At 40.4% G+C, this 51,012-nt stretch carries 46 protein-coding genes, 5 tRNA genes, 1 pseudogene and 1 riboswitch; of the genes and pseudogenes, 40 read left to right on the forward strand and 12 right to left on the reverse strand.

Going from position 1 to position 51,012, the window contains the following annotated elements:
• Positions 1-229 precede the first annotated feature (229 nt).
• Both ACSC97_RS06920 and ACSC97_RS06925 read left to right on the forward strand, forming a co-directional pair.
• The gene (locus tag ACSC97_RS06920) at positions 230-844 is read left to right on the forward strand and encodes a DUF6915 family protein (protein ID WP_004957343.1); all 615 of its coding nucleotides are present in this window, start codon (positions 230-232) and stop codon (positions 842-844) included.
• Positions 845-867: 23 nt separating this feature from the next.
• On the forward strand, positions 868-1,647 hold the full coding sequence (locus tag ACSC97_RS06925) for a hypothetical protein (protein ID WP_436660072.1): 780 nt from the start codon (positions 868-870) through the stop codon (positions 1,645-1,647).
• A 66-nt stretch (positions 1,648-1,713) separates the two neighbouring features.
• Here the strand turns inward: ACSC97_RS06925 and thrC are convergent, their stop codons facing one another.
• The 4 genes from thrC to xerD all read right to left on the reverse strand — a co-directional run bounded on the left by thrC (position 1,714) and on the right by xerD (position 6,212).
• Positions 1,714-2,853 carry a threonine synthase gene (gene thrC, locus ACSC97_RS06930; protein WP_002048893.1) on the reverse strand — a complete coding sequence of 380 codons (1,140 nt, stop codon included), beginning with the start codon at positions 2,851-2,853 and terminating at the stop codon, positions 1,714-1,716.
• 58 nt (positions 2,854-2,911) lie between these two features.
• On the reverse strand, positions 2,912-4,213 hold the full coding sequence (locus ACSC97_RS06935) for a homoserine dehydrogenase (protein ID WP_004917010.1): 1,302 nt from the start codon (positions 4,211-4,213) through the stop codon (positions 2,912-2,914).
• A gap of 126 nt (positions 4,214-4,339) precedes the next feature.
• Positions 4,340-5,155: a DsbC family protein gene (locus tag ACSC97_RS06940; protein WP_130576399.1), complete on the reverse strand. Its 816-nt coding sequence runs from the start codon at positions 5,153-5,155 to the stop codon at positions 4,340-4,342.
• Positions 5,156-5,291: 136 nt separating this feature from the next.
• The gene (gene xerD / locus ACSC97_RS06945) at positions 5,292-6,212 is read right to left on the reverse strand and encodes a site-specific tyrosine recombinase XerD (RefSeq protein WP_004957351.1); all 921 of its coding nucleotides are present in this window, start codon (positions 6,210-6,212) and stop codon (positions 5,292-5,294) included.
• A gap of 149 nt (positions 6,213-6,361) precedes the next feature.
• On the opposite strand from xerD, the gene ACSC97_RS06950 reads away from it, so the two are divergent.
• The 5 genes from ACSC97_RS06950 to ftsW all read left to right on the forward strand — a co-directional run bounded on the left by ACSC97_RS06950 (position 6,362) and on the right by ftsW (position 11,448).
• The gene (locus tag ACSC97_RS06950) at positions 6,362-6,622 is read left to right on the forward strand and encodes a FeoA family protein (protein ID WP_020899909.1); all 261 of its coding nucleotides are present in this window, start codon (positions 6,362-6,364) and stop codon (positions 6,620-6,622) included.
• Positions 6,619-8,472: a ferrous iron transporter B gene (gene feoB, locus ACSC97_RS06955; protein WP_436660076.1), complete on the forward strand. Its 1,854-nt coding sequence runs from the start codon at positions 6,619-6,621 to the stop codon at positions 8,470-8,472. Before ACSC97_RS06950 ends, feoB begins: the two co-directional genes overlap by 4 nt.
• A 13-nt stretch (positions 8,473-8,485) precedes the next feature.
• On the forward strand, positions 8,486-8,737 hold the full coding sequence (locus tag ACSC97_RS06960) for a DUF6587 family protein (protein WP_129260988.1): 252 nt from the start codon (positions 8,486-8,488) through the stop codon (positions 8,735-8,737).
• Positions 8,738-8,885: 148 nt separating this feature from the next.
• On the forward strand, positions 8,886-10,244 hold the full coding sequence (gene murD / locus ACSC97_RS06965; protein ID WP_129260986.1) for a UDP-N-acetylmuramoyl-L-alanine--D-glutamate ligase: 1,359 nt from the start codon (positions 8,886-8,888) through the stop codon (positions 10,242-10,244).
• A gap of 10 nt (positions 10,245-10,254) precedes the next feature.
• Positions 10,255-11,448: a putative lipid II flippase FtsW gene (ftsW, locus tag ACSC97_RS06970; protein WP_004916997.1), complete on the forward strand. Its 1,194-nt coding sequence runs from the start codon at positions 10,255-10,257 to the stop codon at positions 11,446-11,448.
• A 52-nt stretch (positions 11,449-11,500) separates the two neighbouring features.
• Here ftsW and gluQRS read toward each other — a convergent pair whose 3' ends face one another.
• From gluQRS to thiC, 5 genes are all read right to left on the reverse strand, one after another.
• Positions 11,501-12,364: a tRNA glutamyl-Q(34) synthetase GluQRS gene (gene gluQRS / locus ACSC97_RS06975; RefSeq protein WP_436660079.1), complete on the reverse strand. Its 864-nt coding sequence runs from the start codon at positions 12,362-12,364 to the stop codon at positions 11,501-11,503.
• A gap of 133 nt (positions 12,365-12,497) precedes the next feature.
• A complete protein-coding gene (gene dksA / locus ACSC97_RS06980; protein ID WP_004916993.1) occupies positions 12,498-13,031 on the reverse strand; it encodes an RNA polymerase-binding protein DksA in 534 nt (177 codons plus the stop codon).
• Between the two features lie 189 nt (positions 13,032-13,220).
• On the reverse strand, positions 13,221-14,036 hold the full coding sequence (cpdA, locus tag ACSC97_RS06985) for a 3',5'-cyclic-AMP phosphodiesterase (RefSeq protein ID WP_099949320.1): 816 nt from the start codon (positions 14,034-14,036) through the stop codon (positions 13,221-13,223).
• 21 nt (positions 14,037-14,057) lie between these two features.
• The gene (locus ACSC97_RS06990; protein ID WP_005403538.1) at positions 14,058-14,669 is read right to left on the reverse strand and encodes an NUDIX domain-containing protein; all 612 of its coding nucleotides are present in this window, start codon (positions 14,667-14,669) and stop codon (positions 14,058-14,060) included.
• Between the two features lie 75 nt (positions 14,670-14,744).
• Positions 14,745-16,640, reverse strand: a complete 1,896-nt coding sequence (gene thiC / locus ACSC97_RS06995; protein WP_004916989.1) for a phosphomethylpyrimidine synthase ThiC — start codon at positions 16,638-16,640, stop codon at positions 14,745-14,747.
• Positions 16,641-16,724: 84 nt separating this feature from the next.
• Positions 16,725-16,844, reverse strand: a riboswitch (TPP riboswitch).
• A gap of 147 nt (positions 16,845-16,991) precedes the next feature.
• On the opposite strand from thiC, the gene phoU reads away from it, so the two are divergent.
• Positions 16,992-17,714: a phosphate signaling complex protein PhoU gene (gene phoU / locus ACSC97_RS07000; RefSeq protein ID WP_004916988.1), complete on the forward strand. Its 723-nt coding sequence runs from the start codon at positions 16,992-16,994 to the stop codon at positions 17,712-17,714.
• A 223-nt stretch (positions 17,715-17,937) separates the two neighbouring features.
• Positions 17,938-18,057 carry a hypothetical protein gene (locus ACSC97_RS07005; protein ID WP_004916987.1) on the forward strand — a complete coding sequence of 40 codons (120 nt, stop codon included), beginning with the start codon at positions 17,938-17,940 and terminating at the stop codon, positions 18,055-18,057.
• 437 nt (positions 18,058-18,494) lie between these two features.
• Here ACSC97_RS07005 and ACSC97_RS07010 read toward each other — a convergent pair whose 3' ends face one another.
• Together ACSC97_RS07010 and argH are read right to left on the reverse strand one after the other, a co-directional pair.
• Positions 18,495-18,770: an oxidative damage protection protein gene (locus ACSC97_RS07010; protein ID WP_004916986.1), complete on the reverse strand. Its 276-nt coding sequence runs from the start codon at positions 18,768-18,770 to the stop codon at positions 18,495-18,497.
• A gap of 9 nt (positions 18,771-18,779) precedes the next feature.
• A complete protein-coding gene (argH, locus tag ACSC97_RS07015) occupies positions 18,780-20,213 on the reverse strand; it encodes an argininosuccinate lyase (protein ID WP_004957372.1) in 1,434 nt (477 codons plus the stop codon).
• Between argH and ACSC97_RS07020 the strand changes: the two genes are divergently transcribed.
• The 29 genes from ACSC97_RS07020 to ACSC97_RS07160 all read left to right on the forward strand — a co-directional run bounded on the left by ACSC97_RS07020 (position 20,204) and on the right by ACSC97_RS07160 (position 48,925).
• Entirely contained in the window at positions 20,204-21,346 is a 1,143-nt protein-coding gene (locus ACSC97_RS07020; protein WP_005403540.1) for a sensor histidine kinase, read from the forward strand. The two genes, argH and ACSC97_RS07020, sit on opposite strands and share 10 nt — an antisense overlap.
• 57 nt (positions 21,347-21,403) lie before the next feature.
• Positions 21,404-22,144, forward strand: a complete 741-nt coding sequence (locus tag ACSC97_RS07025) for a LytR/AlgR family response regulator transcription factor (protein ID WP_004916982.1) — start codon at positions 21,404-21,406, stop codon at positions 22,142-22,144.
• Between the two features lie 110 nt (positions 22,145-22,254).
• Complete coding sequence (gene hemC, locus ACSC97_RS07030; protein ID WP_004957375.1) at positions 22,255-23,172, forward strand: hydroxymethylbilane synthase; 918 nt, start codon at positions 22,255-22,257, stop codon at positions 23,170-23,172.
• 1 nt (position 23,173) lies between these two features.
• Positions 23,174-23,950, forward strand: coding sequence for a uroporphyrinogen-III synthase (locus tag ACSC97_RS07035; RefSeq protein ID WP_436660085.1), 777 nt, complete (start codon positions 23,174-23,176; stop codon positions 23,948-23,950).
• Positions 23,947-24,777, forward strand: coding sequence for a hypothetical protein (locus ACSC97_RS07040; RefSeq protein ID WP_436660087.1), 831 nt, complete (start codon positions 23,947-23,949; stop codon positions 24,775-24,777). Before ACSC97_RS07035 ends, ACSC97_RS07040 begins: the two co-directional genes overlap by 4 nt.
• 6 nt (positions 24,778-24,783) lie before the next feature.
• On the forward strand, positions 24,784-25,977 hold the full coding sequence (locus ACSC97_RS07045; RefSeq protein ID WP_004916972.1) for a hypothetical protein: 1,194 nt from the start codon (positions 24,784-24,786) through the stop codon (positions 25,975-25,977).
• Between the two features lie 8 nt (positions 25,978-25,985).
• Complete coding sequence (locus ACSC97_RS07050) at positions 25,986-26,417, forward strand: acyl-CoA thioesterase (RefSeq protein WP_436660089.1); 432 nt, start codon at positions 25,986-25,988, stop codon at positions 26,415-26,417.
• Between the two features lie 382 nt (positions 26,418-26,799).
• Entirely contained in the window at positions 26,800-27,126 is a 327-nt protein-coding gene (locus ACSC97_RS07055) for an H-NS histone family protein (protein WP_436660091.1), read from the forward strand.
• A 180-nt stretch (positions 27,127-27,306) separates the two neighbouring features.
• Positions 27,307-28,050: a type II secretion system protein N gene (gene gspN / locus ACSC97_RS07060; protein ID WP_005403545.1), complete on the forward strand. Its 744-nt coding sequence runs from the start codon at positions 27,307-27,309 to the stop codon at positions 28,048-28,050.
• Positions 28,050-28,898, forward strand: a complete 849-nt coding sequence (locus ACSC97_RS07065) for a type II secretion system protein N (RefSeq protein WP_436660093.1) — start codon at positions 28,050-28,052, stop codon at positions 28,896-28,898. The genes gspN and ACSC97_RS07065 overlap by 1 nt, the downstream gene beginning before the upstream one ends.
• A 41-nt stretch (positions 28,899-28,939) precedes the next feature.
• Positions 28,940-31,195, forward strand: a complete 2,256-nt coding sequence (gene gspD / locus ACSC97_RS07070; protein WP_436660095.1) for a type II secretion system secretin GspD — start codon at positions 28,940-28,942, stop codon at positions 31,193-31,195.
• A 63-nt stretch (positions 31,196-31,258) separates the two neighbouring features.
• Positions 31,259-31,870 (forward strand): FHA domain-containing protein, encoded by a 612-nt coding sequence (locus ACSC97_RS07075; RefSeq protein WP_099949312.1) that lies wholly within the window; start codon positions 31,259-31,261, stop codon positions 31,868-31,870.
• Positions 31,871-31,935: 65 nt separating this feature from the next.
• The gene (locus ACSC97_RS07080) at positions 31,936-32,628 is read left to right on the forward strand and encodes a phosphoglycolate phosphatase (protein ID WP_419378615.1); all 693 of its coding nucleotides are present in this window, start codon (positions 31,936-31,938) and stop codon (positions 32,626-32,628) included.
• Positions 32,629-32,710: 82 nt separating this feature from the next.
• On the forward strand, positions 32,711-34,204 hold the full coding sequence (gene trpE, locus ACSC97_RS07085) for an anthranilate synthase component I (RefSeq protein ID WP_005403549.1): 1,494 nt from the start codon (positions 32,711-32,713) through the stop codon (positions 34,202-34,204).
• 98 nt (positions 34,205-34,302) lie between these two features.
• Positions 34,303-34,378: transfer RNA gene (locus tag ACSC97_RS07090), tRNA-Thr, on the forward strand.
• Between the two features lie 53 nt (positions 34,379-34,431).
• Positions 34,432-34,515: transfer RNA gene (locus tag ACSC97_RS07095), tRNA-Tyr, on the forward strand.
• Positions 34,516-34,549: 34 nt separating this feature from the next.
• Positions 34,550-34,625 (forward strand) — tRNA-Gly (locus tag ACSC97_RS07100).
• An 11-nt stretch (positions 34,626-34,636) separates the two neighbouring features.
• Positions 34,637-34,711: transfer RNA gene (locus ACSC97_RS07105), tRNA-Thr, on the forward strand.
• Positions 34,712-34,876: 165 nt separating this feature from the next.
• Positions 34,877-36,067 (forward strand): elongation factor Tu, encoded by a 1,191-nt coding sequence (gene tuf / locus ACSC97_RS07110; protein ID WP_004913952.1) that lies wholly within the window; start codon positions 34,877-34,879, stop codon positions 36,065-36,067.
• Between the two features lie 54 nt (positions 36,068-36,121).
• A tRNA-Trp gene (locus ACSC97_RS07115) sits at positions 36,122-36,197 on the forward strand.
• Between the two features lie 76 nt (positions 36,198-36,273).
• Positions 36,274-36,711 (forward strand): preprotein translocase subunit SecE, encoded by a 438-nt coding sequence (gene secE, locus ACSC97_RS07120; protein ID WP_004674339.1) that lies wholly within the window; start codon positions 36,274-36,276, stop codon positions 36,709-36,711.
• Positions 36,712-36,718: 7 nt separating this feature from the next.
• Positions 36,719-37,252, forward strand: a complete 534-nt coding sequence (nusG, locus tag ACSC97_RS07125) for a transcription termination/antitermination protein NusG (protein ID WP_004916944.1) — start codon at positions 36,719-36,721, stop codon at positions 37,250-37,252.
• A 111-nt stretch (positions 37,253-37,363) separates the two neighbouring features.
• Complete coding sequence (gene rplK, locus ACSC97_RS07130; protein WP_004637639.1) at positions 37,364-37,792, forward strand: 50S ribosomal protein L11; 429 nt, start codon at positions 37,364-37,366, stop codon at positions 37,790-37,792.
• Positions 37,793-37,795: 3 nt separating this feature from the next.
• Positions 37,796-38,491, forward strand: a complete 696-nt coding sequence (rplA, locus tag ACSC97_RS07135) for a 50S ribosomal protein L1 (protein ID WP_004916940.1) — start codon at positions 37,796-37,798, stop codon at positions 38,489-38,491.
• Between the two features lie 246 nt (positions 38,492-38,737).
• Positions 38,738-39,244 (forward strand): 50S ribosomal protein L10, encoded by a 507-nt coding sequence (gene rplJ / locus ACSC97_RS07140; protein ID WP_004957403.1) that lies wholly within the window; start codon positions 38,738-38,740, stop codon positions 39,242-39,244.
• 42 nt (positions 39,245-39,286) lie between these two features.
• A complete protein-coding gene (rplL, locus tag ACSC97_RS07145; protein WP_004916934.1) occupies positions 39,287-39,658 on the forward strand; it encodes a 50S ribosomal protein L7/L12 in 372 nt (123 codons plus the stop codon).
• A 308-nt stretch (positions 39,659-39,966) separates the two neighbouring features.
• Complete coding sequence (gene rpoB, locus ACSC97_RS07150; protein WP_125272769.1) at positions 39,967-44,055, forward strand: DNA-directed RNA polymerase subunit beta; 4,089 nt, start codon at positions 39,967-39,969, stop codon at positions 44,053-44,055.
• 149 nt (positions 44,056-44,204) lie between these two features.
• The gene (rpoC, locus tag ACSC97_RS07155; RefSeq protein WP_004916929.1) at positions 44,205-48,398 is read left to right on the forward strand and encodes a DNA-directed RNA polymerase subunit beta'; all 4,194 of its coding nucleotides are present in this window, start codon (positions 44,205-44,207) and stop codon (positions 48,396-48,398) included.
• Positions 48,399-48,568: 170 nt separating this feature from the next.
• Complete coding sequence (locus ACSC97_RS07160; RefSeq protein WP_243483478.1) at positions 48,569-48,925, forward strand: DNA transfer protein p32; 357 nt, start codon at positions 48,569-48,571, stop codon at positions 48,923-48,925.
• Positions 48,926-48,990: 65 nt separating this feature from the next.
• Here ACSC97_RS07160 and ACSC97_RS07165 read toward each other — a convergent pair whose 3' ends face one another.
• Positions 48,991-49,476 carry a DUF4442 domain-containing protein gene (locus ACSC97_RS07165; protein WP_436660103.1) on the reverse strand — a complete coding sequence of 162 codons (486 nt, stop codon included), beginning with the start codon at positions 49,474-49,476 and terminating at the stop codon, positions 48,991-48,993.
• Positions 49,477-49,590: 114 nt separating this feature from the next.
• Here ACSC97_RS07165 and ACSC97_RS07170 point away from each other — a divergent pair, with 114 nt between their 5' ends.
• Together ACSC97_RS07170 and ACSC97_RS07175 are read left to right on the forward strand one after the other, a co-directional pair.
• Complete coding sequence (locus ACSC97_RS07170; protein WP_436660105.1) at positions 49,591-50,466, forward strand: alpha/beta fold hydrolase; 876 nt, start codon at positions 49,591-49,593, stop codon at positions 50,464-50,466.
• A 122-nt stretch (positions 50,467-50,588) separates the two neighbouring features.
• Positions 50,589-50,900, forward strand: a pseudogene (locus ACSC97_RS07175) (sodium:proton antiporter); the annotation flags it as partial.
• Between the last annotated feature and the right edge of the window lie 112 nt (positions 50,901-51,012).

Below are 51,012 nucleotides of genomic sequence, written 5' to 3' on the forward strand. Positions count from 1 at the left end.
TTTCTTCATTGTGTGCTTTCCAATTGCGAGTTGAAAAAGTCTAATGATTCTATGAATACACCTAACTTTTTCAACTAACTACAAATGTGTTGCACTTGGGATTTGAATCTGCGTCTTTAAAAAATCAGAGAAAGACGACATAACTTGTCTTTTATCAAATAATTATATGTATTAATAAATCAAAAATAGAGTAATATTTGTTCACTACAATAAATGATGACATTCAATCATGAATGCGATGCAACATGCTCGGATTTCCGCAAAACGTTGGGGTGGGGAGCCTGAAGACTACTATGAAATTCATGCTTTTATAGATAGTACCAAAAGCTTATGCAGTGATGCACGACACCGAGTTTTGCATACTTTATGGGGAATAAACTCAGTTGTAGTGCCGATCTTTGGGCATAGTCTAGTGACGAGTACAGGCAAATCTGTTGATGTTAAAGATTTGTGTGAGCGTGATCATTTGTTAGTGGACTATCAACAGCGTTTTATTCCGACCTTACATGATTTTGTAAATGCGATAGATGTAAAACAATTACCCCAAAATTTTGAACAACATTTAGAACAATTACATCTTAACTATGTAAAGGATAAAACACTTTCGCAAATGATGTTATCGCCATTAGCACAGACGGGTAAATTACATTCTTTATTACTGACACATAATAGCTGGTTTATTTTTGATATCTTACCTCGATTGGGATCACTGCCTAGTTTGGGAAATATTCGTTATAGCCCTGCTGATTTTTTTAATGCGATGCATTTTGAATTGTGGATGGACAATGGGATGGCAATTCCTCTGAGTGCGCAAGCATTACATCAAATAAAACAAACGACTTAACGATATATTTTTAGGGGAATAAAATGAGCACATATGTGATTCGTGCCAAGTATTTTGGTTATAACGATGAAGTTTTCTACGTAGCTGGCAATCGTATTGCTAATGTTTTTGATAATAAGCAACAGGCTGAATTAGCTTATAAAAAACTTGAGATAGATGGAGCGCGTGATTTTGCATTATATGAAGTTGAATCTCTTTTTGATGCTGATGAAGCATTATTGCAGCAATTAGATGACTTCGTATATTCACGTTGTGGTGAACATATTTGCGAAGAAGGGGATATTTCTGACGATGTATTACCTGCAAGTTTAAGTGACGATGATACCTTTGAATTTATTCAGCTTGCTGGAATGCAAAAATTCCAATTGGTTGAATTCGAAAATGAAGTCAAGTTTTATGGTTTATGGTCTGTAAAAAAACAACAATGGGTGGAGGAACATGATGAATGCTTTGCAGGTCTAATATATTCAGAAAGTTTAGATGCTTTTAAATCTAAAGTTGAGCATATTTTTGCTGATTATGATTATTCAGCAATTGAAATAAAAGGCAGCTTGGATGAACTTTCAGCCCAACCGATTTTATTGCAAGCAATGATTAGTACACGATCTGGTTTAAGTTATGATGAAGCAAAACAAACCCTTGTCATTGATGCTTGGCAAGATGAAGCATTGTATGCTGTGAATTCGCTATTGAAGCAGCCTTTGTTTGAAATTAAAGGAATTAATCTAGAAGAAATTCAAAAAATTGAAAAAGACTTAGCGAAACAATACAGCTACGATGAAGATTATGAATATGAAGAATAAAATCATGTTCTAGTTAATAAAAAACCAGTTGCAAGCAACTGGTTTTTTATTACTAAAAATTTATTCTTACATATTTGAAAGAATAGAATCTTTAACTTGATCCATCGTTGCATCGATGGATAACATCACAGCATCCGCACATTGTTTGATTGCTGTATCTGGATCTTTCAAACCGTTACCTGTCACAGTACATACGATCACAGAACCTTCAGCAATTTTACCTGCTTTGATGTCACGAATAGCACCACCGATAGAAGCAGCAGAAGCTGGCTCTACGAAAACACCTTCATACATAGAAAGTAAGCGTTGAGCTTCAAGAATTTCGCTATCTTGAAGTTCATCGAACCAACCTTTCGAATCACGTACAACTGCTTTTGCATGATTCCAGCTTTGTGGATTACCAATACGAATAGCCGTTGCAACGGTTTCTGGACTTTCCACTGGAGCACCACGTAAGAATGGCGCTGCACCAGAAGCTTGATAACCAACCATCGTTGGTAAGCCTTCAGGTTTAGGACCAGTGAATTGATCTGTTGCTGCATCATAGATGACTTGTTCGAACTGATCAGCAGGTTGATTTGCTACTGCTTCTGTATAACCCATCCAGTGTGCAGTGATATTCCCTGCGTTACCTACTGGTAAACAGTGGTAGTCAGGTGCACGCCCTAGAGCTTCAACAATTTCGTACGCAATGGTTTTTTGACCTTGCAAACGGTAAGGATTGATTGAGTTTACGATAGTCACAGGCGCTTGATCTGCTACTTCTTTTACTAGACGCATACCGTCATCGAAGTTACCGCGGATTTGCATGGTGATTGCACCGTACATCATTGCTTGAGCCATTTTACCCATTGCAATTTTGCCTTCAGGAATCAAAACGAATGCTTTAATTCCTGCACGTGCTGCATATGCCGCTGCTGCAGCTGAAGTATTCCCTGTTGATGCACAGATAATTGCCTTCGAGCCTTCTTCAACTGCTTTGGTTACAGCCATCGTCATACCACGGTCTTTGAATGAACCTGTTGGGTTAAGACCTTCGTACTTCACATAGATTTCAACGTCTTTGCCAATAATACGTGGAATGTTCTCTAGTTTAATAAGAGGAGTATTTCCTTCGCCTAAAGAAATTGCACGTGTAGTTGCAGACACAGGTAAACGGTCACGATAACGATCTACAAGACCAGTATAACGATTGGCATTCGACATGATGGTGTTCCAATATGAGGTAGAGCGGGGTGAGGGAAGGCATTTTCCCTCAACCTGATTAACTATCGAGCGATTCTAAACGAATTCTTACGATTTCGCCACGAATAGCTGGTAATGCTTGAATTTGAGCAAGTGCTTCATCCATTTTTGATTCAACAATTGGATCAGTCAAAATCACGATTGGGATGAGGTCTTTAAGGCGAGATTGTTGCATGATCGCATCAATACTAATACCTGAACGGCTGAGAATGCTAGTGACATCAGCGAGCACACCAGTTTGGTCTTCTGCATTTAAACGAATGTAATATCCCGTTGTCATTTCTTCACGGCTTAGGATTGGTACATTTGTAAGCGCTTCGAATGCAAGTTGAGGGATTGTTCCAGCACCGTCTTCGGTGTATGAGATATCTCGAACAATATCAATCACATCTGCTACAACTGCTGAAGCTGTTGGTCCTGCACCTGCACCTGCACCGTAATACAGTGTCGGACCCACCGCATTTGCTTGAACAAGTACCGCATTTTTTACGCCATTCACGTTTGCGATCAATTCTTCAGCAGGAATCAAGGTTGGGTGTACGCGTAACTCAATACCTTTTTCAGCACGACGCGCAATACCTAAATGTTTGATACGGAAGCCAAGTTCTTCAGCATATTTCACATCTTGAGCTGTGATTTTACTAATGCCTTCGGTATAAACCTTATCGAATTGAAGTGGAATACCAAACGCACAAGATGCCAAAATCGTCAGTTTGTGTGCAGCATCAATCCCTTCAACATCAAATGTCGGATCTGCTTCAGCATAGCCAAGCTCTTGAGCTTCTTTGAGAACATCATCAAATGCACGACCTTTTTCACGCATTTCAGTCAGAATGAAGTTACCTGTACCGTTGATGATGCCTGCAAGCCATTCGATATGGTTAGCTGCTAAACCTTCACGGATGACTTTAATAATTGGGATACCACCAGCAACAGCCGCTTCATAAGCAATTTGCACGGCATTGTCTTCTGCTGCTTTGAATAGCTCATTACCATGTTCTGCGAGTAAAGCTTTGTTTGCGGTAACAACTTGCTTGCCATGCTTAATGGCTTCCATGATGACTTCATAAGCAGGATGAATGCCACCCATGACTTCAACGACTACATCAACATCAGGTTGACGCACGATCTCCATGAGATCTGAGCTTTGTTTAATGCCTTCGAGTTGTAGATCTGGACGTGGACGGCGGGTGCCTACGTGTGTAATTTGAATTTCTCGACCAGTACGGCGTTTAATTTCAGCAGCATTTTCTTGTAATAATTTAAGGGCTCCACCACCTACAGTACCAAGACCGAGTATCGCCAGACGAACTGGTTTCACGTCACACTCCATTTTATTCAATCATTTTAATGAAGCTTGATCATAGCTAAAAAAGTGCGCAGACACTAGGGCTAAGATCATCTTTAATCTGTCGCCCAAGTCGCTTTGTGGAGTTGCTGTGAGGATTTATTTTTCGAGTCGTTTAATGATTTCTTCTGGTGTCATATATCCACCAAGATATTCGCCGTCAACGTTATAAATTGCTGGTGTGCCATTAACGCCCATGTTTAAACCTAACTGATATTGATCACGTACAGGGTTTTTACATTCTGCTGCAGCAACAGGAAGACCTTGTGATGCTTGATCAAATGCAGCTTTGCGATCTTCACTACACCAAATTGCTTGCATCGTAGGCATAAACTGCTCACCACGTGGCCATGCGATATAACGAACTTCAATACCTTTGGTATTAATTTCAGGTAAATGTTCATGCAGCTTGTGACAGTACGGACAGCTTGAATCGGTAAAGACATAAATCACATGCTTAGCTTTACCGCCTTCGGCTGGATAAACAATTAAATCTTCAGTTTTGAGTGCTGCTAAATGCTTTTTATTTTCTGTAGCTTGAAGAGCTTCGCTAACATTCTGTAGCTGTTTGTCGCCTAAACGGATCACATCGCCTTGGATTATGTATTGACCATCACTAGTGGCATAAACAGAACCCATGCCTTCTAGACTCACCCAGAATAGATTAGGAACTTCTGTTTTTTTAACTGCAATAATTTTAGCGTTGATATTTGCAGTTTTAAGATGCTTTTCTAAGGTTGAGACTAAACGTTGTTGCGCGTTTCGCTCACTTAAGGTTGATGCTTCACCCGTAGCAGGCGCTGTTGCTGTAAGAGCATCTTGTTTTTGCGCTGAATTTTCTTTTGAGCAGGCACTAACTAATAAAGTTGATGCTAATGCACAAGCAAGTGCAAGCTTAGACCGAGTAAACACCATAAAGAACCTTTTTTCTACGTATTCATTTGTATTAAGGGTCTAAGCATAACAAAAAAAACATCTGACTTCGTTAAATCTTGCTTAAGCTTTGTGAACTCAATCAACTTGTTGAATGCGTCATAGATAAACGGTCGGTTTAGCCTCTTGGATGATGTTTGCTATGCAGCTCTTGCATTCGATGTTGAGCGACATGCGTATAAATTTGTGTGGTTGAAAGATCGCTATGACCGAGTAGCATTTGTACTACACGTAGATCAGCGCCGTGATTGAGTAAATGTGTGGCAAATGCATGTCTCAGAGTATGTGGTGATAATTCTGCGGATATATTGGCCTGTAAAGCATAGCGTTTGATCGCGTACCAAAAGTTTTGCCGACTCATGATTCCTCCATGTTGGGTAAGAAATAAATAATCGGTATTACTTTTATAAAGCTGTGGGCGGGATTCTGATAAGTATTTCTCGACCCATTCACATGCGTATTGACCTAGCGGGACAAGACGCTCTTTATTTCCTTTGCCTGTAATACGTAAGAAGCCTTGTTTTAAATTTATTAACTCTAAACGTAAATTCAGTAGTTCTGTAACACGTAGACCACAAGCATATAAAACTTCAAGCATGGCTCGATCACGTAAACCCAAAGCAGTACTGATATCGGGTGCATTTATCAGTGCTTCAACATCATGCTCTGATAAATCTTTGGGTAATGCTCGACCAATCTTTGGGGATTGATGTGTCGCAACAGGATTATCATCTCGAAGTTTTTGTTCTCTGAGAAATTTAAAAAATTGCCGTAAAGCTGATAAACACCGAGCAATGGAGCGTGGGCTTTTGCCATGTTTGGTCAGTGCGATCAGTACATCGGCAATATCATCACTTGACCACTCAGTAAGTACCACTGTGTCGTGCAAGTCACTACATTGAATTAAATCAGACAAATAGGCATTACGAGTATGCGGACTTACTGTTTGTGCAACTAAATAATCACGAAATCCATGTAAAAAACTTAAATGTTCAGGGATTTTTACAGCAGCAGGAATACGAGGTTTTTTATTTAACATAACAGCTTAAATCCTTTCATCTACTGCACTGTAAAAGAAAAAGTATTTGTTGTCGATCTGTGACAAGACTAAATGCCACTGAGATTGCTTTTGGTAATTATTCTCATTTGCTTGTATACTACGTGCAAAAGAGTTATGGGTTAGAAACGGTGCGATTGTCAGCATTAAAAGTCAAACAAACAGCGAAAATCACGCAAGTGAATCGTCTAGTGAATGATAATGATGAACCAGATCTGGTAGCGATACGTCTCGAGAGTTTGGGTTTTGTGCCTGGCGCACAGGTTCAAGTGATCACCAAAGGTGTGTTTGGTGGTGACCCGATTCTAATCCAAATAGGTTTTACCCGTTTTGCTCTACGCAAATCTGAAGCCGATAAAATTGAAATTCAGCTGGAAGGAGCACCTACATGAGTGATGCACTTCGTGTTGCCCTTGTGGGAAATCCAAACTGCGGTAAAACATCTTTATTCAATCATTTAACTGGTACCCGCCAGAAAGTAGCAAACTATGCGGGTGTGACGGTTGAACGTAAAGTCGGACATTTTCAGCTGCCATCAGGTAAAAATGTTCGTGTTCTAGATTTGCCAGGAACTTATAGTTTACAAGCAACTAGTCCCGATGAAGCAATTACCCGTGACGTCTGTCAAGGTAAAATAGCTGAGGAAGGTCAGCAAGATGCTTTCTTGTGTGTGGTAGATGCGACAAACTTAAAACTACATCTTGGTCTCGTATTAGAAATTATTGAGCTTGGTCGTCCGATCCTCGTGGTTTTGAATATGATGGATGAAGCACGTCGTCGTGGTATTCAAATCAATACACAAAAATTATCTCAACGTTTAGGTGTACCTGTTGTTGAGACGGTTGCTGTACGTAATTCAGGAACCGAAAATTTATTACATGCACTTGATCAAGGGAAATATACCGTTCCACAGACCGAGCTGAGTGGTTTGACTGGTGAGCATCATCAGAAAATTGAAACCATTTTCAAAGATGTCGTGAATTTCGTAGATCAGGAAGATAAGCGCACAGATTTCCTTGATAAAATCTTCTTGCATCCAGTGTTGGGTTTGCTCAGTCTAGCTGTGATGATGTTCATCGTTTTCCAAGCTGTATTCGCTTGGGCAGCACCATTTATGGATGGAATTGAAACCTTCTTCGGATGGCTTGGTGAAACATTAGGTGCTCATATCAGTCAGCCACTTTTACAAAGTTTAGTGGTTGATGGGATTATTGCAGGTGCAGGTGGAGTAGTGGTGTTTTTGCCACAAATTCTGATTTTGTTCTTCTTCATTTTAGTCTTAGAAGAATCTGGATATCTACCTCGTGCTGCGTTCTTGCTTGATAAATTGATGTTTAAAGCAGGCTTGAGTGGTCGTGCGTTTATTCCATTGCTTTCAAGTTTTGCTTGCGCTGTTCCGGGTATTATGGCTACTCGAAGTATTAGTGATCCCCGTGATCGTTTCACGACGATTATGGTCGCACCATTAATGACTTGTTCAGCTCGTCTACCTGTCTATGCTTTATTGATTGCAGCTTTTATTCCAGCTCAGACCGTTTGGGGAATCTTTAATCTTCAAGGTTTAGTGTTGTTTGGTCTATATATGGCGGGTATTGTTAGCGCATTATGTGTTTCATTTGTGATGAAATTTTTGCAAAAAGATAAATCACAACATGCGCTTTTATTGGAGTTGCCAAGCTATCGTATCCCCGATTTAAAAAGTGTCGGCATTGGTTTATTGGATCGTGGAAAAATCTTCTTAAAACGCGTGGGTGGAATTATCTTCGCGCTTTCGATTTTACTTTGGTTTTTATGTACTTTCCCACAAGCGCCTGAAGGTGCCACTCAACCTGCGATTGATTATAGTTTTGCTGGTATGTTGGGGCATTTAATGCAGCCTATTTTTGCCCCAGTGGGATTCAACTGGCAGATATGTATTGCACTTATTCCAGCGATGGCAGCACGTGAAGTAGTTGTTGCTGCACTGGGAACAGTATATGCCTTATCTGGAGCTGATGATGAAGCTGTTGCCCAAGGCTTGGCTCATTTAATTAGTGCAGATGGAACAGGTTGGTCTTTAGCTACAGGGCTGTCTTTGCTGGTGTGGTTTGTTTATGCGCCACATTGTTTAGCAACTTTGGCAACGGTGCGTAGAGAAACAGGTTCTTGGAAACATGTGGCTGTGATGACCGCATATTTATTTGGTTTGGCTTATTTGATGTCTTTCTTTACTTACCAAATCGCTTCGCGAATTTGGGGCTAGATAGGAGCTGCATATGTTTGAGTATCTGATTATTGCGGTTTTGGTCAGTTGGAGTGCCATAGTTGTCTTTAAAAAGGTATTTCCTCAAACCGCAAATGCTATGTTCATGTCTTTGTCGAATGTATGCCAGCGTTTTGGTTGGCAACACTTAGCACTACGATTGAAACCTAAAATGGTTGTTGGATGTGGTGGTGGATGTGGTTGTGCAAGCGATGAAAAAGACAATAAAAAAACTGAAGAGATTCAAGCCGTGAAATGGCGTTAAGATTTTTTGTTTATAAAGCCATCGAATGATGGCTTTTTTACGCACTGACACAAAAAAATGCGAATAAAGATAAAACTGAAAAAGCATTCAAAACAGCAAAGTGCTAACATTTTTGCCATTCTGTGATCTGCGATAAAATGGGGCAAAAATGTTAATACAACGTGGTGGATTAAAAGTTGTTGCTGGCTTGGGTATTTCTGGTGTGTCAGCAGTAAACTTTCTGCATGAACAAGGCTACCAAGTTGCAGTAACAGACTCTCGAGAAACTCCACCAGGTCATGACCAAATTCCTGCTGAGGTGAGAACGAGCTTTGGACGACTCGATACAGAGCTATTACTTCAGGCCGAAGAGATTATTTTAAGTCCTGGCTTAGCGCCACAATTACCTGAAATTCAACAAGCCATTGATAAAGGAATTCCAGTTGTAGGGGATATTCAGCTTTTACGCCGTGCAACTGATGCTCCCATTATTGCGATTACAGGGTCAAATGCTAAAAGTACAGTGACAACACTCGTGGGTTTGATGGCTCAGGATGCTGGAAAGAAAGTGGCTGTTGGTGGAAACTTAGGTCGACCAGCTTTAGATTTATTAAAAGACAAACCTGAACTCATCGTTTTGGAGTTATCGAGTTTCCAGTTGGAAACTACTTCGCATTTGAATGCTGAAGTTGCGGTTGTTCTCAATATGAGTGAAGACCACTTGGATCGTCACGGTGATATGTTGGGTTATCACAAAGCCAAACATCGTATTTTCCAAGGTGTTAAAAAAGTCGTTTATAACCGTGATGATAATTTAAGCCGTCCTTTAGTGCCTGATGCAACACCAATGCAAAGTTTCGGTTTGAATGCTCCTGATTTAAATCAATATGGTGTGTTGAGAGATGCAGATGGCACCATGTGGTTGGCACGTGGAAGAGAGCGTATCTTAAAAACCTCTGAGATGTATATTCAAGGAATGCACAATGTAGCAAATGCACTTGCTTGTTTAGCCATTGGTGAAGCGGTTGAATTCCCATTACAGAGTATGTTAGAGACATTGAAAACATTCAAAGGCTTGGAGCATCGTTGTGAATATGTGCAAACGATTGATGGTGTCCGTTATTACAATGATTCAAAAGGAACAAATGTCGGCGCAACTTTAGCGGCGATTGATGGGCTTGGTGCTGCTATTGAAGTCAATAAAGGCAAATTAGCACTTATTTTAGGCGGTCAAGGCAAAGGTCAGGATTTCCGTCCTTTACGTAATGCAATACAAAAATATGTGAAATCTGTCATTCTAATTGGCGAGGATGCGCCTGTAATTGAACAAGCGATACAAGGAACAACTGTTATTCAGCACGCGTCTAGCTTAAAAGCCGCGGTCGAGCTTGCTCAGCAAGTAACGCAAGCTGAAGATGTGGTTCTATTGTCGCCAGCATGTGCAAGTTTTGATATGTTTAAAAGTTATAATGATCGCGGGCATCAGTTCGTGGCATGTGTAAATGCCTTGAGTGAAAATAAAAACTAGGAACAGCGTTATGGCGGATTTGGCCCAAAATACAGTGCAGAAGATTTCTCAAATCTTAAATCGATTGCCGAAGCTTCCAGCAGAAATGACACCACGTAACATTCTGATTTTCTGTGTGGTGTCTTTACTCTGTTTGGGTTCGGTGATGGTGGCCTCTGCTTCCATGCCGTATGCAGAATATATCCATGAGAATCCATTTTATTTTTTGATTCGTCATGGTATTTCGATTGTTGTCGCCGCTGTGGTTGCATTTTTGACTTATCGTGTCTCTTTAAACTTATGGTTTAAAAATGCGTTTCCATTATGGCTGATTACGATCATATTGCTGCTCGCCGTTTTGGTGGTCGGGTCAGAAGTGAATGGCGCACATCGTTGGATTAAAGTTGGTGGTTTCACGATACAGCCAACGGAGATTGCTAAGATTGTGATGGCAATTTTTACGGCAGATTATGTGGTGCGCCGTGCGAAAGAGGTTCGAACGCACTGGAAAGGCTTGCTACGCTTAAGCGGAGTAATGGCACTTACAGTCGGTTTTATCGTTGCTGAGCCTGATCTTGGGGCAACAGCGGTGATAGTTTTAATGATGGTTGGTGTGTTCTTCTTAGCTGGTGCGCCTGCGACTCAGTTCTTGATCATGTTAGGGGCGATTCTTGCAGGAATTACCGCACTGATTTTATTTGAACCATTCCGCTTTCAACGACTTATTTCATTTACCAACCCTTGGGCTGATCCATTAGGTGTGGGTTATCAGTTGTCAAATGCTTTGATGGCATTTGGTCGGGGTGAATGGTTTGGAACAGGTTTGGGGCATAGTGTCCAGAAACTTTCCTATCTTCCTGAAGCACATACAGACTTTATGTTAGCAGTCTTGGGGGAGGAGTTTGGATTCTTCGGTGTAACCACAGTCATGATTCTCTCATTTACCATGCTGGCATGTTGTATTCGTATTGGGCATCGTGCATTGCAGCATAATTATCTGCGCGCAGGTTATTTAGCTTATGGTATCAGCATTATTTTCCTGTTACAGATTTTGGTAAATGCGGGCATGAATATGGGCTTGATGCCAACCAAAGGTTTGACACTGCCGTTTATTAGTTATGGTGGTACATCATTGATGATGTGTGCTGCGATGATTAGTCTGATTTTGAAAATTGACGCTTCAACCCAAGAGCTAAATCCTGTCAAAGAAGAATCGAATTTCTAAATGATTTAGTTTCTGATACAAAAGAGACCCTAATGTATTAGGGTCTCTTGTTTTATAAATAAGATCCTGTCAAATGAATGCCTTTAGGGATTAAATTTACATCCCATTGCTGTACAGCTTGTTGCAGCATTATTCTAGGTTGATTTAATTCAACATTTGGTTGCCCAAGTGCCAATATGGCTTGCTGTAATAATTCAGAAGCCTTTGATAGGTCTAATGCTTGTGCCAAATTTTGCTTAGATAATTTCTGACCTTGATCATTCATAGCTAGGGGTAAATGCATATAACTCAAACTTGGATAGTTCAATATAGAACCAAGCCAGATTTGTCGAGCGGTATTATCTAATAAATCTGCACCGCGAACGACATGGGTAATGCCTTGTAAATAATCATCTACCACAACTGCTAATTGATAACTAATGATGCCATCTCTTCGTTTTAGAACGAAGTCACCGAGATCATCTTTTAGGTTGGAACATTGCCGACCTTGTAATCTGTCTTCAAAACAAATCAGCAGATCATCGACTTTTAAACGAATGGCTTGCTCAGCAAAATCAAGATTTAAATCTCGGCATGTGCCAGCATAGATGTGATTAGAGCCGAGCATTTTGCGGGTGCATTGGCAGGCATATATGGCATGTTGCTGTTTGAGTTGATCGAGTACTTGCTCATAAATAGCTAAACGATCTTTTTGGAAAATAATCTCGGCATCAGGTTCAAATTCAAAGGCATCGATGCAAGATAAAATGTGAATTTCGCTATTTGGATAAATGCGAGGAATGTCGGTATCTTCTATTCGTACTAACCACTTACCATGATTGGCTTTGGCATCACAATAGCTTGCGACAGCAGTCAGTAAAGAACCAAAATGTAAAGGGCCAGTAGGAGAGGGTGCAAAACGTCCGATATAAGACATAAAGATTTATTGTTGTCTAAATAATTAAATCTACACCTAATCCCTCCAATACAAGGAGGGAGATATGCGAAAATAACGGGTTTTTAAAATTCGCAATATTCCTCCCTTTCTAAAGGGAGGTTAGGCGGGATGGTTATCCGTTGTTTTGCTTTTCTTTGATTTCAGCCAAAGTTTTGCAATCGATACATTGAGTAGCTGTTGGACGAGCTTCTAAACGGCGTAAGCCGATTTCGATACCGCAAGTTTCGCAGAAACCGTAATCACCACTTTGGATCGCTTCTAATGATTGCTCGATTTTACGAATCAGCTTACGCTCACGATCACGTGTACGTAATTCAATCGCAAACTCTTCTTCCTGAGTCGCTCTATCATTTACATCGGGTAAAGCTGTTGATTCATCTTGCATTGTGTTGAGCGTACGATCAACTTCTGACATTAACTCTGCTTTCCATGCATTTAAGATTTGGCGGAAATGCTCAAGTTGTCCATCAGACATGTATTCTTCATTTTTTTTCGGCTGATAAGGTTCAATCCCAAACAAGCTCGCAGTTGTACCGCCTTCAGAAGCTTTAGGTTTGGTTTTGCGTACACGTTTTACAGTCGATTTTTGTTCGTCGATCACTGCTGTGTGTTCGTCCAAGACTTGATTTTGGTTGTCATTCGCCATATAGGGCATTCCTCATCTTACACGTACTATCTATACGCAAAAAATATGGTGATATGCAAGTGTTTTTATAGAAACCTAAGATGGTTTTTTCCATCAAGGGTCGACATCATATAGACTTTTTCAGCAAGATGGTAGTCATTACTGTCTAGAATTAGTGATAAATCTAGGATGTGATTTGTAATCAAAAGTTTAGTCATAACCTAAGACTTCTGAGCTACTCAAGCGTTGAGAATTACTTAGACGATGTACTTGTGTTTCAATCTCGCCATTTGCTTTCAAACGGATATATCGGTAGCCAGGGTGTTCTTCATCAAGTGCAAATTTTTCACTTTTCGGTTTGAACTGAATACATGTAGAAGGGGTCGACAGAAATTCTACACCTTGCCATGATGTAATAGAGTCTTGATGCACGTGTCCACAAATAATTGCCTTAACATTGCTAAAGGGCTGAATGGTTTCAAGTAAATCAGAGGAATTTTTTAATTTATGCTGATCAATCCATGCAGATTGCATTGCAAAGGGATGGTGGTGACATGCAATTATGACATAACGATCATGTAGTTGAGTCAATAATTTTGGAAGTTGCTGCAATTGGGCATCTGCGATTTTGCCGTCAATACGATTCGGCTGAGCGCTATTTAATAAAATGACACACCAATTTCCAAGCTCAACAACTGTTGGAGCAGTCTTGTCTTGCTCATGGAATGGAAAATGATTGACATCATCGTGATTCCCAGGTGTTTGAAAAAAGGGAATGCTCAAGCTGTGCATATACTCGAGATAGCGATGATAGGTGAGTGGCGTCGGATTCTGAGCTAAATCACCTGTATGAACAATCAAGTCAATCTCAGGGTGTGTTTGACGCATCAAGTCGATTACTGCATGAAAACTTTGTTCGGGTTGCATTCCGACAAATTCTAAATGTGGATATTCAAGTAAATGAGTATCCGTAATCTGGATCATCACAAAATCTTTTTGTGATAATGTTGAGACTTGAAAAGTCACCGCTTTATCCCCTTCAGATTTTTATTGTTGTCGTAAATGCTGAGTAAGCCACTGCAATGCCATAATGACAGGTGCATTTCTCAACCGCCCATTTTTTAATAATAGAGGTGCATCAGAATAATCAAACAAATGAAGTTGAATGTCTTCCCCTTCGTCTGGCATTCCAAACACGCCACCTGATGTTGGTAATTCAACATTTGCAACATATAAGTGAAAAATTTCTGAACATGCCCCTGCCGAAGGATAGAAGGTAAATAAATGTTGTAAGTCATGAACTTCACAACCCGCTTCTTCTAAGCTTTCACGGCGAATACATGTTTCAGGTGTTTCATCCCCATCTAAAACACCAGCAATCACTTCTAATTGCCAAGGTGAAACGGTATCGTTTAATGCGCCAATTCGAAATTGTTCGATCAAAGCAAAACGTCTTTGCTGATTATCATATAATAAAACACCAGCCGCTTCGGGACGGTGAATTAATTCACGATGAATAGATGATGAATAATTAGATTTATTAAATAATCTATGTTTTATTGTGACTTTCTCTACCTGAATGAACCCTCGAAATAAGTTCTCTCGAGATTCTATCGAAACGTCGGATGCTGAAAAGCTGGCGTGCTCAAGAATATTCATCATAAATTAGGATGAGATTGTACATATCTCATCCTAACCGAGAATGGTTCGTTGGAAAATCATTTTTTAGTCGATTTACACTTTGTGGTACAGTTTTTGACCATGTTCCTGATAAGCGGTTTTCATGGCATTGAGACCTGCTTCAACTTCTGCATCTTCATCATTTGATTGATTGGCATTGTGTTGATTTTGCGCATAATCTCGCACATTCTGTGTGATTTTCATCGAACAGAATTTTGGTCCACACATCGAACAGAAATGAGCTGATTTATGAGCTTCTTTTGGAAGTGTTTCATCATGCATGCTACGTGCCGTATCAGGGTCTAAGCTCAGATTAAATTGATCGTCCCAACGGAACTCAAAACGTGCTTTAGAAAGTGCATTATCACGAACTTGCGCACCTGGATGACCTTTGGCTAAGTCTGCTGCATGCGCTGCAATTTTGTAGGTAATGATGCCATCTTTTACATCTTTCTTATTTGGTAAGCCTAGATGTTCTTTCGGTGTAACATAGCAAAGCATGGCTGTACCATACCAACCAATCATTGCAGCACCGATTGCTGAGGTAATGTGATCATATCCTGGTGCGATGTCAGTCGTGAGTGGTCCAAGAGTATAGAAAGGAGCTTCTTTACAGACTTCTAGCTGTAAATCCATATTCTCTTTAATCATATGCATAGGCACATGACCAGGACCCTCAATCATCACCTGAACGTCATGTTCCCAAGCGCGATGTGTCAATTCTCCCAGTGTTTTAAGTTCACTAAATTGCGCTTCGTCATTGGCATCTTGAACACATCCAGGTCGTAGTCCATCACCTAAGCTGAATGAGACATCATAAGCTTTCATGATTTCGCAAATTTCATCGAAATGCGTGTACAAGAAGTTTTCCTGATGATGTGCTAAACACCATTGCGCCATAATTGAACCCCCACGAGATACAATGCCTGTGAGGCGATTTGCAGTCATAGGAACGTAGCGAAGTAAGACACCAGCATGAATGGTGAAATAATCTACACCTTGTTCAGCTTGTTCAATCAAGGTGTCTTTAAAAATTTCCCAAGTGAGGTCTTCTGCAACACCATCCACTTTTTCTAAAGCTTGGTAAATTGGAACAGTCCCAATTGGAACAGGTGAGTTGCGAATGATCCATTCGCGTGTTTCATGGATATTTTTACCTGTCGATAAATCCATAATGGTGTCAGCACCCCAACGTGTTGCCCATGTCATTTTGGCAACTTCTTCATCAATAGATGAGCCAAGCGCTGAATTACCAATATTGGCATTAATCTTCACTAAGAAGTTACGACCAATAATCATCGGTTCACATTCAGGGTGATTAATATTTGCAGGGATAATCGCACGTCCTGCAGCAATTTCTTGACGTACAAATTCAGGGGTAATTTCTCTTAAATTTTGTGCACCAAAGTTTTGTCCTGCATGTTGGCGCATATCAACGTCATGACGTTGGCGTTGATTCTCACGAATTGCAATATATTCCATTTCTGGCGTGATAATACCTTGCTTCGCATAATGCATTTGCGTGACATTTTTGCCTGCTTTTGCGCGGCGAGGATTTTGGATATGCGCAAACCGAATATCTGCTGTACGAATGTCTTTTAAGCGTGCTTGTCCAAACTCAGAACTCAAGGTTTCTAAAACATCGGTATCATTGCGTTCTTCAATCCATGATTGGCGAACTAGAGGTAAACCTTTGTTCAAATCAATTTGGACATTTGGATCTGTATAGACTCCAGACGTATCGTAAACCATGATCGGTGGGTTATGTTCGCCACCTAAACCAGTAGGAGTATCTGTGAGACTAATTTCTCTGAACGGTACTTGGATGTCTGGGCGTGAACCTTCAACATAGACTTTTTTAGAGGCAGGTAAGATACGGGTTAAATCTTTAGCATCTTGCTCATGTTGAGCGGAAATATCAGCAGGGGAAAGATTCGTTAATTGGTTCATTGCATGATCCTTATGTTTGGCATTAACGAATCAAGCACGACCAAAAACGATGGCGGATTTATCTCTTTGATAAATAAAGGCGAAGTTTTTGCTGGGCTTGATTCCTACGCAGGTGTTAACCTGATCAGGTTCAACGGTACTTGTCTTTAAATTGAGAATTAAGACAATCTCAGCAGTTTGTTAACTGCGCTCCGTCAAGCTAGGCATTTAGACTAACAGATTTTTGCTTTATTGTTGTATCAATTAACACCATTCGTTAATTGCCAAATCCATGCTATTGTCATAAAAGTTTCATCATAGTTATGGTTTAATCACCAATCATTTTTTCCATGTGTCTAGTGGAGGCATCCTGTGTGTCCAAGTAATCCAGTGTTAAGTCACCATATTTCTTCACAATTTAATGAAGACCTACAAGATGTTCATACCAAATTTATGACAATGGGTGGATTAGTAGAGCAGCAAGTTGCTAACTCAATTCATGCTTTATTAGACACAGATGCCAATTTAGCGATTGACGTTCAGTTTAAAGACAACACGGTGAATCAATATGAGCGAGATATTGATGAAGGTTTGACTTTAATTTTGGCGCGCCGTCATCCTGCTGCGATCGATTTGCGTATGGTAATTGCAATGAGCAAAGCCAATACCGACCTTGAGCGAATTGGTGATGAAGCTGCAAAAATTGCACGTATTGCCCAAAATCTTTGTGAAGAGGGTGAGTCACCACGTGGTTACATGGAAACACGTCATATTGGTAATCAGGTTCGTGTCATGATCCATGATGCATTAGATGCATTTGCGCGTTTAGATGTGGATCAGGCTTTGAAAGTTGTTATGGCTGATGTCGATATTGATCGTGAATATCAATCAGCGACTCGTACACTTATGACATATATGATTGAAGATCCACGTCATATCGCACGTGTTATTAATGTGATGTGGGTGTTACGTTCTTTAGAGCGAATTGGTGATCATGCGCGTAATATTTCTGAGCAAGTGATCTATATGGCGAAAGGTATGGATGTTCGTCATACTAGCATTGAAGAAATTGAACAAAAAGTAAATCAAAAGTAATTTTGGCACAGCCCAAAAGATTTAACAGAAAGTGAATTTAATCAAAGTGAATCTGAAGCGGATTTTGATTAAATTTACTTTTTTGTTTTATGAGAAACGGTTTGTTTGGATCATTTTGGGCTGATTTAAATGATCTGTTATAGTTTTTTTTGAAGGCTTTGTGGCTATATTTAGAATCAGTATTTTTTCAAAATAGTATTTTCAACCTAAAGGCGAGAATGCTATGAGTTTCCTAAAAAAGAAAAATAATGCGAGCTTCGTTTTCTTTATTATCGTTCTATATGCATGTCTTGGATTTGGTTTAGGATTTGTGATTTGGGAGTATTTCCTGCTATCTCCATAAGATTGCAGAAACGAATATGTCACACAGATATTTAGATAGAGTAAATAAAAAAATCCCAGACTTCGGGGGAAAAGTCTGGGAGAGAAATATCATGCATTGTTGAGATATTGGGGGTATCTCTATCTTTCTATAAGTAACTTTAAATAGAATCGTTCAATCTGTCATGTAGACAACTGTGTATACTCTGTAACCCTTTATTACTAGTGTAAAGATCACGTAAATAAAAATGATAAATCATAAGTGTTTTTAGATCAAAATTTGAACCTATGGTAAAAATGGCCTGTAATTAAAAAAATCAAAGTCGTCTTGCCAATTTTTAAATAAAAAAAGCAATGATGGAATCATTGCTTTTGATACAAGAAATTTTAAAAATACTAAGCTCCCTTGCTTAACTTGGCAGAGCTTAGCTTTTCGATAAGGGTAGAGAGTTACTCAGCTTATCCTTGTTCAGGCTTCCAGCCTTCGGCTTTTTCTACGCTTTGGTCATTGTTGAAAAATTTCTCGCGTTGTTCCTCGAGGAATTTTTTTGCATCTGGTTCAAAGACATTTAAACGTTTTTCGTTAATCAATGTAGTTTGATGTTTTAACCATTCTTGCCAAGCTTGTTTAGATACAGTCTCAAAAAATTCTTGACCCTTTGCACCAGGGAATGGTGCAAAATCTAAACCTTCAAGTTCTTGTTGGTATTTACGGCAAAATACTTGTCTAGTCATGATCAGTCCTTAAGCGTATAGCTGTTCTAAGCGAGTGTGTGCACGAACAATTGCGGCTTCAACTTGTTTAGGTGAAGTTCCACCAATATGGTCACGTGCATTCACTGAAGCTTCTAGAGTCAAAGCTTTGTCAAATACATCTGCTTCAATCAGATCAGAGAATTGTTGTAGCTGTTCAAGAGAAAGCTCAGACAAATCTTTTTCTTCTGCTACGCCAAGAGCAACTGCTTTACCAACAATTTCATGCGCATCACGGAAAGCAACCCCTTTTTTAACAAGGTAATCTGCAAGGTCAGTTGCTGTAGAGAAGCCACGTAAAGCCGCTTCACGCATAACTTCAATATTTGGTACCAGTGCTGGAACCATGTCTGCAAAAGCCATAAGTGAGCCACGAACGGTATCAATTGCATCAAATAATGGTTCTTTGTCTTCTTGGTTATCTTTGTTGTATGCCAATGGTTGGCCTTTCATTAAGGTCAATAAGCTAATTAAGTCGCCAAAAACACGACCTGACTTGCCACGAACTAATTCAGGAACGTCTGGGTTTTTCTTCTGTGGCATGATTGAAGAACCGGTACAGAAGCGATCAGGAATATTCACAAACTTGAACTGAGCTGAAGTCCATAGAATTAGTTCTTCAGACATACGTGATAAGTGCATCATGATCAAAGATGCTGCGGCATTAAATTCAATCGCAAAATCACGATCTGAGACTGCATCGAGAGAATTTTCTGAAACTGCTTCAAAACCTAATAACTCAGCGGTATAGGCACGATCAATCGGGTAGGTTGTACCAGCTAAGGCTGCTGAGCCGAGTGGCATACGATTAACACGTTTACGGCAGTCTTGTAAACGTTCGGTGTCACGAACAAGCATTTCAAACCAAGCTAATAAGTGATGACCAAACGTCACAGGTTGAGCAGTTTGTAAATGAGTAAAGCCGGGCATGATAGTATGCGTATTTTGACTTGCTAAACTCAGTAAACCTTTTTGTAAGCGAAGTAATAAGCCTAAAATGTCATCAATTTCATCACGTAGATATAAACGAATATCTGTTGCTACTTGGTCATTACGACTGCGACCTGTATGAAGTTTTTTACCTGTGATGCCAATACGTTGAGTCAGACGAGACTCAATATTCATGTGGACATCTTCTAAATCAATACGCCATTCAAAATTTCCAGCTTCGATTTCTGCTTTAATCGTGCTTAAACCTTGAATAATGTCATCACGTTCAGCTTCAGTGAGTACACCAACTTTTGCTAACATGGTTGCATGAGCGATAGAGCCCGCAATATCTTGTTTATAAAAACGTTGGTCAAATTGCACAGATGCTGTAAATTCTGCAACAAATGCATCCGTTGCTTCTGAGAAGCGACCGCCCCACATACCAGAGGTTTGATTAGGGCTTGCTGAAGATGAGGATTGAGAAGATGTGGTCATGGCGGCTCAGTAAAATAAAAAAGAGTATAGCAAATCCAAACGCAGATGCCGAAACTCGACGCAAGAAGTTATCGCAATCTCGTCAGATGAATTCATCAGGCACGTATTTTTTTACGAAAATTGGTCAATGGCAACACTTATTAGAACTAATTGTTGCAAGTAATGTATTGGCAATGGTTTTAGCATTGGCGGAAGCTCGCTCTTGGCATGCTTTGGAAGGTATTCGCGTTTTACAATACACCTTTTTTATTAATTGGGTGATTTTATCTTTTTCCGCGTTTGTCGATTATTTTCAGGATTTCTTTACTAAGTTAAGTCAAAAGGTCGCTTTGACTTTGGGTTTTGTTGTCCTGCAAATCATTGTGCTGCTTACAACTTGCGCTGTGAATATCATTCAGTTTTGGGCAGCTCGATCTACTGGTTTTTCCGAAGATGTCTTATTTCATGGCGTAAGTTTGCATTTGGGGTATGGTATTTTATTGGGTGCTTTTTGCTTACGTTATTTATATATGCGTGAGCAATGGTTGCGTCAGCAGTACAGTGAGTTAAATGCGCGTATTCAAGCGATGCAGGCACGGATTCATCCACATTTTTTATTTAATAGTTTAAATAGTGTGGTGAGTTTGATTTCAATAGATCCAGATAAAGCTGAAAATATGTTGATCAGTCTTTCTCGATTGTTTCGGGCCAGTTTTCAGGAGTTGAAACTGGTAAGTTTGGAGGAAGAAATTGATCTGTGTAAGCAGTATCTCAGTATTGAGAAAATGCGTTTAGGTGATAGATTAACCGTAGAATGGAATATTCAAGCGACACCAATTGAGTTAAAACGAGCGACTATTCCATTATTAACGTTGCAACCTTTGTTAGAGAATAGTATTTTTCATGGGGTGGAAAAAGTTTTACAAGCTTCAACGATTAGCGTATTGGTTGAAATATTGCAAAATCAAGTCACTATAGTCATTACTAACCCCTATTCTCACGATAAAATAAAATCCAGAACAGGGAATGGTATTGCAATAGAAAATGTTGAACAGCGCTTGAAGGCTTATTATGGGCCAGCTGTGAAATTTCAAGTGTATGGGGGAGTGTCGTTATATACGACTGTGGTGAGTTACCACGATCGAGTAAAATAATAAGTCCAGTTAACCATAAAAAATATGGATGATGTTAACGGTGACAAGGAGGAGAGGATGAAAGTTCTGATTGCTGATGATGAACCTCTCGCAGTAGAGCGTTTATCACGTTTAGTGACCCAGATGGGGCATGAAGTGATTGCGACAGCACATCATGGGCAAGATGTGTTAGATCATATTGAAAATGATTCACCAGATGTTGTTTTATTAGATATTCAAATGCCAGGGATGAATGGATTAGAGTGCGCTGAGCAATTGAGTCACTTGAACCCACGTCCTGCTATTATTTTTTGTACGGCATACGATCAACATGCATTGGAAGCATTCAAATTTCAAGCCCAAGGATATTTACTCAAACCTGTAGCCCAACAAGATTTACAGCAGGTTTTTGATAATTTAACTCAACTTACCCAAGCTCAAATGACGGGTTTAAAACAACAAGATCATATGTACGATACTAAAACTCAACGTCACCAAATTGCTGCGAAAACTTATCGTGGGGTCGAACTTATCCCTGTAGAAAATATTTATTATTTTTTGGCGGATCAGAAGTATGTCACCGTGCGCCATAAAAATGGCAGTGTATTGATAGACGAAACATTAAAAGATTTAGAGCATGAGTTTGCTGACCGCTTTATTAGAATCCATCGTAATGCGCTTGTTTCACTAGATTATTTAGAAGGTTTAGAGCTGGTTGCTGCTGGACAATACCAAGTTCGATTACGTGAACTTGAGGAGCGCTTGTCGGTGAGTCGCCGTCATTTACCAAGTCTAAGAGAGTGTATGCATCAACTATAATTTGTTGAAGCTAAGCTTGTTATGATCACTTTTTGCTTTTTTTACTTGCATTTTTAAATGATCAAGTTAAGTTTGGAGCAATTGCTTTGATCAATACTTAACTTAGATTTATGAAAACTCTAAAAATTGCAACTCGACAAAGTCCTCTTGCACTTTGGCAAGCTGAGCATATTCGTGCTCGTTTAAATGAACTTTATCCTGATTTAACGGTTGAATTGGTTAAGTTTGTAACCCAAGGTGATAAAATTTTAGATACGCCTTTGGCAAAAATTGGTGGTAAAGGATTATTTGTAAAAGAGTTGGAAGCAGCACTATTGGATGGGCGTGCTGATTTAGCTGTACATTCAATGAAAGATGTGCCGATGCATTTACCTGCAGGCTTAACACTTGCAGTGATCTGTGAACGAGAAGATCCTTTAGATGCTTTTGTATCGAATCAATATGCTCATTTTGATGAGTTACCACATGGTGCGAAAGTAGGGACCTCAAGTCTACGCCGTAAATGTCAGATACTTCAGCAACGCCCTGATTTAGAAATTATTGATCTACGCGGTAATGTAGGAACACGGTTATCTAAACTCGATGATGGACTGTATGATGCGATCATTTTAGCGAGCGCAGGTTTAAAACGCTTAGGTTTGGCAGAGAGGATTCGCCATTGCCTCGCACCTACATTGAGTTTGCCTGCAGTAGGGCAAGGTGCTTTGGGTTTGGAATGTCGTGCAGATGATCAAGAATTATTGGAATTAATCTCTCCTCTTCAACATGAAGTAACTTCAATTTGTGTACGTGCAGAACGTGCATTTAATGCCTATCTTGAAGGTGGATGCCAAGTTCCGATCGCTGGTTATGCGATAATTACTCAAAATCAACTTCAAATCGAAGGTCGAGTCGGTAGTGTAGATGGAAAGACGCTATTAAAAGAACAATTGTCAGGAGCATTGGATGAGGGAGAGCGATTGGGTGTGGTTTTAGCCGAAAAACTATTGGCACAGGGTGCAGGCGAGCTACTGAAAGCTTTATATTAAAATGTTATTCATCAATACGCGCCCTGAAGATCGAGCACATTCATTAAATCAAGCTTTGATTCAAGAGGGGATACAGGTTGAATCCTTGCCCTTACTTGAGTTGGTTGCTGAGCCATTTACAGTAGATTTGATGCAGTTGTATGATCAACTTAAGGCTTCGCAAGTGATCGTTGTTGTCAGTCCAACTGCTGTTGAGATTGGCATGCTGCATCTCAAGAATAGTGGGATTGATTTAGATCAACTTAAACATATTCAATGGATCGCGGTTGGGCAAGCCACAGCAGCAGCGCTAAAAACCTTTGGGATTGATAGTCTTGTTCCTGATGTGGAAAGTTCAGAAGGGATGTTGCAGCTACCGATACTTAGAGAACGCGTTGACTTAAATACAGTCGCATTTTGGCGTGGGCATGGCGGACGTCAATTTATGATGCAACATTTGCAACAAACAGGCGTTAATATTCTCAACTTTATCCTTTATCGTCGCCAATGCCCTGAACTAAGTTTGACTAAATTTCCTAAACTCGTTTCTCAATTGGTAGCACAACAACCAGTTTTTGTGTTGATTAGTAGTGAAGCAAGTTGGAGAAACTGGCAAAAGCTCACCGCACAGATTAGCAAAGAGTTGGATTGTATTTATTTAGTACTTGGTGAGCGTTTAGCTCAGGTATTGTGTCAAACGCAAAATCAAGTAGATTCTATGTTGAAATATATTCAGTTAGAAACATTAGCACCATTAGAAATTATTCATTCTATTCAAGGCTGGCAAGGACAATCATGAGAAAAATTGCTTATTTCATATTGGTTCTGGGTTTGGTGTGGTTGGCGAAACTCAGTTATGATGTTGCGCAATATTCTCAAACAATTCCTCAGCTTCAACAGCAGTTGGTTCAATCACAGCAACAATACTCTTTGTTAAATGACCAATTAGTGGGTTTGCAACGACAACTGCAAGACAAAAACACCTCAAATAACAATAATAAACTTGTAACTACACCGATAACGATTGATGGTATTGCTCCCGCCGTTGTAATCAAGCAAAAACTACAATTAGTGCAGTTTGCTGTAGATCAGCAACAATTTATTTTTGCGCTAGAACAGTTGAATCAGTTGCAACAACAAATGGCTCAACATCAAGTTTCACCAGCATTGCAGCATGGTCTTATTAAAGCGATGGAACAAGATAAGCAAAACATTCAACAATATGTATTGCTGCAAACTCAGCAGCGTCAGCAGTTTGATACGTTGTTGCAGTATTTAGATCAGCAGCTTCAGCAAGAAATGCAGAAACCCGATATTCGACTGCAGAAAAACAGTGAACGTTCATGGTGGCAATGGTTCAAATTTGAAAAGGTGCAACGCACTCCACCAGACTTAATCCAACGAAGTATTTTACTAAAAGAGGCTCAATTAAGATTATTACTTGCTGAGCAAGCATTACATTTAAATCAAGCCACTGAATATCGTAAGTCAATGCAAGAAGTTATGCTACTTTTAGAGGATTTGCCAGATCGTAGTAGTCAGCAAATGAAACTACGTGTGGAGAAAATGCTTAATCTTCCCGTCGTTCCTGCTCCGAAACTAACGACTCTCGGTTTGCTAGGGTAGTCCGATATGAAGCATTTATTGAAGATATATTTCCTTGCAATCCTTAGCTTATTCGCTATTTTTTCAGTCTTTAGCTATGGTTACGGTAGTGGTTACGCTTATATCTATTGGCGGGACTGGCAGTTTCAAAGTAGCTTTTGGGGATTAGTAACCTGCTTTATTCTTGTGAGCTTCATCGCTCAGGCAGGATGGTTATTAGCAAAAAGATATCTCGCACAACAGCAAAGACAGAAAGATACAATTCTTCGATTTAAAGATTTACATCCTTATGAGCAGCTTGGCATCGTTTGGTTATTAGATGCTGCCAAAGATCAGCAAGTGTTCATTGAGCGAGTTTTCACACAGTCAGGTTTACTGAGTAATATCGTTGATGCTCAATTTGATTATCGCAATGGTGATTATGAAACGGCATTGATGAATCTAGAAAAGTCAGCCCCTATGGCTTTTGAACTTGCTGAATTGCTTAGAGTGGATATTTTTCTAGAGCGACAAGAAACAGAAAAAGCACTTACACATTTGGAATTTCTCGCACAACATCAACTATCCCCTTGGCTAAGCGAAATTGAAACGGCATATCAGCAAAAAATAACCAGTTTGTGGGGTAAATTGGCCTTACAAAAGCCATGGGTGTTTTTACAAAGTACTCAACATGGGCTGCTAGATGCAGAACATCGTGATCTTTGGTTGCAGCAATTATTAATTCAATTTGATCAAGCTACTGTAGATGATTTAGGTGCACTTCAACAACGTTACATGATGCTGCATTCAGAAATCAAAGCACGGCCGTATACCAGTAAAGTACTTTGGTTAAAATTATTGGCTCGAATGCCTGAAATGAGTGTTCAGCACGAGGAGCTTGCCTTACATCTATTGCAAGAGCATTTTGATCCTGAAGTATTTTATTTGTGGTTTCAACAACAGCTACTTAAGCAAATTCCTGATTATGCTTATGTTGAACAACGAATTATGGAGTTGGAGCAAAAATATACCAGCGTTCCAATGCTGGCTTTTGCAAAATGGCATATATTTATGGCGACAGATCGCCAGACTGATGCAGCACAATTGTTGGATTTATATCCTGATAATATTTTAATGAGTTATTTAAGGATTAAATCTACCTTGGGTGATGATTCTGATTTAATCAGGCAGTTGAATTTAATCTTTGAAAATGATGTTAATTTTCTTAACTTTAAGATATGAGTGAAATAATGAAAGAGCTGTCTGTCTATCCAGTAATTCTTGAGCAAACTGTTGCATGGGGTGATATGGATGCTTTTGGACATGTAAATAATGTTCAATATTATCGATATATTGAAAGTGCACGAATTGCTTATTTAATGAAATTAAATATATTTGATGAGGATATATTGACGGTTGTTGCTTCGAGTCAATGTAAATATTTAAGCCCAGTATTTTATCCTGATGTGCTGCATATTGGTGCAAGAATTGAAGAGTTAAGAAATAGTGCGTTTAGAATGCATTATGTTTTATGGAGTCGTGATCAAGCTCGAGTGGTTGCAACTGGTGAGGCTGTCATGGTGTGTGTTGGCAAACATGATTCAAAGAAAATTAATATACCAACCGAGATTCGTAATCGTATTATAACGTTGGAATCAACTGTTGGACATCATATTGAATAATATGTAAAGACAGTTATGTATAATTTTATCTAAGTCATATTTATTGAGTTGTATCGAGGTGCAATTCAATAAATTTTTTAAAATAAAGCTTACTTATAAATCTAGATTATGTTTATTTTAAGGTGGGTTTTGAATTGATATTTTAAGAAATAATAACAATAAAATACGAAGTTAAAAGAATGGTAAAATGTGCTGTAATATTTGATGTGAACAAAGTTTCTTTGTTTTATTGTAAATAATAGCTGATTTAAGTGAATGTTGTGATTAAGTTGACTATTTTAATATTGATTATCTAATTACATATAAATTAATATTGAGTCGAATTTTTAATTCATTTTATTTTTTGAGTGATATATTTCCCTTTTGAGTTGGAGTGGTTCTAATGAAACCAGATATTAGTGATTTATCTGTTGAAGATCTCAAGCGTTTGCAAGCTGAAGCTGAAGCTTTAATTGCAAGCAAAAAAGATCAAGCAATTGAAGATGCTTATAATCAAATTATTGCGATTGCTGAAAACGTTGGATACAGCGTTGAAGAGCTTTTGGAGCTTGATGAGCAAAAACGTAAGAAAACAACCCGTAAAGCTGTTGAGCCTCGTTACCGTAATAAAAATAATGCAGACGAAACTTGGACAGGTCGCGGTAAGCAACCACGTTGGTTAGTTGCAGAATTAGAGAAAGGTGCAAAACTTGAAGATTTCTTAATCTAAGTCAAGTTTTAAAGTCATCGTATTGTCATAAGGTGATTTTATCCTTTATTAAAAAGCCAGGCTTAAAAAGCTTGGTTTTTTTATATGAGAGAATTGGCGATGTTGAAAAAGTATGCATAATGTCAATCAGAGGGCGAGTGTCTCGACAAGGATGATATTTTGCGTGTTGGTAAGGGTGGAATGAAGAAAAAAACAAAACAATGGAGATGGTGGATTTTCGCCGTTTTTGCATTCTTAATTTTTATTATTTTACAAATTCCAGCAACATGGTTAATTGCTAAGTTTTCTAAAGATAATCAAATATTACATAATGTTAGTGGCAATATCTGGCAGGGGCAGGCGGATTGGCAGCGTGGTCAATTGCGAGGAACTGTCCATTGGAAAACTAGACCTCTAGATTTATTGTTATTACGTGTTGGTGCAAATCTCGATATACACAGTGGAAATACTCAATTTAATGGTGTTTTTGGTTATGGTTTTGGTAAAAAAATCATGATCAAGAATCTTCAAGGTGAAGTTTCACCTGAAACCTTAAAGTATTTTGCAAACTGGCAGTGGCCTGAGAACGCGATTCAATTAAAAGATGTTCAGTTAAATTATCAAAAAGAAAAAGGATTTAGTGCTGCGGAAGGGCAGCTAAACTGGGGTGGTGGTGAATTGAATTATACGTTCGGTCAACGTCAAGATCGTATGAATATGCCTTCATTAATGGCTGAAATAAAAGATGAAAATGGTCAGCTACAAGTAGATGTACGTGATCAGCGCAGTCAAAAAATGGCGAATCTAAGTTTAGACCCTAGTTTGATGCTTGATGTGCAATTGACGCAACGAATGCTTTTGAATATTCCATCATATGAAGGAAAAGCTGGTTTAGACACTTACGTGATTAGCTCACGTCAACCACTCATGCAGGGTGGCTTCTGATGAAACAATTTGCTCAAAAGATTCAACAATTGAGATGGCAGAAGTTAGACAAGCTAGGTGCGTTGGTGTTGGTAATATTAGTGCTATGGTTATGTTGGAAGTTGGCTTCTTTATTTTGGTTTGTTGTCGCACCGCCGCAGCCGATGCAGTTTGATCGAGTTGAGTTGGGTTCGCAGCAAGCTCAAGTACCCAACATTAGTTCGTTTGCATTATTTAACGAACCCGCAGCAGTTTCTGCTCAAGATAATGTTAATTTAGAGTTGCAGGGTGTTTTGCTAGGTTATCCAAGTTATTTATCCTCTGCTGTCATTAAACTCAATGATGTTGCTGAACGTTATCGTGTCGGTGAGACGATTGGCTCAACGTCCTACCAACTTGCAGAGGTTTATTGGGATCATGTGATTCTTAGGCAAGGAAATGGTGCTACACGAGAAGTTAAATTCAAAGGTCTTGAAAACGGCTTATATCAACCGATAGCACCCGTTTTAAATGAGAGTATGAATAATCAGTCAACTCAAATGCAGCCTCAAGCACCTTCTCAAAGTTCTCCGCAATCTGCTTTAGGTCAAGCCATACAGCAGATGCAAGATAATCGAGAGCAGTATTTAAAAAATATGGGTGTGACCGGCGGCGGTTCAGGTGGTTATGAAATCTCTGATCGAACACCATCGAACTTGAAAAACACATTAGGTTTGCGTTCAGGTGATCGTATTCTGTCGATTAATGGTCAAACTGTTGGGCAAGGGCTAAGCGAAGTACAATTATTAGAGCAAGTACGTCGTGAAGGGCATGCCAAAATAGAAATAAAACGTGGTGATCAAGTGATGACCATACAACAAAGTTTTTAGTGATAACACGTCACCACATAAGTTAGGAATAAGTGCAGGTTATGGCTTTTTTAAATCATCAACGTCCACTTTGGGCATTACTTGCCGCAGCACCTTTAGCCGCGTCAATCAGTACCCATGTGCAAGCACAAACATGGAAGATCAATTTACGTGATGCGGACTTAACAGCATTTATTAATGAAGTTGCAGATATTACGGGGAAAAACTTTGCGGTTGATCCTCGTGTACGTGGTAACGTCACGGTGATTTCAAATAAGCCTTTAAATAAAGATGAGGTTTATGACCTATTTTTAGGTGTTTTGAATGTTAACGGTGTTGTGGCTTTACCATCGGGAAATACTGTAAAACTTGTTCCTGATAGCAATGTGAAAAATTCTGGTATCCCATATGATTCAAGCAGTCGTGCGGGTGGAGACCAAATCGTTACACGTGTGATTTGGCTGCAAAATACCAACCCTAATGACTTGATTCCTGCACTTCGTCCTCTGATGCCACAATTCGCGCATTTAGCTGCTGTAGCAGGAACAAATGCGTTGATTGTTTCTGATCGTGCTGCAAATATTTATCAGTTAGAAAATATTGTGCGTAATCTTGATGGCACAGGTCAGAATGATATTGAAGCGATTAGTTTGCAATCAAGCCAAGCAGAAGAAATCATTGGTTTGCTAGAAACGATGAGTGCAACGGGTGCATCTAAAGATTTTATTGGCTCACGTGTACGCATCATTGCGGATAATCGGACTAATCGCATTTTGATTAAGGGTGACCCTGATTCGCGTAAACGTTTACGTCAAATGATCGAAATGTTAGATGTGCCTTCGGCAGATCGTTTGGGCGGTTTGAAAGTTTTTCGTTTGAAATACGCCAGTGCAAAAAACTTAGCTGAAATTTTGCAAGGCTTAGTCACTGGTCAATCAGTTTCATCATCTTCAGCATCAAATAATGCAGGCTCATCAAATAATCCAATCAATAACCTTGTTTCAAACAATCAAAGCTCAAATTCAACATCTGGATCATCTTCCTCGATTTCCACGCCTTCAATTAATTTGAATAGCGGCTCAAATAATCAAAATGCAGGTGTTTCAAGCTTTAATGGTAATGGTGTTAGCATTATTGCGGACAGTACGCAGAATGCATTGGTCGTTAAAGCGGATCCTCAGTTAATGCGTGAAATTGAGGCAGCGATTCAGCAATTAGATATACGTCGTCAACAGGTGCTGATCGAAGCGGCAATTATTGAAGTTGCTGGTGATGATGCAGATCAATTGGGTGTTCAGTGGGCATTAGGTGATATAAGTAGCGGTATTGGATTAATAAACTTTACTAATGTTGGGTCTAGTTTATCAAAACTAGCTGCTGGATATCTGACAGGTGGAGCGGCTGGTTTGGGTTCTGCAATTGGGGCTGGTTCTTCGATTGTGGTGGGTGACTATAAAGAGGGTGCGAATGGTTCGCGTAAGCTTTATGGTGCATTGATTCAGGCGCTAAAAAGTAACACGAAATCCAACCTTCTTTCCACACCATCTATTGTGACGATGGATAATGAGGAAGCCTATATTGTTGTGGGTCAGAATGTACCATTCGTAACTGGTTCTGTGACGACTAACAGCACAGGTGTGAATCCATACACCACTGTTGAACGTAAGGATGTGGGTGTAACGCTAAAAGTTGTACCGCATATTGGTGAAGGTGGTTCTGTTCGGTTAGAGGTTGAGCAAGAAGTCTCTGCTGTACAGGAAAGTCGCGGTCAAGCAACTGATTTGGTGACCAGTAAGCGTGCCATCAAAACTTCGGTTTTAGCTGATCATGGCCAAACGGTTGTTCTGGGCGGTTTGATTTCCGACAATTCAATCCATTCGAGACAAGGATTGCCTGTCTTAGGCGATATTCCTTATCTTGGTCGATTATTCCGTGCAGACAGTAAAACCAATGAAAAACGTAATCTCTTGGTTTTCATTCACCCAACGATTGTTGGTGATTCTGATGATGTGCGTCGAATTTCTCAACAACGTTACAATCAGCTTTATAGCTTGCAGCTAGCTATGGATAAAAATGGTAATTTTGCTAAGTTACCTGAAAATGTGGCTGATATTTATCGTCAACAACCGTTAAATAATACGTCACCGTATCAAAAGGTTCCAACAGCAACACAAAATCAAAATAGTGTCGTAACTACACCTGTAGCGACTATAGAACCTCAGGTACAACAGCAATCTATTCAGCTGCCAGCAAAATCGACTGAGCGTAGTAAGAATACAGTGACAACTACGACGATTCGTTCGGCATCTTCACAGTAGATGCACAGAAGACCTTATGTCACAATGTTAAAATTGAGAGAAATTTTATAAGGATATGCATCTATGACTTGGAAACTACAAGCCATTACGGGTGAATTTACGGGGCAAGAGATTAGCGTAGAGCGTGATATGTTAGTTGGTCGTCATCAAGATGCTGACCTTTTGTTGCAATCTGCTGATATTTCTCGTCGACATGCTGCCTTGTTGTTGAAAGATCAGCAGCTTTGGGTTCAAGATTTGAATTCTTCAAATGGCACATTTATCAATGATTTGAAAATTGAACAAGAAACAGAGTTGCATGATGGGGATATTTTGCAATTTGCGAGCTTTATGTTTTCTGTACTTGCACCTGTTGATGCTGAATTGCCTGAAATTGAAGCAGAACCAGTGCCATCAACATCACACGACCAAGGTATGCCGAGTATAGCTGAACGTGCTGTTGAAACCCCAATTAGTCGTGATGGAATGCCGCAGCAAGTTGCGATTCCAAAGCCTGCGCCGATACCACAAGGTGTTGATGTGCAGTCGACTTTAGAGCAACAACCTATTCCATTTGAAGAGCCTGTATCACGAGTGGCACAAGAAGTTGAGCAACAGAAAAATGCATCTGTAGGTTTGATTTCAATTATCGTGCTGATCATTTTGGCTGTGATTGCTTGGCTGTTCTTTAAATAATTACGCGAAGCTTTTACAATCAGGGCATACCATGAGCGTATGCCTTTTTTATGTCGAGTAAATTTATGCTAATTGCACAGTTAGAGCGTCGTAGCCTTATTCTCTTTGATCTCGATGGAACACTTGTTGATTCTGCAGCAGATTTGTACCGTGCGATGAATCTCAGTTTGGAAAAACTAGGATTTCCATTAGTCACGGAAGTGCAGATTCGAGCTTGGGTTGGAAAAGGCGCTGCAAAGTTGTGTGAAACGGTGCTTGATCATTTATTTGGGGATGCTAACCCAGAACAACTCAATCATTTACTTGATACATTTGTTGAAATTTATGCACAGGAATTATGTGTCGACACGAAAGTATATGCAGGGGTGTTGGAATTTTTACAGTATTGTCAAACACATCAAATTACGATGGCATGTGTAACCAATAAGCCTGAACACTTGGCTCGAGGTATTCTCGATGTTTTGGGATTGAGTGCTTATTTTAAAATGGTAATTGGAGGTGACAGCTTGGCTGAGCGCAAACCACATCCATTGCCATTGTTACATTGTATGCAGCAGCAAAATGCTCTGGCTTCTGAAACGTTGATGATTGGTGATTCAAGTAATGATGTTGAAGCGGCAAGACGTGCAGGTATAGATTGTATTGTGGTCAGCTATGGCTATAATCATGGAGAAAGTATCTATGACTGCCAACCACAACAAGTGATAGATAGTTTGGCAGAATTGATAGATGAAGATCAGGTGAGGAGAAGGGCATGAAAATGAGTATGGTTTTTCGATGGCGGGATTAAAGCAGCATTAAAACTAAACGCAGATTAAATCGAAACCATAGAGAATATTCATGACGACCTTAGTACAATTCGAACAGTTAAAATCTTTAGGCTACAACACTATTCCTGTATACCGTCAACGTTTAGCGGATACCGAAACTCCGCTTTCTGTTTTTGCGCGCTTCAAAGAACACAAACAAGCATATTTGTTTGAGTCTGTTGAAGGTGGGGAGAACTGGGCGCGTTATTCCATGATTGGGTTAGGAGAGTCGACAGTTTTTTCTTGCAATGCAGGAATCTTGACTATTCAACAGTTGGATGGTTCTGTTATTCAACAAGAATGTAGTGATCCATTCCAATATATACGTGATTTTCAAAAACAATTTAAAGTGCCGACTCAAAATGAGTTGCCTGATTTACCAAGCTTTACTGGCGGTTTAGTTGGTTATCTTGGTTATGATGCAGTGCGTTATATTGAACCTAAACTTAAAAATGTACCAACAGCCGACCCTGTGTCTTTACCCGATTTATGGTTAATGCTATCTAAAACAGTTATTGTTTTTGATAATTTGAAAGATACGTTATTTTTGATTCATCATGCTGATGTGAATCAAGAAAATGCCTATCAACAAGCACAACAAAAATTAGATCAACTTGAACAATTACTTGCAACACCTGTAAGTCTGCAAGCAAAGCCGCATTCTGCTCCTCATTTTGAATCTATTACAGGTAAAGAGAAGTTCCTTGCAACCGTTGAGAAGGTAAAAGAGTACATTCGTGCTGGTGATGTGATGCAGGTGGTACCTGGTCAGCGTATGGTTTCTGATTTTGATGGTGAAGCATTACAGGTTTATCGTGCACTCCGTCATTTAAACCCTTCACCTTATTTATTCTTGGTACAAGGACAAACACTGACGGATCAGAAGCCTTTTCATATTGTTGGTTCATCTCCTGAGATTTTGTCTCGTTTGGAGAATGGTATCGCAACAGTACGTCCTTTAGCAGGCACTCGACCACGTGGAAAAACTAAAGAAGAAGATTTGGCTTTAGAGCAAGATTTATTGGCTGATGAAAAAGAAATTGCAGAACATTTAATGCTGATTGATCTTGGACGAAATGATGTTGGTCGGGTTTCAAAGATTGGTAAGGTTCAAGTCACTGATCGTATGGTGATTGAGCGCTACTCACATGTGATGCATATCGTGTCAAATGTACAGGGTGAGGTTCGAGATGATGTCGATGCGCTTGATGTATTTAAAGCGACATTCCCTGCGGGCACACTTTCAGGTGCACCTAAAATTCGTGCAATGGAAATCATTGATGAAGTAGAACCAGTTAAGCGTGGTGTATTTGGTGGTGCTGTTGGATATTTGGGTTGGCATGGTGAAATGGATATGTCGATCGCGATTCGTACCTGTGTGATTCGTGATAAAAAAGTATATGTGCAAGCTGGAGCAGGGCTTGTTGCAGACTCAAATCCAGAATCAGAATGGAATGAAACCCAAATAAAAGCTCGCGCAGTGATCAAAGCGGTTGAATTATCATCAAATGGTTTGATTTTATGAGTTTTTCGCAGTTTTTATAAAAAAACTGCTTGCATAGCCTGAGAGTTTTGCTAAACTGCACACCGTTCCGATACGAAACGTACGAAACACTAAGAAACGCCGGCATAGCTCAGTTGGTAGAGCAACTGACTTGTAATCAGTAGGTCCACAGTTCGAATCCGTGTGCCGGCACCATCTTAATGTAGTAGAGTGTTAGAGTGAAGAACAGCACTGTGTAAGTGTGATATGGTGAGATTCCCGAGCGGCCAAAGGGGGCAGACTGTAACTCTGTTGCGAAAGCTTCGAAGGTTCGAATCCTTCTCTCACCACCATCTAGCTTCGATTGAAGTGGTTAAGTACCAACGCGCGGGAGTAACTCAGTTGGTAGAGTGGCAGCCTTCCAAGCTGCATGTCGCGAGTTCGATCCTCGTCTCCCGCTCCATCGAAGAGATCGCTCTTATAGCTCAGTGGTAGAGCACTCCCTTGGTAAGGGAGAGGTCTCGAGTTCAAATCTCGATAAGAGCTCCAGATATACAACTTGGTAGAATTTCTACAAAGATTTAAAAAGAAGCAGGCTATTATAGTCTGCTTTTCAAGTATTAGGTGTCTAGTTTTTTAGGCGAATGTCGATAAAGAAAGTTTTTCAGGGTTGTTTTTCTCTAAACTGGTGTCGACGTAAACGAGGAAAATCAAATGGCTAAGGCTAAGTTTGAACGTAATAAACCACACGTAAACGTGGGTACAATTGGTCACGTTGACCATGGTAAAACAACTTTAACTGCTGCGATTGCAACAATTTGTGCAAAAACTTACGGCGGTGAAGCGAAAGATTACTCACAAATCGACTCTGCTCCTGAAGAAAAAGCACGTGGTATTACAATTAATACATCACACGTAGAATACGATTCTCCAATCCGTCACTACGCTCACGTAGACTGCCCGGGCCACGCCGATTATGTTAAAAACATGATTACTGGTGCTGCTCAGATGGATGGCGCGATCCTTGTATGTGCTGCGACTGATGGTCCAATGCCACAAACTCGTGAACACATCCTTCTTTCTCGTCAGGTAGGTGTACCTTACATCATCGTATTCTTAAACAAGTGTGACCTTGTTGATGATGAAGAATTACTTGAATTAGTAGAAATGGAAGTTCGTGAACTTCTTTCTACTTATGACTTCCCAGGTGATGACACTCCAATCATCCGTGGTTCAGCTCTTCAAGCATTAAACGGTAACGACGGTCCTTACGGTGAAGCTTCTGTTCTTGCACTTGTAGAAGCGCTTGACTCTTACATCCCAGAACCAGAGCGTGCAATCGATAAAGCATTCTTGATGCCAATCGAAGACGTATTCTCTATCTCTGGTCGTGGTACAGTAGTAACTGGTCGTGTAGAAGCTGGTATCATCAAAGTTGGTGAGTCTGTTGAAATCGTTGGTATCCGTGATACTCAAACGACTACAGTTACTGGCGTTGAAATGTTCCGTAAACTTCTTGACGAAGGTCGTGCGGGTGAGAACTGTGGTATCTTACTTCGTGGTACTAAGCGTGAAGACGTACAACGTGGTCAAGTACTTGCTAAACCAGGTACAATCAAGCCGCACACTAAATTCGATGCAGAAGTATACGTACTTTCTAAAGAAGAGGGTGGTCGTCATACTCCATTCCTTAACGGTTACCGTCCACAGTTCTACTTCCGTACAACTGACGTAACTGGCGCGATCAAATTACAAGATGGCGTAGAAATGGTAATGCCTGGTGACAACGTAGAAATGTCAGTAGAGTTAATCCACCCGATCGCAATGGACCCAGGTCTACGTTTTGCGATCCGTGAAGGTGGTCGTACTGTAGGTGCTGGTGTTGTTGCTAAAGTAACTGCATAAGCCCAATACTATGTTACACTCAAATCGGAAGCTTCGGCTTTCGATTTGCTTAATAGGTCAGTAGTTCAATTGGTAGAGCGTCGGTCTCCAAAACCGAATGTTGGGGGTTCGAGTCCCTCCTGGCCTGCCACTTTTTTTAAATAAAAAAGCTTGATTCTGGCTAAGTTGTCATATAATAAGTCGCGAATTCAACGACGAGTAAAAAAATGTCGAATGATAAATCGCGCGACGCATTAAGCGACGCGCCAATCCCTCAAAGAAATAATGCAGAAGTTGTAAGTTCAGGTTCGCCATTGGATGCTGTCCTGTGGTTGGTTGCTATTGCTTTGCTAATCGGTTCTGCATTGGTAAATCAGCATTTACCTGCCTATTGGGCGCCTGCAAATGATATTTGGGTGCGCGTTGGGGTAATTTTGGCTTGTATCGTTGTCGCTTTAGGTTTATTATACGCCACCCATCAAGGTAAAGGCTTTGTGCGCTTGTTGCAAGATGCACGAATTGAACTGCGTCGAGTGACTTGGCCGACGAAACAAGAGACGATCACCACTTCGTGGCAGGTGCTCTTGGTAGTAATTATTGCATCTCTAGTGTTGTGGTGCTTTGATTATGGGTTAGGTTGGTTTATTAAGTTAATTATCGGGTAAGAGCGCCATGAAACGTTGGTATATTATTCATGCCTATTCAGGCTTTGAAAAACAAGTGTTGCGTTCGCTTAATGAACGTATTCAACGTAGCACGGTAGCTGACAGCTTTGGTGAAGTCCTAGTTCCTACTGAAGAAGTAGTTGAAATGAAGGATGGTAAGAAACGTAAATCTGAACGTAAATTCTTTCCAGGCTATGTGTTAGTCGAAATGGAAATGAATGATGATACTTGGCACATTGTAAAAGAATGTCCAAAGGTTCTTGGTTTTATCGGCGGTACGCCAGAAAAACCAGCGCCAATCACACAACGTGAAGCTGATGCGATTCTTGCTCGTGTACGTAATACTGGTGAGGCACCGCGTCCTAAGACGATGTTTGAACCAGGTGAAGAATTGCTCGTTATTGATGGTCCGTTCACTGACTTTAAAGGAGTCGTGGAGGAAGTTCAGTACGAAAAGTCACGTTTAACGTTGACGATTAATGTATTTAATCGACCAACTCAAGTTGAACTTGAATTTCGACAAGTCGAAAAAACAGTTTAATTTCAGTTGTTTGAAAAGCGCCCGATTTGATCGGGCATTGTTGTTGTAATGTTTCGGCATTACTTATTTTTTTGGGGAGCCTAACGGCGTCTGTACCCAGAGGTAATTTCAATGGCTAAGAAGATTGACGGCTATATCAAGCTGCAAGTTCCAGCTGGTAAAGCGAATCCATCTCCACCAATTGGTCCTGCTTTAGGTCAACGTGGTGTAAACATCATGGCATTCTGTAAAGAATTCAATGCTGCTACACAAAAACTTGAAGTTGGTTTGCCAATTCCTGTCGTGATCACTGTGTACAACGATAAGTCGTTCACTTTCATCATGAAAACTCCACCTGCATCTATTCTTCTTAAGAAAGCTGCTGGTATTCAAAAGGGTTCTTCTGTACCTAACAAAACTAAAGTTGGTAAGTTGACTCGTGCTCAATTAGAAGAGATTGCGACTACTAAAGAACCAGATTTAACTGGTGCTGATTTAGACGCTCGTGTGCGTACCATTGCTGGTTCTGCACGTTCTATGGGCTTGGAAGTGGAGCTATAAGACATGGCAAAGTTAACTAAACGTCAAAAAGCCATTGCTGCTGCTGTAGAAGCAAACAAAGTTTATACTTTGGAAGAAGCAGTACAAGTTCTTAACAGCCTTCCAGCTGCGAAGTTCAAAGAATCTTTAGATATCGCTGTAAACCTTGGCGTAGATCCACGTAAATCTGATCAGGTTGTTCGTGGTGCGACTACTTTACCAGCAGGTACAGGTAAAACTGTACGTGTTGCAGTATTTGCTCAAGGTGCTGCTGCTGAAGCTGCGAAAGCTGCTGGCGCTGATATCGTTGGTTTTGATGATCTTGCTGAAAGCATTCAAGGTGGAAACCTTGATTTTGACGTAGTAATTGCTGCTCCTGATGCAATGCGCGTTGTTGGTAAGCTTGGTACTATTCTTGGTCCACGTGGTTTAATGCCAAACCCGAAAGTGGGTACGGTTACTCCAGACGTTGCTAACGCAGTTAAAAATGCTAAATCTGGTCAAGCACGTTACCGTGTTGACAAAGCGGGTATCATCCACGCTGCGATTGGTCAGCTTGGCTTTAGCGAAGAAGCTGTACGTCAAAACGTTGAAACTTTAATTGCAGACTTGAAAAAATTAAAGCCTGCTACTTCTAAAGGTGTATACGTTAAAAAGATCACTTTAAGCTCAACTATGGGTCCTGGTCTTACTGTTGACGTAAACAACGTTTCTAAGTAATTAGACAGAATTTTAAAGCCTCAGACTCTTTTTTTAAAAGAGTTTGAGCAAACTTTGAATTGATAAATGAATATTTATCAGCGTCAAAGACCTCAGGTGAGAAGTGTTTTCGAACATTTTTCTTAATCTACCAGCCTGAGTAGACGTGGTGGTGTGATTTGTTCCTCCTCCACGTGTAAGTCGAAAGGCTTACGAATTGGGAGTGCATCTTTATAGATGCATAAATCACCGTTAGGAGGTTTTACAATGGCTCTTCTTATCGAAGGCAAAAAACAGATCGTTGCAGAAGTAAGCGAAGTTGCTTCTAAAGCGTTTTCTGTTGTTGTGGCTAACTATCAAGGTTCAAGCGTAGAGCAATTAACAACACTTCGTGTTGAAGCTCGTAAGTTAGGTGTGACGACTCGTATCGTTCGTAACACTTTGGCTAAGCGCGCATTAGAAGGTACTCAATTCGATATCTTAAATGACAACCTTGTTGGCCCAACCATTCTCGGTTTCTCTACTTCTGAAGATGACATGGGTGCAGCTGCACGCTTGTTCGAAGAATTTGCGAAAACTAACAAAGCATTTGAACTTAAAGCTGCTGCATTTGATGGCAAGGTTTATCAAGGTGCTGAAGTTAGCGTGATTGCAAACCTTCCGAACCAAGAAAAAGCGCTTACTATGCTTGCGTCTGTTCTTCAAGCTCCTATTTCGAAATTGGGTCGCCTCATTACAGCGCTCAAAGAGAAAAACGAGTCAGAAGCAGCTTAATCCTATTTTCACACCATTCAATATCCATTTGGAGTTATTCTCATGGCTTTAACAAACGAAGAAATCTTAAACGCAGTTGCTGAAAAAACAGTTCTTGAACTTGTTGAATTAATTTCTGCTTTCGAAGAAAAATTTAACGTATCTGCTGCTGCTGTAGCTGTTGCTGCTGCTCCAGGCGCTGGCGCTGCTGCTGCTGAAGAACAAACTGAATTCAACGTTGAGTTGACTTCTTTTGGTGCTAACAAAGTTGCTGTAATTAAAGCAGTTCGTGAAGCTACTGGTCTTGGTCTTAAAGAAGCTAAAGACCTTGTTGAAGGCGCTCCAGCTGTTCTTAAAGAAGCTGTTTCTAAAGAAGAAGGCGAAGAGCTTAAGAAGAAGCTTGAAGAAGCTGGTGCTACAGTTACACTTAAGTAATTCTGTAGGGAGCCGATTTTTTTATAATCGGCTCCAAAAAATGGCTGATGGCTCTTGGGTCATCAGCCTTTTTGCGTTACAATAATCGGCTCGTTTTTTGTTAGTTTTGCATATTTTGTGCAGATTTTTATAGAAAACAAATAAAATCAAATGCTTACCAATATTTTTTTGCTTATAAAAATATTGTTAAGCGTTTTGATACCACTAAAAATTGCAGCATTTGTAAACAGTGGTGGCCATATCGGCCTGCGTAATTCCTTCTAGGCCCGTTCTGCAGGCGGGCTTAGTTTACTTTCCGAGGACTCCAGATGGCATACTCATATACCGAAAAGAAACGGATCCGTAAGAATTTTGGTAAATTGCCCCACGTAATGGAAGCACCGTACTTACTTTCGATTCAGGTCGATTCGTATCGTACATTCTTACAAGGTGGTAAAACTCCAAAAAATCGCGAAGATATCGGTCTCCAAGCCGCATTTCGTTCAGTTTTTCCTATTGAAAGTTATTCTGGCAATGCTGCTTTAGAATTTGTTGAGTATAGCCTTGGTAAACCCGAGTTTGACGTGCGTGAATGTATTTTACGTGGTTCGACTTATGCGGCACCAATGCGTGTAAAAATTCGTTTGATCATTAAAGATCGCGAAACGAAATCAATCAAAGATGTTCGTGAACAAGAAGTGTACATGGGCGAAATGCCGCTCATGACCGACAACGGTACTTTCGTTATTAACGGTACTGAACGTGTAATCGTATCTCAATTACACCGTTCACCAGGCGTATTCTTTGATCATGATAAGGGTAAAACACACTCAAGCGGTAAAGTGTTGTACTCAGCACGTATCATTCCTTACCGTGGTTCATGGTTAGATTTTGAATTCGATGCAAAAGATTTAGTTTTCGTACGTATTGACCGTCGTCGTAAATTGTTGGCGACTGTGATCTTACGTGCCTTAAATTATAGCAATGAACAAATTTTGAATTTGTTCTATGAAAAAGTACCTGTATATCTTGATATGGGTAGCTATCAAATTGACCTCGTTCCAGATCGCTTACGTGGTGAAATGGCGCAATTTGATATCTTGGACAACGATGGTAAAGCAATCGTTGAGCAAGGTAAACGTATTAATGCGCGTCATGTACGTCAAATGGAAGCAGCTAACTTAGCTAAGCTTTCTGTACCTGATGAATATTTATATGAACGTATTACAGCTGAAGACATCACACTTAAGAGTGGTGATGTGATTCCTGCAAATACCGTACTTAGCCATGAAATTATGGTGAAATTGGCTGAGGGTGGTGTTAAACAATTTAACATCCTATTCACTAATGACATCGATCGTGGTTCGTTCATTGCAGATACATTACGTGCAGATACAACAACAGGTCGTGAAGAAGCGCTTGTTGAAATCTATAAAGTAATGCGTCCAGGTGAACCACCGACAAAAGAAGCAGCAGAGAACTTATTTAATAACTTATTCTTCTCTTCTGAACGTTATGACCTTTCTCCAGTAGGTCGTATGAAGTTTAACCGTCGTTTGGGTCGTCCTTACGAAGTGGGTACTGATCAGAAGTCGCGTGAAGTTGAAGGTATTTTATCGCATGACGATATCATTGATGTACTTCGTACATTAGTTGAGATCCGCAACGGTAAAGGTGAAGTCGACGATATCGATCACTTGGGTAACCGTCGCGTACGTTCTGTTGGTGAAATGACAGAAAACCAATTCCGTGTTGGTTTAGTTCGTGTTGAACGTGCTGTTAAAGAGCGTTTAAGCCAAGCTGAAACTGATAACTTGTCTCCACAAGATTTAATCAACGCGAAACCAGTTGCTGCGGCAATCAAAGAATTCTTTGGTTCAAGCCAGTTATCTCAGTTCATGGACCAAAACAACCCATTATCTGAGATTACACATAAACGTCGTGTATCTGCGCTTGGTCCTGGTGGTTTGACACGTGAACGCGCAGGCTTCGAAGTGCGTGACGTACATCAAACTCACTATGGTCGTGTTTGTCCAATTGAAACACCTGAAGGTCCAAACATTGGTTTGATCAACTCGCTTTCTGTCTATGCAAAAGCGAATGACTTCGGTTTCTTGGAAACACCATACCGTAAGGTTGTAGACGGTCGTGTGACAGATGAAGTTGAATATTTATCTGCAATTGAAGAAGTAGGCACTGTCATTGCACAAGCCGACTCAGCAGTTGATAAAGATGGCAACTTGACTGAAGAAATGGTTTCTGTACGTCATCAAGGTGAATTCGTACGTATGTCGCCTGAGCGCGTAACACATATGGACGTTTCTGCACAGCAGGTTGTTTCTGTTGCAGCGTCATTAATTCCATTCCTTGAACACGATGACGCAAACCGTGCATTGATGGGTTCGAACATGCAACGTCAGGCTGTTCCTACACTTCGTGCTGACAAACCACTTGTCGGTACGGGTATGGAAGCAAACGTAGCACGCGACTCAGGTGTATGTGTGATCGCGGGTCGTGGTGGTGTAATTGAATATGTTGATGCATCTCGTATCGTTATTCGTGTGAACGAAGATGAAATGATTGCGGGTGAAGCAGGTGTAGATATCTACAACCTGATCAAATATACACGTTCAAACCAAAATACATGTATTAACCAAAATGTCATCGTAAACTTGGGCGACAAAGTTGCTCGTGGCGATATTTTGGCTGACGGTCCATCGACTGACATGGGTGAACTTGCGCTGGGTCAAAACATGCGCGTCGCGTTCATGACATGGAACGGTTATAACTATGAAGACTCGATCTTACTTTCTGAGCGTGTGCTTCAAGAAGACCGTTTAACGTCGATTCATATTCAAGAATTGTCATGTGTAGCGCGTGATACTAAGTTAGGTGCAGAAGAAATTACTGCTGATATTCCTAACGTCGGTGAAGCTGCACTGTCTAAACTTGATGAGTCTGGTATTGTTTATATCGGTGCTGAAGTTACTGCAGGTGATATTCTTGTTGGTAAGGTAACACCTAAAGGTGAAACTCAGTTAACACCTGAAGAAAAACTACTTCGTGCAATCTTTGGTGAAAAAGCGGCTGACGTAAAAGATTCATCTTTACGTGTTCCGTCAGGCACTAAAGGTACAGTGATTGACGTTCAAGTCTTCACACGTGATGGTTTAGAAAAAGATGAACGTGCGCAAGCAATTGAGAAAGCTCAGCTTGATGCATACCGTAAAGACTTGAAAGAAGAATACAAAATCTTCGAAGAAGCAGCACGTGAGCGTATTGTTCGTTTGTTGAAAGGTCAAGAATCTAACGGTGGTGGTTCAACTAAACGTGGTGAGAAGCTTTCAGAAGATATGTTGTCTGGTCTAGAGTTAGTTGATCTACTTGAAATCCAACCAACAGATGAAGCAATTGCTGAGCGTCTAACTCAAATTCAAGTGTTCTTGAAAGAAAAGAGCCATGAAATTGATGAAAAATTTGCTGAGAAGAAACGTAAACTTTCTACAGGTGATGAGTTAACAACTGGTGTATTGAAAGTTGTTAAGGTTTACCTAGCAGTTAAACGTCGTATCCAACCTGGTGATAAGATGGCGGGTCGTCACGGTAACAAAGGTGTTGTATCAAACATCTTACCAGTTGAAGATATGCCACATGATGCCAATGGTGTGCCAGTTGATATCGTATTAAACCCACTCGGTGTACCATCGCGTATGAACGTGGGTCAGATTCTTGAAACCCACTTAGGTATGGCAGCAAAAGGTTTGGGTGAGCAGATTGATAAAATGCTCAAACAACAACGTACAATTGCCGAGTTACGTTCATTCCTTGACAAGATTTATAATAAAGTGGGTGGTGAGCAAGAACAGCTTGACACACTAACTGACGAAGAGATCTTGAAGCTTGCAGGTAATTTACGTGCTGGTGTGCCTTTGGCAACTCCAGTATTTGATGGTGCCGAAGAATCACAAATCAAAGAGTTACTTGAACTTGCAGAGTTACCACGTTCTGGTCAACAGATCTTGTTTGATGGCCGTACAGGTGAACAGTTTGATCGCCCAGTAACTGTAGGTTACATGTACATGCTTAAGTTGAACCACTTGGTTGACGACAAGATGCATGCGCGTTCAACTGGTTCTTACTCACTTGTGACACAACAACCGCTTGGTGGTAAAGCACAATTCGGTGGTCAGCGTTTCGGTGAGATGGAAGTATGGGCACTTGAAGCATATGGTGCAGCATATACCCTCCAAGAAATGCTCACTGTGAAGTCGGATGACGTCGAAGGTCGTACACGCATCTATAAGAACATTGTAGATGGAAACCATTATATGGATCCGGGTATGCCTGAATCGTTCAACGTATTGACCAAAGAGATCCGTTCTTTAGGTATCAACATTGAACTGAAAAATGGTGACTAATTAGCCATTAATCCTCCTAGTTTCCACTCGAAAAGAGTAGGGGCTTCCCTCCTTAGAAAAGGAGGGGTTGAGGGAGGATTGTTCAGTTAAAAAACAATATTTGTGACCCAGTCAGGTAAGCCTAGCTTCCTGACACACGGAGAAAAAAATTGAAAGACTTGCTCGATATCATGCGTAAGAAAACGGATTCAGAAGGTCATGCACCGATTGAATTTGACCGTATCCGTATTGGTCTTGCGTCACCAGAGATGATTAAGTCATGGTCTCACGGTGAAGTTAAAAAGCCTGAAACCATTAACTACCGTACTTTTAAACCTGAACGTGACGGTTTGTTCTGTGCCAAAATCTTTGGTCCAGTAAAAGATTACGAATGCTTGTGTGGTAAATACAAGCGTATGAAATATAAAGGCGTCATTTGTGAAAAATGTGGCGTTGAAGTAACGACTGCTAAAGTTCGTCGTGAACGTATGGGTCACATTGAACTTGCTTCTCCAGTTGCACACATTTGGTTCTTGAAATCATTACCAAGCCGTATTGGTTTACTTCTTGATATGACATTACGTGATATCGAGCGCGTATTGTATTTCGAATCTTATGTCGTTACTGATCCAGGTATGACTCCGTTTGAAAAGTATCAACTTTTAACGGATGAAGAATACTACAATGCACTTGAAGAGCACGGTGATGAATTCACAGCGAAAATGGGTGCAGAAGCTGTTCAAGACTTGTTGAAAGACATCGATCTTGAAGCTGAAATTGCTCGTTTACGTGAAGAGATTCCACAAACGACTTCAGAGACGAAACTTAAAAAAGCGTCTAAACGTTTGAAGTTGATGGAAGCATTCAAAGAATCAAACAATAAGCCTGAATGGATGGTGATGAATGTACTTCCAGTACTTCCACCAGACTTACGTCCGCTTGTACCACTTGAAGGTGGTCGTTTCGCGACTTCAGACTTAAACGATCTATATCGTCGTGTGATTAACCGTAACAACCGTTTGAAACGTCTTCTTGATCTTGCTGCACCAGACATTATCGTACGTAACGAAAAACGTATGTTACAAGAGTCTGTTGATGCATTGCTTGATAACGGTCGTCGTGGTCGTGCGATTACAGGTTCGAACAAACGTCCATTGAAATCTTTGGCTGATATGATCAAAGGTAAACAAGGTCGTTTCCGTCAAAACTTACTTGGTAAACGTGTTGACTATTCTGGTCGTTCGGTAATTACCGTAGGTCCTACTTTACGTCTTCACCAATGTGGTCTTCCGAAGAAAATGGCGCTTGAATTATTCAAACCATTTATCTTCGCGAAACTACAAGCATCTGGTCAAGCAACAACCATTAAAGCTGCGAAGAAAATGGTTGAGCGTGAGACTCCAGAAGTTTGGGACGTTCTTGCTTCTGTAATTCGTCAACATCCAGTGATGTTGAACCGTGCGCCAACACTTCACCGTTTAGGTCTTCAAGCATTTGAACCGATTCTGATTGAAGGTAAGGCGATCCGTCTTCACCCACTCGTATGTGCTGCGTTTAACGCCGACTTCGATGGTGACCAAATGGCGGTACACGTTCCATTGACATTGGAAGCGCAGCTTGAAGCTCGTGCATTGATGATGTCAACAAACAACATCTTGTCACCTGCAAATGGTGAACCAATCATCGTTCCTTCTCAGGACGTTGTATTGGGTCTTTACTACATCACACGTGATGCAGTAAATGCCAAAGGTGAAGGCATGGTGTTTGCGGATACTCACGAAGTAAACCGCGCATTGGCAACGGGTAAAGTAGCGATTCACGCACGTGTAAAAGTACGTGTACACCAAACAGTGATCAATGAAAATGGTGAACGTGAACAGCAAACGATTATCGTTGATACAACACCAGGTCGTTGCTTACTTTGGGAAGTTGTTCCACAAGGTTTAAGCTTTGATATGATCAACCTTGAGATGACTAAAAAGAACATCTCTAAGTTAATCAACTCTTGCTACCGTAAACTTGGTTTGAAAGATACCGTTATCTTCGCTGACCAATTGATGTATTTGGGCTTCCGTCAAGCGACGCGTTCAGGTGTATCTGTTGGTATGGAAGACATGCTGATCCCACCAACGAAACAAGTCATTATTGACAAAGCTGAAACAGAAGTTCGTGAAATCGAACAACAGTTTGAGCAAGGTTTCGTAACTGCGGGTGAGCGCTATAACAAAGTGGTCGATATTTGGGCGCGTACCAATGACCAGGTTGCTAAAGCAATGATGGATAACTTGTCTTACACACTTGTTAAAAACAAGCAAGGTGAAGACGAGAAGCAGAAATCATTCAACAGTATCTACATGATGTCTGACTCGGGTGCCCGTGGTTCGGCTGCTCAGATTCGTCAGTTAGCGGGTATGCGTGGTTTGATGGCGAAGCCAGATGGCTCGATCATTGAGACACCGATTAAAGCAAACTTCCGTGAAGGCTTGACAGTACTTCAGTACTTCATTTCAACACACGGTGCGCGTAAAGGTTTGGCCGATACAGCTTTAAAAACAGCGAACTCTGGTTACTTGACTCGTCGTCTAGTAGACGTAGCACAAGACTTAGTAATTACTGAACCTGACTGTGGTACAGCGGGTGGTTTAGTGATGACTCCATTCATTCAAGGTGGTGATGTCATCGAGCCATTACGTGACCGCGTATTAGGTCGTGTAACGGCTGAAGATGTACGTCGTGCATCTGATGACGAAGTTGTATTACCTCGCGGTACGCTTATTGACGAGAAAATCGCAGCTCAGCTTGAAGAAGCGGGTGTCGATGAAGTTAAAGTACGCTCAGTAATTGCATGTGAATCTACATTCGGTGTGTGTGCTCGTTGTTATGGTCGTGACCTTGCACGTGGTCACTTGGTGAATCCAGGTGAATCAGTCGGTGTAATGGCTGCTCAGTCAATTGGTGAACCTGGTACACAGTTAACGATGCGTACGTTCCACGTTGGTGGTGCTGCGAGCCGAACTTCTGCTGCGAACAGCGTTCAAGTACGTAACAAAGGTACTGTACGTTTCCACAATGTGAAAACTGTACAACATGCCAAAGGTCACTTAGTGTCAGTTTCTCGTTCAGGTGAAATTGGTATTGCGGATGACTTAGGTCGTGAGCGCGAGCGTTATAAACTTCCTTACGGTGCCAGCATCTTGTTGAAAGATGGTGAGACTGTAGAAGCTGGCGGTATCGTAGCGACTTGGGATCCACATACACATCCACTTGTTACAGAAGTTGCGGGTAAAGCACGTTTCAGCCAAATCGCTGATGGTGTAACTGCAACCTCTAAGACTGATGATGCAACAGGTATGACGACTGTTGAAATCTTGCCAGTAACAGCACGTCCTGCGTCTGGTAAAGATTTACGTCCTGCGATCGTGTTGGATACAACAGATGGCGGCGAACAGTTCTACTTCTTGCCACAAAATACAATCGTGACTGTCCGTGATGGTGAAACGATTGGTGTGGGTGATGTAATAGGTCGTGTACCACAAGAATCTTCACGTACTCGTGATATTACCGGTGGTCTTCCACGCGTTGCAGACTTGTTTGAAGCACGTAAACCAAAAGAGCATGCGATTTTGGCAGAAGTGTCTGGTATCGTAAGCTTTGGTAAAGAGACCAAAGGTAAGAACCGTTTAGTGATCACACCTGATGATGGTTCAGAGATCTACGAAGAGTTGATTCCTAAATGGCGTCAAATCAACGTGTTCGAGGGTGAGCATGTAAACCGTGGTGAAACCATTTCTGATGGTCCACAAAACCCACATGACATCTTACGTTTGAAAGGCGAAGTGGCTTTAACCAACTACATCGTGAACGAAGTTCAAGACGTTTACCGTCTCCAAGGTGTAAAAATCAACGATAAGCACATTGAAGTTGTCGTACGTCAAATGTTGCGTAAAGTTGAAATCACTGATGGTGGCGATACAAGCTTTATTAAAGGCGAACAAGTGGATTACATCCGTGTTGTTCAAGAGAACCAAGCTGTCTTGGCTCAGAACAAGTTCCCTGCGAAGTTTGAACGTCAATTGATGGGTATTACCAAAGCGTCGCTTTCTACTGACTCGTTCATCTCTGCTGCATCGTTCCAGGAAACAACACGTGTGTTAACTGAAGCGGCTGTAACAGGTAAAGAAGATGATTTACGTGGCTTGAAAGAAAACGTTGTTGTTGGTCGTTTGATTCCTGCTGGTACAGGTCTTGCGTATCACCTAGAACGTCGTCGTCAAGAAGCGGAAGCTGCTGAGTTTGAACTTCACAATGATTTCAGTGAAGTTGATCAAGCGTTCAGCCAAGCGTTAAATTCAGATCAATTCTAATTATGAGTTGATTCAAAAAAAGCACCTTCGGGTGCTTTTTTTATTAGTTTAAGATTGAGTTTAAATTTACAAATATTAAAGCATTAGCTAACTCAAATTACATAACATGATCAAAGTCCACATAAAAGAAGATTATTATTTTTAACATACAGAACAGGAGAGTATCCGTCATGAAAAAAACAATTGGTATTGTTTCCGCTTTAGTCATATCAACGGTTATGTTTACAGGTTGTCAAAATATGAGTGCATCAGACCAGCGTATCGGTGCAGCAGCCTTAGGTGGTGCAGTAGGTGGTGGTGTTGGTAACCATGTTGGTGGTGGTCTAGGTGCGGGTGTAGGTGCAGCAGCTGGTGCTGGTGTAGGAGCAAATACCCAAGGTGGTAGTAGCCGTACGACTACAAGTAGTGCAATTGGAGCAGGTATTGGTTCAGTTGTAGGTAAAGCGTTATTAGGTGGTGATTCTGGTGCTGCAATAGGCGGTGCGATCGGTGGTGGTGCAGGTGCTGCCATCCAAGAAAAGAAATAATCTCTAATTTCGTAATAAAAAATGCCTGTGATTCCTCTCAGGCATTTTTTATCTAACTATATAGATTAAGTAGTAGCTTTAGCCTTTTTTCTACGAATGTATAAGGTTTTCTCGACTTCTGCGATCCGAGTACCAGCTTCATCCACAATATTTAAAGTATATGATCGAAGTACAGGTTCATGATTTTCAGCTAATCGTTTAATTTCGCTAATTTCTTCTGCGCTGATCCGAATATCAGCATAAACAGTGCTTCGACCTGGTGATAAAAAATTGATTGCAGCACTTTTATCCCACACAATGTATTTGTTACCCAAATGATGCATCAAAATAAGCATATAAAAGGGATCAACCATAGAGTACAAGCTGCCACCAAAATGTGTTCCAACGATATTTCGATTTTTTCGAGTAAGCGGCATTTTGATTCGAATGAAATAATTGTCGAGATCAATCGTTTCAATTGCTATTCCTGCACCGCGATAGGGTGAGTAATGATTGATGATAAATTTTGAAACGGCTGGAATGGTTCGAATTTTTTTGAAAAAGTTTTTCATGGTCAATTTTTTTTCTGATAACTCTATTCATACTCCATAAGTATCATTTTTATTGTATCGCTGGCAATGGCTGTTTAGTTGACCAAGCCACTTGAAAACAAAATGGGAAAAATTATGCAACCACAAGTAAAAACTGTCACAACTTCTGATCAGCAAACACTGTGTGTGAAGACATGGGGTGATGAGAAAAAAACACCATTGGTTTTAGTACATGGTTATCCAGATAATCAGGAAGTTTGGGAGCCAATTATTGAAAAGCTCGTCAATGATTATTTTATTGTAACTTATGATGTGCGTGGTGCAGGTTTATCTTCTATTCCAAAACGTATCAAAGACTATCGTCTACCGCGTTTGTCATTAGATTTACAAGAAGTGGTAGATCAAGTTTTACCAAATCGTAATTTCCATATGGCAGCCCATGATTGGGGTTCATTACAATCTTGGGAATCGGCAACTGAGCCTAAACTTAAAGGTCGTTTGTTGTCTTATACAACGATCTCTGGTCCTTGCTTAGATCATGCTTCTTTATATTTGCGTGAAAAGTTCAAATCAGCGCCAGCAAATGTTCTGAAAATGCTGACAAAGTCATGGTATATCGGCGCATTCCATTTACCACTCATTGCACCTACAGTTTGGACTTTCTTCAGTCCAGAAAAATGGGGCAAAATCTTGAATGGATTAGAGAAAAAACAAGATTTACCATTAAATGCAAATATTGTTGCAGATGGTAAATACGGGATTAACTTATATCGTGCAAACTTTATTCCTTCTTTAACTCAACCGCGTCAACGTTATGCGCAATGTCCAGTACAAGCGATTGTATTGTGTCGTGATGCATTTGTTAGTCCAGAATATATTACTGAGTCTATGCCGAAGTGGGTTGAAAAGTTTGAATATACAGAACTTGATGCGAATCATTGGGCTGTCATCAGCCAACCTGAGAAAATTGCTGAACTTATTCGTGGTTTTATTCAGCGTCAGGCTGCTTAAGATTGAACGATATTTAACAATAAAAATCACATAAGATTTACGCACTTTATTCGGCGATATTTTCAGCTTCATCTCAATGAATCTGCTAGAATGTCGCCTTTCTTTTGCTCCTACTTTTTTTCATGAATGCTGTCGTATTCGCGATTGCCGTGATGTTTATACTGTCACTGGCACGAGTTTCTGTTGTTCTCACTTTAGTGATTTCAGCCATTATTGGTGGTTTAGTTGCAGGTTTGAGTCTTTCCCAAACTGTGGAAGCATTTAATGCTGGTTTAGGTGATGGTGCTGAAGTTGCCTTAGCGTATGCAGTATTAGGTGCGTTTGCTTTAGCACTTTCAAAATCAGGTTTACCTGACTTACTTGCGCATAAATTGATTGGTTTACTGGGCTTTGAAGCAAGTAAAAATCAAGAAAAAAAGGTGAAGTATCTTTTATAGGACTTACGCATTGACAGATTCAAAAAAGTATTAAAATGCTTTATAAAGTATCTGTGATTAGACGAATTAAACATGCTTCTACAGCAACCTGTACTCTACCCATTTATAT

It is taken from the genome of Acinetobacter sp. P1(2025) (genome assembly GCF_051390655.1).
Lineage (GTDB): Bacteria > Pseudomonadota > Gammaproteobacteria > Pseudomonadales > Moraxellaceae > Acinetobacter > Acinetobacter junii.

What these genes read in the sequence shown, in the direction of transcription:
- ACSC97_RS06920 (WP_004957343.1), top strand. Translation starts at nt 230, where the DNA reads ATGAATGCGATGCAACATGCTCGGATTTCCGCAAAACGTTGGGGTGGG.
- ACSC97_RS06925 (WP_436660072.1), top strand. Translation starts at nt 868, where the DNA reads ATGAGCACATATGTGATTCGTGCCAAGTATTTTGGTTATAACGATGAA.
- thrC (WP_002048893.1), bottom strand. Translation starts at nt 2,853, where the DNA reads ATGTCGAATGCCAATCGTTATACTGGTCTTGTAGATCGTTATCGTGAC.
- ACSC97_RS06940 (WP_130576399.1), bottom strand. Translation starts at nt 5,155, where the DNA reads ATGGTGTTTACTCGGTCTAAGCTTGCACTTGCTTGTGCATTAGCATCA.
- xerD (WP_004957351.1), bottom strand. Translation starts at nt 6,212, where the DNA reads ATGTTAAATAAAAAACCTCGTATTCCTGCTGCTGTAAAAATCCCTGAA.
- feoB (WP_436660076.1), top strand. Translation starts at nt 6,619, where the DNA reads ATGAGTGATGCACTTCGTGTTGCCCTTGTGGGAAATCCAAACTGCGGT.
- ACSC97_RS06960 (WP_129260988.1), top strand. Translation starts at nt 8,486, where the DNA reads ATGTTTGAGTATCTGATTATTGCGGTTTTGGTCAGTTGGAGTGCCATA.
- murD (WP_129260986.1), top strand. Translation starts at nt 8,886, where the DNA reads ATGTTAATACAACGTGGTGGATTAAAAGTTGTTGCTGGCTTGGGTATT.
- ftsW (WP_004916997.1), top strand. Translation starts at nt 10,255, where the DNA reads ATGGCGGATTTGGCCCAAAATACAGTGCAGAAGATTTCTCAAATCTTA.
- gluQRS (WP_436660079.1), bottom strand. Translation starts at nt 12,364, where the DNA reads ATGTCTTATATCGGACGTTTTGCACCCTCTCCTACTGGCCCTTTACAT.
- dksA (WP_004916993.1), bottom strand. Translation starts at nt 13,031, where the DNA reads ATGGCGAATGACAACCAAAATCAAGTCTTGGACGAACACACAGCAGTG.
- ACSC97_RS06990 (WP_005403538.1), bottom strand. Translation starts at nt 14,669, where the DNA reads ATGAATATTCTTGAGCACGCCAGCTTTTCAGCATCCGACGTTTCGATA.
- thiC (WP_004916989.1), bottom strand. Translation starts at nt 16,640, where the DNA reads ATGAACCAATTAACGAATCTTTCCCCTGCTGATATTTCCGCTCAACAT.
- ACSC97_RS07005 (WP_004916987.1), top strand. Translation starts at nt 17,938, where the DNA reads ATGAGTTTCCTAAAAAAGAAAAATAATGCGAGCTTCGTTTTCTTTATT.
- ACSC97_RS07010 (WP_004916986.1), bottom strand. Translation starts at nt 18,770, where the DNA reads ATGACTAGACAAGTATTTTGCCGTAAATACCAACAAGAACTTGAAGGT.
- ACSC97_RS07020 (WP_005403540.1), top strand. Translation starts at nt 20,204, where the DNA reads ATGTGGTCATGGCGGCTCAGTAAAATAAAAAAGAGTATAGCAAATCCA.
- argH (WP_004957372.1), bottom strand. Translation starts at nt 20,213, where the DNA reads ATGACCACATCTTCTCAATCCTCATCTTCAGCAAGCCCTAATCAAACC.
- ACSC97_RS07025 (WP_004916982.1), top strand. Translation starts at nt 21,404, where the DNA reads ATGAAAGTTCTGATTGCTGATGATGAACCTCTCGCAGTAGAGCGTTTA.
- hemC (WP_004957375.1), top strand. Translation starts at nt 22,255, where the DNA reads ATGAAAACTCTAAAAATTGCAACTCGACAAAGTCCTCTTGCACTTTGG.
- ACSC97_RS07035 (WP_436660085.1), top strand. Translation starts at nt 23,174, where the DNA reads ATGTTATTCATCAATACGCGCCCTGAAGATCGAGCACATTCATTAAAT.
- ACSC97_RS07040 (WP_436660087.1), top strand. Translation starts at nt 23,947, where the DNA reads ATGAGAAAAATTGCTTATTTCATATTGGTTCTGGGTTTGGTGTGGTTG.
- ACSC97_RS07045 (WP_004916972.1), top strand. Translation starts at nt 24,784, where the DNA reads ATGAAGCATTTATTGAAGATATATTTCCTTGCAATCCTTAGCTTATTC.
- ACSC97_RS07050 (WP_436660089.1), top strand. Translation starts at nt 25,986, where the DNA reads ATGAAAGAGCTGTCTGTCTATCCAGTAATTCTTGAGCAAACTGTTGCA.
- ACSC97_RS07055 (WP_436660091.1), top strand. Translation starts at nt 26,800, where the DNA reads ATGAAACCAGATATTAGTGATTTATCTGTTGAAGATCTCAAGCGTTTG.
- gspN (WP_005403545.1), top strand. Translation starts at nt 27,307, where the DNA reads ATGAAGAAAAAAACAAAACAATGGAGATGGTGGATTTTCGCCGTTTTT.
- ACSC97_RS07065 (WP_436660093.1), top strand. Translation starts at nt 28,050, where the DNA reads ATGAAACAATTTGCTCAAAAGATTCAACAATTGAGATGGCAGAAGTTA.
- gspD (WP_436660095.1), top strand. Translation starts at nt 28,940, where the DNA reads ATGGCTTTTTTAAATCATCAACGTCCACTTTGGGCATTACTTGCCGCA.
- ACSC97_RS07075 (WP_099949312.1), top strand. Translation starts at nt 31,259, where the DNA reads ATGACTTGGAAACTACAAGCCATTACGGGTGAATTTACGGGGCAAGAG.
- ACSC97_RS07080 (WP_419378615.1), top strand. Translation starts at nt 31,936, where the DNA reads ATGCTAATTGCACAGTTAGAGCGTCGTAGCCTTATTCTCTTTGATCTC.
- trpE (WP_005403549.1), top strand. Translation starts at nt 32,711, where the DNA reads ATGACGACCTTAGTACAATTCGAACAGTTAAAATCTTTAGGCTACAAC.
- tuf (WP_004913952.1), top strand. Translation starts at nt 34,877, where the DNA reads ATGGCTAAGGCTAAGTTTGAACGTAATAAACCACACGTAAACGTGGGT.
- secE (WP_004674339.1), top strand. Translation starts at nt 36,274, where the DNA reads ATGTCGAATGATAAATCGCGCGACGCATTAAGCGACGCGCCAATCCCT.
- nusG (WP_004916944.1), top strand. Translation starts at nt 36,719, where the DNA reads ATGAAACGTTGGTATATTATTCATGCCTATTCAGGCTTTGAAAAACAA.
- rplK (WP_004637639.1), top strand. Translation starts at nt 37,364, where the DNA reads ATGGCTAAGAAGATTGACGGCTATATCAAGCTGCAAGTTCCAGCTGGT.
- rplA (WP_004916940.1), top strand. Translation starts at nt 37,796, where the DNA reads ATGGCAAAGTTAACTAAACGTCAAAAAGCCATTGCTGCTGCTGTAGAA.
- rplJ (WP_004957403.1), top strand. Translation starts at nt 38,738, where the DNA reads ATGGCTCTTCTTATCGAAGGCAAAAAACAGATCGTTGCAGAAGTAAGC.
- rplL (WP_004916934.1), top strand. Translation starts at nt 39,287, where the DNA reads ATGGCTTTAACAAACGAAGAAATCTTAAACGCAGTTGCTGAAAAAACA.
- rpoB (WP_125272769.1), top strand. Translation starts at nt 39,967, where the DNA reads ATGGCATACTCATATACCGAAAAGAAACGGATCCGTAAGAATTTTGGT.
- ACSC97_RS07160 (WP_243483478.1), top strand. Translation starts at nt 48,569, where the DNA reads ATGAAAAAAACAATTGGTATTGTTTCCGCTTTAGTCATATCAACGGTT.
- ACSC97_RS07165 (WP_436660103.1), bottom strand. Translation starts at nt 49,476, where the DNA reads ATGAAAAACTTTTTCAAAAAAATTCGAACCATTCCAGCCGTTTCAAAA.
- ACSC97_RS07170 (WP_436660105.1), top strand. Translation starts at nt 49,591, where the DNA reads ATGCAACCACAAGTAAAAACTGTCACAACTTCTGATCAGCAAACACTG.